Genomic DNA, 57,671 nt, shown 5'->3' on the forward strand with positions numbered 1-57,671 from the left:
CGCGGCGAGCTTCTCGGCGTTCGGTCTGGCGGAAGAAACCTGGTCGAGCGGTCGCGGCCCGGCGTCGAACAACGGTTTGTGCGCCTATACGCCGTCGCGCGGCGTGATCTCGGTGCGCGGCAACTGGCCGCTGACGCCGACCATGGACGTGGTGGTGCCGTACGCCCGCACCATGGCCGATCTGCTTGAAGTGCTCGACGTGGTGGTCGCGGAAGACCCTGACACCCGTGGCGATCTGTGGCGCCTGCAGCCGTGGGTACCGATCCCGAGCGTTGCTTCGGTACGCCCGGCCTCCTACGCCGAACTGGCGGTGAAGTCCGATGCACTGGCCGGTAAACGTCTCGGTGTACCGAAGATGTACATCAACGCCGACCCTGAAGCCGGCACCAGCGAAGCACCGGGCATCGGCGGCCCGACCGGGCAGCGCATCAACACCCGCCCTTCGGTGATCGACCTGTGGAAACAGGCCCGCGCCGCGCTGGAAGCGGCCGGTGCCGAAGTCATCGAAGTAGATTTCCCGCTGGTCTCCAACTGCGAAGGCGACCGCCCCGGCGCACCAACCGTGTTCAATCGCGGCATCGTCTCCAAGGAATTTCTGCACCACGAACTGTGGGATCTGTCGGCCTGGGCCTTCGATGATTTCCTGCGCGCCAACGGCGATCCGAAGCTCAATCGCCTGGCCGATGTCGACGGGCCGAAGATCTTCCCGCACGATCCGGGCACCCTGCCCAACCGTGAAGGCGATCTGGCCGCCGGCATGGACGAATACGTGCGCATGGCCGAGCGCGGGATCACTCCGTGGGATCAGATCCCGACGCTGCCGGACGGTCTGCGCGGTCTGGAAAAGACCCGCAAGCTTGATCTGGAAGACTGGATGGATGCGCTGAAACTCGACGCGGTGCTGTTCCCGACCAACGCCGACGTCGGCCCGGCGGATGCCGATATCAATCCGGTATCGGCGGACATCGCCTGGAGCAATGGCGTCTGGGTCGCCAACGGCAATCTGGCGATCCGGCATCTCGGTGTGCCGACTGTCACCGTACCGATGGGGATCATGGCCGACATCGGCATGCCGGTTGGTCTGACTTTCGCCGGTCGTGCTTACGATGACTCGAATCTGTTGCGTCTGGCCTCGGCGTTCGAGGCGACCGGTTCGAAGCGTCAGGTGCCGCCGCGTACTCCGCCGTTGGCTGCCCGCAAGTAACAAGGTGGGTTGGATTGAGGCTCGAAAGGGTCTCAATCCGCTTTCGGCGGCCTTGCCCTGTCACTCATCTCTGCATCAATACAACCCTGCCAACACACTCTCCCATAACTGGCAACTGACAGTTCTGACAGTAGCGGTTGAACAGGACGGCGAGTTACGTTCTCGCTCGATAGACTTTCCATTTGGAAAATCCCTGAAACCGTTCAGCACTGAAGGAACGCAAACATGAGCAATGCCATTCTGCTTAAACAACATGGCGTCGATGAAGACTTGAAGCCATTACTCATAGAAGTAGAAGAACAACCCGTTGGCAAATACTACAAGGCCGAATTCAATCCTGATTTTCCGCCCATTCCGAGTTTCAGGCCGGAGCTGTTTATTTATGCATCCTTGGTTCCCGGATCAGTCAGCATCATCGGCCGATATCACAAAGCAGACGTTTTTTACCAGATTACTATCATCATTGATCAGAAGCTCGAAAGTGGCACATATCCAATTAAGAAAGGTGACGAAAGCCCTGTGCGCGCAAGCGTCATTGCTTCTGGAGGGATCATTTCGAGTGACAACGGCGAAATCAAACTTAAGCGAGACGATAAAAACAAATCAATATACGCAGACTTTGATTTTCAAATAGAGCCCGATGGAAAGCCGCACAAAGTACAAGGCAGATTAGAACTGCTGGCATCGGGTCCTCTTGACAAACCTGCACAATAAGAAAGTCAGTCGCAATGACATATTAATGCCAAACGGGTAAGTGCCTGCCCGCAGTGTTTGGCAACTCTGCCTTCCGAATTAGCTCGCACTGAAATTTCTATCGCATTCACGCATCAATGCCGCTTGCCATTGCAAAGATGCCTGCCGCAAAAAACGCCAGACACTTCGTTTTTATCGAACTTTGCCTCAGGAATATACGATTTTTCCTTGGCATTCACTCCTCGCTAGCATGTCCCGGTCTGCCTCCAACGACATAAAAGACAGGGAGATTGCCATGCCCACTGACAATATCAATATCGGCGAACCGTGGATGTGGGGCGCGTTTATCGTCTTCGTCCTCGCCATGCTTGCACTGGACCTGTTCGTCTTCGGCGGACGCAAGGCACACCGCGTTTCAGTGCGGGAAGCATCCTGTTGGGTGATCGCCTGGTGCGCACTGGCCTTGACCTTCGCCGGGTTGCTCTGGTGGTACTTGAACGGCGAGTTCGGCGCCGAAATTGCCCAACGCAAGACGCTGGAATTCCTCACCGGTTATCTGATCGAGCAGTCACTGTCGATCGACAACATGTTCGTCTTCGTGATGATCTTCAGCTACTTCGCCGTGCCACCGGAATTGCAGCGCCGGGTGCTGCTGTACGGCGTACTCGGGGCGATCGTGATGCGCGCGGCGATGATCTTCGCCGGGGTGTGGCTGGTGTCGCAGTTCGAGTGGCTGTTGTATGCCTTCGGGGTGTTCCTGATCATTACCGGGATCAAGATGCTGATGTTCGCCGAGCAACAACCGGACCTCGAAAAAAACCCGCTGCTGCGCTGGGTGCGCGGGCACATGCGGATCACGCAGGGCTTTCATGGCGAGCGCTTTTTTGTGCTGCAGAACGGCGTGCGCTGGGCCACGCCGATGTTCCTCGTGCTGGTGCTGATCGAGGCCAGCGACCTGATGTTCGCGGTCGACAGCATCCCGGCGATCTTCGCCGTCACCACCGACCCGTTCATTGTCTTCACCTCGAACATCTTCGCGATCATGGGCCTGCGCGCGCTGTATTTCCTGCTGGCGGACATGGCCGACCGCTTTCATTTGCTCAAGTATGGACTGGCGATTGTGTTGGTGTTCATCGGCGGCAAGATGACGCTGATGCCATGGTTTCACATGCCGGTGGAGTGGTCGCTGGCGGTGGTGGGCGGGGTGATTCTGGGGTCGGTGGTGTTGAGTCTGATCGTCACTCGCAAGGAAGACCTCCAACGCACCGAATGACACAACATCTGCCGGCGTGACATTAATGAAAATGTCAGCTGATCGGACGCCTTCGCGAGCAAGCCCGCTCCCACAGTGGATTGACGGTGAATGAAAGATCTACGATTAGCCAAGATCCAGGGTGGGAGTGGGCTTGCTCACGAAGACGGCGGCACATCCAGCATCAATGTTGGCTGACACGACGCATCGCGAGCAGGCTCACTCCTACAGGGACCGCGTTGTTACTTGTCGGACTTGATGCTGGTCCACACCCGCGTGCGTACGCGTTCGAGTTTTTGCGGTAGTGGCTGGACGACATAGAGGGTTTTCAAAGCCTCAGGCGTTGGCGTCAGGTTCGGGTTGCCGGTGATGTCCTTGTTCACCAGCGGCATCGAATCCTTGTTCACGTTCGGGTAGCCGAGGAAATCACTGATCGGCGCAATGACTTTTGGATCGAGCAAGGTGTTGAGGAACTCATGCGCCTCTTCGACATTCTTCGCGCTTTTCGGAATGGCGAAAGTATCAAACCAGATCGGCGCGCCTTCCTTCGGCAAACGCCAATCGACCACCACACCGTTACCCGCCTCTTTCGCACGGTTGCCGAACTGATAGAAGCTGCCGGAGTAACCGATGGCCACGCAGATGTCGCCGTTGGCGATGTCGGTCATGTACTTGGCGGAGTTGAAGTAAGTCACGAAAGGACGAATCTTCAGCATCAGGTCCTTGGCCTTTTCATAGTCGGCCGGGTTCTGGCTGTTCGGGTCGAGGCCGAGATAATGCAGGGCCAGCGGCAAAATTTCCGACGGTGAATCGAGCATCGCCACGCCGCAGGATTTGAGCTTCTCCATGTTCTCCGGCTTGAACACCAGATCCCAGCTGTCGACCGGTGCGTTGTCGCCGAGCGCGGCTTTGACCTTGGCCGGGTTGAAGCCGATCAGCACCGTGCCGTACATGTAAGGCACGCCGTACTGGTTGCCGGGGTCGTTGGCGTCGAGCAGTTTGAGCAGTGCCGGATCCTGATGGCTCCAGTTCGGCAGTTTCGACTTGTCGAGTTTCTGGAACACCCCGGCCTTGATCTGGGTGTCGATGAACTGGTTCGACGGCACCACCAGGTCGTAGCCGGAGTTGCCGGTGAGCAACTTGGCCTCCAGCGATTCGTTGGTGTCGAAGGTGTCCCAGGTCACTTTGATGCCGGTTTTCGCGGCGAAATCCTTGGGCACCGACGGCAGAACGTAATCCGCCCAGTTGTAGACCCGCAGCTCGCGCTGCTCGGCGTGTACCGCGCTGGCCAGCAGCGTCAGCCCACACACGGTGGCACCCAGAATGCGTTTCATCGTGACCATGGTTGTTTCCCCGGATTGCGACGTGAGATCGATGGTTTTTATGTTCTGTACACGGCAGCGGCTGCAAAGGTAGCCAAGGGCAAGGAAGGTTCAGCGTTTCGTTATGGCTTTGATTCTTGCCGACCGCGGGGCCGCGGCACAGTGGTTGACGGGCCAAAAGGGGATCGAAATGGCCAATTTGAATGTCCGCTGGAATGCGGAGTCTGGGAGGAGATCACTTGTAGTGAGGGGATTTATCCCCGATGGGTCGCGAAGCGGCCCCCTTTATATCTCAAAGGGTGCCGCACTCGCTGACTTCACGACTGCTTCGCAGCCGATCGGGGATAAATCCCCACGCCACGTTGCTTCTGCGTCTGCCCGCGTGTGGCGAGGCAGTAATACAACGGCACCGTCACCACCAGGCCGAACAGCCACGACAGATCCGCACCGTCCACCAGATTGGCGTACGGCCCGACGTACAGCGACGTATTGGCGAACGGCAGTTGCACAATGATCCCGATGAAATAGGCAATGATCGCGTGCGGATTGAAGCGCCCGTAAATGCCGCCGTCCGCGCGAAAAATCGAGCTGATGTCATAGCTGCCACGCTTGATCAGGTAGAAGTCGATCAGGTTGATCGACGCCCACGGCACCAGCACCAGCAGCAACGCCAGAATCAGCCCGATGAACTGCGAAATGAAATCCGCCGAGGCCCCCAGCGCTACCACGCAGCAACCCGCCAGCACCACACTCGACAACACCACACGCACCTTGATGCTCGGCGTCCACTGATCGGCAAAGGTCTGGATCGAGGTGATGATCGACAGCACCGCGCCATACAGATTCAGCGCGTTATGGCTGATGATGTTGAGCAGGAACAACACCATCAGAATCGGCCCCAGCCACCCGGTGGACTGCCTGACCGCCGCCATCGCCTCGGTGCCTTCCGGCGTTGCCAGTACCGCCACGGCGCCGAAGCTGAACGACAGAATCGTCCCCAGCGTCGCCCCCAGATAAGTGGCCCAGAACGGTTTGGCGATACCGATATCCGCCGGCAGGTAACGCGAATAGTCGGACACGTACGGCGAGAAGCTGATCTGCCAGATAATCCCCAGCGACACCGTCGCCAGCCAGCCCGACAGGTTGAAGCTGCCGCGCGTCAGGAAGTCTGCCGGCAAGTCGTGGGCGAAGATGTAGATGAAACCGGCGAGCAGCGCGCTGCCCATCACCCAGGTGCCGATGCGGTTCAGCGTGTGGATGAAGTTGTAGCCGATCACGCCAATCGCCGTGGCCGCCAGTGCGCCGATCAAAATGCTCAGCGGTACCGGCACTGACGGTGCGATGCCGACAATCGATTTACCGGCAAGCACGATGTTGGAAATGAAGAAACCGATGTAGATCAGCGCCGCAAAAAACACGATCAGCAGTGCGCCGTAACGCCCGAACTGGCCACGACTCTGGACCATTTGCGGAATGCCCATGCGCGGGCCTTGCGCCGACGCCAGAGCGATCACCACCCCGCCGATCAGGTGCCCCAGCGCAATCGCCAGCAGCCCCCAAAGCAAATCGAGATGGAACACCTGAACCACCATGGCGCCGGTGACGATGGGCAGTGGCGCGATGTTGGTGCTGAACCATAAGGTGAAAAGGTCGCGGGCCTTCCCGTGGCGTTCCGCGAGTGGGACGTAGTCGACCGTGTGATTCTCGATCAACGGATCTTGCCGGGACATCTGGGACATATGCATGAACTCGAGTTTGTCTGTTCTTATCTTTGTATGAAGCCAAACCGGGGGGACTCTGCGGTCGCCCCTCAGATGCAGACCATATTATGGTATTCCAAACATTTCACAAGACTGATCCGTAGTTTACGGCGCTAGCTGATCCGCCATCCTCACTGATACCGCGACCTGCAGGCCAGCCGAAAGCCCAATAAACGCTGAGTTTCCGACGAAAGCACCACGTTTATCGGTTCAGCCTAAAAGCCCTTGCAAAGAAAAAATACTGGTATACCATCAGACCAACAAATACATAAAAATCGCGTCACAACACCCGAGGACCGTCCAATGATCGATGCTGCCATTTACAAACAAGTCATGGGCTCGTTTCCGTCCGGCGTCACTGTCATCACCACGCTGGACGATGACGGCCAGATCGTCGGCCTCACCGCCAGCGCCTTCAGTTCACTGTCGATGGACCCGGCGCTGGTGCTGTTCTGCCCCAACTACAGCTCCGACTCCTACCCTGTGCTGATCAAGAACAAACGCTTCGCGATCCACGTCCTGTCCGGCGGCCAGCAAAGCGAAGCCTACGCCTTCGCCCGTAAAGGCAAGGATAAGGCGCAAGGCATCGAGTGGACGTTGAGCGAGCTGGGCAACCCAATCCTGGCCAACGCGACGGCTATCATCGAGTGTGAGTTGTGGCGCGAATACGAAGGTGGTGACCACGCGATCATGGTCGGCGCGGTGAAGAATCTGATCGTCCCGGAGCAGCACACCGGGCCGCTGGTGTATTGCCACGGCAAGATGGGCGCCCTGCCCGTTCTGGCCTGAGCAAAACTTCAACCCCACACAAATCCACTGTGGGAGGGGGCTTGCTCCCGAAGGCGATGTGTCAGCCACCAGAGATGTCGATTGACCCACCGCTTTCGGGAGCAAGCCCCTCCCACACAGTTTTGTAGCCTCAATAACAAAAGATCCGAGGAAGCGTCATGAAATTTTCCCTGTTCATCCACATGGAACGCTGGGACGAAAGCGTCAGCCACCGCCAACTGTTCGAAGACCTGACCGAACTGACCCTGATGGCCGAGGCCGGCGGTTTCAGCACCGTGTGGATCGGCGAACACCACGCGATGGAATACACCATCTCGCCCAGCCCGATGCCGCTGCTGGCCTACCTCGCCGCCAAAACCACCACCATTCACCTGGGCGCCGGCACCATCATCGCGCCGTTCTGGCACCCACTGCGGGTCGCTGGTGAATGCGCGCTGCTCGACGTCATCAGCAACGGACGCATGGAAGTCGGCCTGGCCCGTGGCGCCTATCAGGTCGAATTCGATCGCATGGCCGGCGGCATGCCCGCCTCCAGCGGCGGTCAGGCCCTGCGCGAAATGGTCCCCGTAGTCCGCGCTTTGTGGCAAGGCGACTACGCCCACGACGGCGACATCTGGAAATTCCCGACCTCCACCAGCGTGCCGAAGCCGATTCAGAAACCGAATCCGCCAATGTGGATCGCCGCCCGCGACCCGGATTCGCACAACTTCGCCGTGGCCAACGGCTGCAACGTCATGGTCACGCCGCTTATGAAAGGCGACGAAGAAGTCGTCGACCTGAAGAACAAGTTCCAGGCCGCACTGGACAACAACCCCGACGTCCCGCGCCCGCAATTGATGGTGCTGCGCCACACCCACGTGCACTCGGCGGACGATCCGGACGGCTGGAAAGTCGGCGCCAAGGCGATCTCACGGTTCTATCGCACCTTCGATGCGTGGTTTGGCAACAAGGAGGTGCCAGTCAACGGCTTCCTCGCTCCGAGCCCGGAAGAGAAGTTTGCCGGGCGTCCGGAGTTTGAGCTGGAGAGCCTGCACAACACGGCGATGATTGGTACGCCGGAAGAGATTATTCCGCGGATCAAGTACTACCAGGAGCTGGGGGTGGATGAGTTCAGTTTCTGGTGTGACAACAGTCTGCCGCATGCGGAGAAGAAGAAATCGTTGGAGTTGTTTATCAGGGATGTGGTGCCGGCGTTTCGCTGAGCCACTACCATTTCTCTGGACTGACAAAAAGCCCCGAGCAATTCGGGGCTTTTTATTTTAAATGAGGAAAATGCATGTTCCTGCCTGCGAACTCAACCACTTTTGAAGCAGCATCACACTCGCGCCAATAAATGGCGTGCACGCTCGGACATTTCAGCGTTATCAACCTTGGCCAGCAATTGCAATTTTTCTCTAGCCTTATCGGTACCAATCTCGTGTAAAGCATAAATGCATTTCACACCTAGAGCATGCTCGGAAGCGATATACGGATAACGGGTGAGCGCCGTCTTGAATAAATAGTCAACCGCCCCAGGGTATCTGAAAACCTTCAATTCCCTCGCAATATTCTCGTGACTGATGTGCCAATCTTCAACGAGTAAGCGGCATAACACATCCGCACAGTCCTGAGTGTAGCCGAACACCGCACCGAATATCAGCAAGCATTCCAAACTATCAGCGTCTTTAATTTCAAGGGCAGTTTCCAGTTCAGCACGCAGGTAATCTTCGGGGATATCCCCACCCTTAAATAGAGACTCAAGAAAACAGTCTTTTGAGATCCGATACGATACCAGATCAATCATCAAGCCCTGCTGTTGTTGATTCATAGCCCGCCTCCGAAAAACCGTTGTCATCGCCAAATTCATTCATATCCAGGGAAAATCAGGCGTAATTTCACAAACAACCCCAGCCGACACAAGAATATTTCTAGCCTGTAAAACCTCCTGCGCCTGACCGCTGAATACCAGAGTATCGCCTTGCTGGAGTGTAATCCTGGACAGTAAATAATTTTGACCTGTCACCTCGGAGACAGCACTCACCTGAGCCTGATTCCGATAGTCGCCGCGACAGCGAAGTTCATACCTGCACCTATCCAGCTGGATACCGGGCATATTCGTTGTCACCACCGACCAGTCACACTGATCACAGCGGGCTCCCTGTGTACTACCTTCTTTGAAGACAATCAAATTGCCTCCACACTGCTCGCACTTCACTCCATAGGATTCATTCATTAGCGGCAACTACAATCAATAATATCCAGACTTGCTTCTTCGTGTGGACCTGCAGTAACTATGCACCGTGCATCGGCTTGAAGTCTTCAATTATTTTGTTTTTTTGCTTCAATACAGAGGCTACAAAATCGGCGTCAATCTCTAGAAGAAATACGATAGCATCGTAAATCTTCCATCGGTGCAAATCAAAGTGATCGATTATCGAGAGAAGATGGTCTTTTATGAAAGGTAGATATTCTTGATTCCCTGTTCTCCTCGCAAAATCAAGTGCACCAATGATTTCAAATGGCTGACTACTCGCCAATACAATTATTTTCGAAACAAGTGGAAATACTTCAGCTCTCGCGAGCTCCGCGTGGCCCCGATCAGCCATATTGGCATAATATTGAGTCAGTGCAAAAAGTACATGGCAATAAGTATCGTCATAACCGTGTAATCGATGGCTATACGTCCCCTCAATACTTTCAGGTTTTTCCAAGCACTTCTCGAGAGCCATCAAACCGCTTGGGCATCCCCAATTGGTCAAAAGCTTCGCAGCAAGAAACCGTTCATTATCGTCCTGAGTGCGGCACAGCAACTCCTCCACTGCGTCAACTCGCTCCTGAGGAATATCCTCTGGATCCAAGTCTCCGGCTTCTACAGCATAATCAGCGTGTTCCGGGATATCGTTTAAAAGCCTGTATGTTTTTGAGTCCATAAGATCTCCATTATGACCTTATCTGGTTGTTCCAGATGCGAGCCTTGACTGGATCGTCATTCTGCGAATCAACTTCATCACAGAAAAAAACATAAATCCGCTCCATTCTCGCCCCCTCCTAAACGTGGTCTGTCCCCATTTACCCATCATCAGCCTTTCATGCGCTCCAAGAACTCGGCCATTGCCTTTGGATCACGCTCCACAAGCTCTTCAATCAAATCTTCCGCTGCCCAATGCAGAATCATGTCCCCTCCCTCCCCATCCTTGCAGAGGATGAGATCATTTGACAGAGAAGAGTCAACGACATTGACCTCTCTATCACTGAGCGACATCAGGCCACCGTAGCCATCATAAGGAATAACCCAGTAAAAGCGCTCGCTCTCTATCCAGTAAATACCGAACACCTGCACAGGCTCTTCTCGCCCAATTTCTCGAACAATCATATCCACATCACTCAATAGTTCTTCCGGGCTGCAGCGCAGGCGGCAGCTGTTTCTGCGTTGTGATTTTTCATATCAGGTTAACGGGGACAGACCACATTTTCGAAGCGCTTTCTAAACGTGGTCTGTCCCCATTTACTGCCTAGAAGTATCTGCCCACCGCACATAAAAGTGGCAGAACATGTATTCGAAGTATTTTTATAAACGTGATCCGCACTATTAATTGTTGGAGGCTACAACCATAGCTACAACTGCCAGAATGTCAGACAAACGCCATATTCATCGAGAAGATCGTCAGCAATTTCAAACTGAAACACCTTGTCTGGAAAGCAATCTGATAATGCGCGTCTCCAATATCCAGTGAGCTGCTCGGCAAACATGTGACAAAGACGATAGTCTTCTTCCGACAGACCGACCTTAAACACGTGGCGGTCCGGCGCTTCTTCCCATTTTGAAAAGAACTGATTTATTGAAAAATTATTTCTGTATCGCTCAACGTCTCTACGCAATTCACTTTTTTCCAACACGCCAGCTTCTATTTCAACCAGCCCCTTCAAAGAAAACTTTTGCGTGTCGAACTGCTCAGCGTTAGGCAACCAAAAAACATGCCCTTCAAACTCAATAAAATCAGGAGAAAGCAAACCTAGAACAGAAATGGTTTGTTACAACGAAACAAGATTTCCTACATACGAAAAAAACTCCTCGGAACCGATGTTCGAAGCAAATAAATTCAATGATTCTTTAGCGATATTACCCTTAAAAATTTTCATCACTTCAACCTTAAGCTATGCAGAACCGCCTGAGAGGTTAACGGGGACAGACCACATTTCCCGAGTACTTTCTAAACGTGGTCTGTCCCCATTTACCCAAAAAGCTCTGCATGACGGGGCGTCATCATCAGGCGCAAAGCCTCGGAGCGTGCTCGCGGATCGGTAAGGCTTAAACCTTCTCCTTCTTTCGCCTTTTGATCTCCTCCATTTTTGCGAAAATCCAGATACCGCTTCCACCAAAAAAACCGTAGATAAGCGAAAATCTCAAAGAAACCAACAGGTCCTCACCACTAAAACCCCAAACTCCAAGTTTACAATAGATAATAACCGCGCCTATCAAACTTCCAAGCAATCCGACGAGGTAAAAAAACATCACCGCCTTCAGAACCAGCACTGGGTATAAACGAAACCTGACCTTTATTGGAGTCATTTCTTATTCCAGAAAGCGTTGACCTTGTCGATTACAACCTTCGGTAAAAATAAATCTGTGACAGGTTAACGGGGACAGATGAAGGTTAACGGGGACATTTTCGGAGTGCTTTCTAAACGTGGTCTATCCCCATTTACCTTCCCATTTCACCTTTACAAGGTCTGCCCCATTTAGCTCTCTTTTATTTAAACTAATAGCGAATCCACTTCCCTGTAGAAATTAATTCAGGGCTATCTGGATCAACCAAATAAAGCCACTCTGGGTCATGCCCTACGCATCCTACCAAAACACCTAACGCATTTGGGTTTGTGGGCGTTGACGTATAGTGCACAGCACCAATATAGCTTCCCACACCATGAGCGCTTTTTAATTGGAAGCGTAAGGAACCATCAGAGTTGTAAATCGCCGCATTATTTGGACAGTTAAAAAACCAAGGAAATACAGACATGCCAAATTTTGATGGTACCTCATTGAAGACGACCAAAAACCCTGTTCTATCAGCAAGAATGTAAGGCATCTCACTGACGGGAATGCGTAGTTCCACGCCGTTCTCAAAGGCCAAATATCGTTCAAAACGTACGACGGCGTGCTTTTGCGCAGGGAGAAAACGGGGACAGACCACGTTTTCACTAGATGGTCGACTTTTTCGGCCGTCCCGGGCTCCCTCTCTGCACGCGGCGACCGATCATTGTCTCGACCTCAACAGCAAATTTTGAACCGCCAAAAACATTATTTCCATTGGTCGCCTCACGAATCTGGTCAACCAATTCTGACTCTAAGTCATTTTTGAACAGTTCGCGGTAAGCATCTGCCGGGTGCCCACCCCGCCCTCCAAGCGCCAAATACTGCTCATGAGGGGTAACAATGTGTGAGCGTTCTGATTGTGCATTAACACGGTAACTTGACCAGCGATATTCTGCCGGATGAATTACCATTTTCGCTCTAACGGGATTCATTTCGATGTATCGATAACAGCACAACAAATATCGTTCGCTCTCAACAAGGCAGGAACGATACCGGCCTTCCCACAAACTTCCGCTGCGACCATATGTACGATTTATATATTGGACGTATCTCTCGCCAACACCTTTCATCAGCAGGCTTGAGCTGTTGGCATTACGAGGACTGACTAACAAATGAACGTGATTAGTCATTAGGCACCACGCATGAATATCACAATTACTTTTAGAGGCCTGCTCGACTAGAAGCTCCAAGTAAAAAAGGTAGTCTTCCTCGTTAAAAAAACAAACAGATCTATTATTTCCTCGTTGAATCAAGTGCAGAGGTACGCCTGGTATCAAAACTCGGGATCTGCGCGGCATCAATGAATCCTTTCAATTGGTCGAACTGAAAGCTTAGCGCGCTGCAAGACTCAAATGACGAAAAAATTTTACGTATTGTTTCAGTCAATTATATTAAACGCGACCTGTCCCCACTTACCCTAAATAATCAAGCCAATCATCGGATTTTATGCCTTGATTCCTCCTAAGAAATTCATCATACCGAGGCTTGTTCTTCTCAAGACTGTCATCCTCAAGATCTATACAAATAAAGCTTCCCCCTCGCTCCTCAACAAATATGGAGGTTGCCTTAACTTTTATCGGCAAGACATTCTCTAAAACACCGGCAATCCTCGCCCGATGAAAAATAGAACTTTTTCCGCCACCCAAAGGAAAAATCTTATCCATTATGGAAAACATAATTTCCGGTCTGGATATTTCAACCCTATCACCTTCTTCGTAATTTTCAGAATACTTCTCCAGCACGAGAAAGAGCCTAAAGCCAATAATCACCAGCCACCCTTCCAACTCAACAACGTCACCAATCTTCAGGACTATTTCCTATAACAAAGGGTTAACGGGGACAGACCACATTTTCGGAGTGCTTTCTAAACGTGGTCTGTCCCCATTTACCTTTTCAGAAAACATCAATATGGGTTATGCAATCGAGGCTAGGCAAAATATCTAAACATCAAGTTATGGATATATGCCGAGCCGCTCAAGCTCAGAAAAAAAATACTCCATACCTTCCCGCACGCTATCTGTATCTTTCCTTATTACAACATTGTTACCTGTCGACATATTTAAAACAAAAGTATAAACATTACTCTCTCTTTCACCATCCACCTTAAAGATGAAAAAGCCCTTATTTTTCATCGCCACCAACTCTAGTATTTGAATAAACTCCTCTAGCCCGACGCTATTCATACTTGGCGAACCGAAACGGGCTGCATACTTTTCAGAAAGCTCATAGAAAGACATTAATCCAGCCCTCTTAATGCTTTTGAAATATCTTGGACATTAGTCAGCTCCCCTGTCGCAACTTTATCTACCACATTCCAAATAATTTGTTTTGGCGGGCCATCCACGCCGTTTCTTATAATCAACTGCTCAACCACCTCAACGGCAGTTCGCTTGTTCCCATTATCAAACAGATGCCCGCCAGCAATATCCCTGATCATTGAGCCAACCTTATTATAAAAACCATCATAATTGGCAGCATTTGCAATAGCCGTATCAACTTCTCTAAATGAAACCGAACCGCCAAACTGTGAATTTATAGCAGTGATGTCGTCTGCACTTAAGCCGACCTTGAAACCACCAAGGCCTGTTCCACTTGGAAGGTTTGACCCTGAACTTAAGCCACTGGTAGCTAGATCATCCACCTTTCCGACAGTGCCACCAGTTACTTTTACACCACCTGCGCCATCAATAATTGCTTCTGCACCCCCCACTGCTTTGGAGGCCGTAAGGACTGGGAGAATCGCACCCGCGATGGCACCACCATCTCCTAACGCATCAAGAAAAAGTTTACCCCATTGCCCTTGCAGCAGGTATTGCGACTTTTGAGTTTCTCCGGCTGTTTCTCGCAAGCACGAGATAGTGCCACAGCTCAGGTTCGCCATTTTTACGCTGACTAAAGTGAAAGCCTTACAGAAATCCGACTGACAATTCAGCAGCAATTTCTCTCCCAGGGTCTTGCTGGCCTGGTCAAATTGAGCCTGCTCAGCCTCATTGAAACCATTCTGGCTATCGGCTATAGGCTTCCACTTGTTCAGCTCATTTTCCTGACATTGCACATCCTTCCCGCACGCCTCTACCAATTGCTTGGAAATGGCCTCTTTCTGCGCATGGGTCAAGTAGTTATTAGCCGTAGCCTGCTGTGCCACCCATCCTGCAACTTGTTGATCTTTATCGCTTCCTCCCGCTGCGGCAGCTACCGTCATGCCCAGCAGTTGAGAGGTCATGGCCAGTACTTGATCGTGCGCAGCACCCGGGAATATTTTCTCCCCGGCTAAGTCAATGAGTGCCTTGTTCGCGCCGGCAGCCAATGCGGAGGTTGCAAAGTCTCCACCGGCAGCTTCACCGATCAATCCACCGACAATCGCATGCACGGCGACTTTGGTTGGTAAACCACTGCCAAGAAGGCTATCACCGACTTTTTCGTAAATGGCACCGCTCAAGGCATCTGCCGCCAGGCCGATTACCGCCTGACTCAAGTTGTCTTTGAACTTCCCACCGTTGACAACAGTTTTCAGTGCCGAATTAACCGCCAATCGAACACCAATAGCCTGACCCGCAATGCCACCACTAACCCCAGCCGCTACATAATTTTTCAGACTGTCGGTTGAAGTGACATCCTTGATAACTGCTCCCAGATTCCCTCCATTATTGATCGTACTGATCACTGCGCCACTGGCAGCAGACGTCAACACAGCAGTTGCAGCAATATTCGCCCAACCGGCGGCAGTCGCCGTGCCTGCAAGCGAAGTTCCTGCAGCCGCCATGGCGGTTCCCGACCCTGCCGTCGCTCCAGCCGCCGTACCTACAGCGGCACTTGCTGCACCCGCAGTCAATGCGGTCACGATGATGATGATCGCCAACATCGCACCCTGACCAAGTCCAGAGTGGCTGTACTTGAAGCTCTCATGAGCCTCCTGCACCTTGCGCCAATCGACATCTCCGCGTTGCTCGGCGTCCTTCAACCAAGCTAACTGCGGATTAGCCTGCACCATTGTCTCAATGGTCTGACTCACCGTTTTCTGGTCGATTTGCCTGATATCAATCTTCAGGCCATCGACCGCTCTGATCACCAGATTCCCCTCCGCGGTCAATTCACTTTGTCGCAAGGTTTCGTCGGTGTGCCCCTTACCCTTCATGGAGTTCCAGGACAGACTACTACTGCTTTTTTCGTGACTTTCCTGCTTGAGGTCCTTTACCCCTTCAAAGGTCACGGAACCACCGCTTTGCACCATCAGGTTGTTACCGCTATCAAGCTTCGCCACTTGATAGCGCTGATCACCACCGCTGACCAAAATCAGGTCTCCACCTGTGGTGATTTCAGTGCCGACATGAGTGACGCTAGTGACTTCGTCGCGCTTGGTTTTTTTGCTGCCGAAGCTGCCCTTTTTCTTCATGTCATACAACGAGTAATCCGTGTCTTGCGCGGCTAGGATATCGATACGGTCCCCGGCCACCAGATAAGCCTCATCCCCTGAGGTGATACGGCTGGAGATCACCGCAAGATTCTGGCCCGCAGCCAACGCCACATCACCGCCTGCGGTAATACCGGACATGACCTGGCTAACGTGATCTTCCTGACGGGTAACTTTCTTATTCTTGGATAAAGAATGTTCTTCATCAGCAGCCGAACTAACAGTCAGGTTTTCCGTAGCTGACATCGCAAGGTCACGCTTGGCGTCGATCTGACTGGCGATGACTGTAAGATCACGACTCGCATCAGCCTTGAAGTCACGCCCAGCATCGATGTCAGCGCCCAGTTGGGTGATGTCGCTGCTGTTGTGCCGATCGTCGTGGAACACGCTGTTGGTGACTTGCACCGACGACACGTTAATGTCGCGCCCGGCATTCAGGACCATGTCCTGGCCGCTTTTCATCACGCCACCGGTGATGTTGATGTCGTTGGCCGCTTTGACGGTCAGATCATTGGCCGCTTCGATCCGCGCCGCGTTGTCGGCGTAGTCATGATGCTGGGTGCCGAAGCGGGTGCTGTTGTCGGACGAGGTGATGGTGCGTTCGTTGATCACATCCCCGGTGCGAGTCGTCAGGTTCACATCGCGCCCGGTGATGATCCCGCCGGACTTGTTGACGATATTGTTGGTCGCCAACAGATCAAGTCGATTGCCCGCCTCAATCACGCCACTGTTGACCAGATCCTTGCCCGCCGTCGCCGACAGGTTATTCGTCGCCTTCAACGTCCCGACGTTGTCCAGGTTCTCACCGGCAATCAGCGTCACATCATTACCGGCAATCAACGCACCGGTCGGGCCGAGGCGACCATTGGCCTGCGCCAGATAAACCACCGGCACCAGCACTTTTTCGCCGTTCACTTCGTGCTCTTCGAGCCAGACGATGTCGTGCGTCAGCGCGGCAACTTGCTGCGAGGTGAGGCCGACGCCTACCGACAGGTTGAGGGCGTCCTTGCTGGCGATGGCGTTGTTCATCAGGTACTTGAACATGCCTTCGTTGGAGGTCTGGCCGTCGATGAACGCCTGGCCGGTGCGGGCGGTGACGGCTTGCTGGATCAGGCGTTGCTCGTAGAGGCCGTCGCCCAGACGTTTGGCGCTCTGGTCGGGGTCGTAGCCGAGTTTTTCCAGCAGGTAGTCGGAGCTCATGAACGACTTGAGGTCGGTCAGCACCGGGTTGGTTTCGATCAGGTATTTGTGCGCGTTGGACGGCGCCTTGGTGTCCGGCAGACCGGTGACGCGGGTCACCGGACGAGTGTCGATTGACTCCCTGGCGTCGTTGCCGCGGTCTTTCATGCCCGGATCGGCGGGTTTCACCGGCACGTTGACGTCGACCGTGCTGGCGACGGCCTGCACGATGCTCGGGGTGCGGTGGAACGTATCTACTGCGCGTGTGCTGTCGGAGACTGCAGGAGGGGCGTCAACGAAAAGGTTGCGCGGGCCACCACTGCTTCCGGCTACTACGTGTGCCTCGGTAGTGACGGTTTGCCCACCTACGGTCCAGGTTGGCGCCGGGCCGGTCGCGGCGACTGGCACAGTATCAGCGGCGCCCTGGCCGCTCAGGCGGAACAGACCGTTTTCCCCGGTTGGCAGGGAAAAGCCTGGCAGGGACAGCGGGTTGACCTGCTGCTGGGCGAGGTCCGGCGGCAGTTGGCTGTTAAGGTGCACCAGCAACGGTTTACCTGTACCACCGCCTTGTGTGTTTTGGCGACGGTCGACTCCTGCACTGAAGCCGTAGTCTTGATGGATAACGCTGTTGGTCAGGTTCTGGGACGCGGTGATATTCACCTTGCCCCCCGCCTGCACCACAGCGCTCTGCACAGCCCCGCCATCACGGGAAATTTCGATGTCACTTTCCGGCGTCAAATTGGCAAGAGCGGCTGGAATCGAAAGCAAATTGTTCGGGTCGTATTCTGATTTCTGACCCGTGGCCGGATGCTGATAGGCACCGTACTTCATGAGTTTCTGGCCGGTTTCCGCATCGACCAGAATATCGCGTACCTCTTCGCTCCCCTTGCGGAAAAACGTTTCCTTCGCATGCTTGCCAGTACGGAACTGCCCGGCATCATCCATGTAGTGGAACGTCAGCGGTCCATTATCATTGCGCTGGTTGTACTCCCAGACATCCCCACGCATGAAGCGTGAATACGTGCCGTCAGTAATGCCCGGCATCTTGTAGATCCGCGTGCGCTCGATAGTGCCGGCGGAAGCACCGACGTTGCTGAAGTTGGCAGCATTGACGGTGATGTCACGAGCAGCCACCACTTCACTGCGACTGTTGAGGAAGTCTCCACCGTTGAAAGTAAAGTTCCCACCGGACGTCAATTTCGCGCCGGGAGACTGATCGGACACGCCCCCTTCGTAAATTTCTTTCAGGCCAAAGTCGACGTAATAGGTATCACCGCTGCAGTCATTGCACTTGGTTGCAATGAACCCGGAGACCAACTTTCGCGATACTTCAAACTTTTCTCCACGGTTGTTCAGTGTCGCGGCGTTGATCGACATATTGCCAACGCTTTCCATAGTCCCGGAAATGTTTTCCAGAATATTGGCCCGCTCTACACCTCCGTAACCCTTGATAGTCAGGTCGCCCAAACTGTAGAAGTCACCGTAGCTATTAGTGAGGCTAGTGACCTCAAGGTTGGTGTTCTCACCACTGAAAATCAGGCCACGATCATTCACCAGGTTCGGCGTCTTGATCGTTACCGACTGAGCGCCGCCCAAGGTGCCTGTATTGTTGAGGCTGCCGGCTTCAACGGTAAGATCTGCGTTGGATGTCAGACGTCCGGCGTTGTTGAGCAAGCCGCCAATCTTGATCTGCATATCGCCACCACTGGCGATACTGGAAACAGAATCGAGCGTCAATTGTGCTGCTGTGAGATTAATTCCGCCGACGCTCGACAGGCGTCCATTGCCGCTATAACTACCGCCCAGTTGCATATCGATGACGCCATCACTGGCGATCAAACCATTATTTATCCAATTACCACCGCGCGCCTGCAGCGACTCAGATGCGAGCAACTGTCCACTGACAGTCTGGCTAAACTGCCGAACATTGACGTTCAACCGCCCGGCCTGAATCACGCTGGAGTTGTTCCAGGTATCAGCATTGAGTTCCAGCAGCCCACCGGTGGTGATGCTGCCCCCCGCACCGATCACATTGGCCGTGGAGATCTCGAACTTGCCACGGCCGACGTGGTTGAGTTGCCCGCCGTCATTGAGGAAGCTGCCGACGTTGACGGTCATGTCGGTGTTGGCGGTTTCCAGCACGCCGTTACGATTGTCGAGTTGGCCACCGATCTGCAAATCAGTCTTGCCCCAGTTGCCCAGCGAACGCAGACGACCATTCTGGTTGTTGACGCTGGCCGCCCTGACGGCGAGTTGCGTGTTGCTTTCAATGACGCCCGCAACGTTGCTCAGTGCGCCGCTGAGGCCGAAGTCGATGCGCTCACCGGCAATCTGCCCGGCACCGTTGTCCAGATTGGTGCCGCTGACGCTCACCAGACCTTTGGCATAAAGCACACCGTTGCGGTTATCGAATCCGGCCGTGGTGATGTTCGCATCTGTCGCTTGCGCGGAGATGCGTCCACCGTTGTTGTCCAGCCCCGCCAATGCCGTCAGCTTCAGACCCTGCGCCTGAATGATGCCGCCCTGGCGGTTGTTGTTGAGGTCGTAGCCATTGCGCAGTACACCTACCGTGCGCGCTTCGAGCGCGCCCTTGATGCTGGACAGAGTCCCGCCACGGTTATCGATATTGGCGGCGTTGATGCTCACATCACCGTTTTGCGCGATGACCTTGCCGCTCTGGTTGTCGAGGTCGCCGCTGATATCCAGGGTCAGGCCGTTTTCACTTTGCAGCGCGCCTTTGCCGTTACTCAGGCTGGCCGCCTTCAGTTGCAGGGCGGCGCTCTGGCTGTAGATCAAGCCGTCAGCATTGTTGCGTACTGCGCCGCTGGCGGTGATCTGTAGCAGATCATTGGCGGCGATGGTGCCCTTGTTGCTGTTGTCCAGCGAGCCGGTCGACAGCTCCAGGTTTTTCTGGCTGGCGAGTTGGCCGTTTTGGTTGCTCAGATCAGTCACGCCCTTGATCAGCACGGGGCCTGCGCCAGCCAGTCGGCCACCGTTGTTGTTGAGGTCGCCGCTGAGGTTGAGGGTGATCGCGTCGTTGCTGGCGATCTGGCCGCCACTGTTGTCCAGTCGCGAAACCGTGGCGATGATCGCCTGCTGCGCATTGATCGCGCCGCCGACATTGGTCAGCGCCATGCTCAGCAGATCCAGCGCACCGTCACTGGAGATCAAGCCGTCCTGATTGTTATTGAGCGCGCCGCTTAGCGTGAGGGTCTGCCCTGCTCCGCTGCTCAGAATGCCTTTGTTGCTGTTATCGAGGCTGCCGGCCTTGACGGTCAGGCTGCCCTCGGCAACCAGCGCACCGGCACCACTGTTTAGCAAAGCGTCTTTGAGATCGACCGCGACATCGCCGAGCTTGCTGGAGAGTGTGCCGCTGTCGCGGTTGTCGAGGCTGTCGCCGCTGACGCTCAGCTCTTGCCAGCCGGACAGCAAGCCTTTCTGGTTGGTGATCGAGGTGCCACGCAGCAAGAGTTTTTCGCCGCTGATCAACTTGCCGGCGTTGTTATTCACGGCACGAGCGATGACGTCGAAACCCAGGCTGCTGGAGATCTCACCGCGCTGGTTGTTCAGGTCGCGTAGACGTTTGAGGGTCAGCGGGCCTTTGGCGGTGAGCAGACCGTTCTGGTTGTCGAGGTCGCCATTGGCCAGGTCCAGCGTAACGGCTTGGTCGCCCAACAGGCGGCCGCCGTTCTGGGTCAACGACGTCAGGGTCAGATCGATGTCACCCGCGGCGGAGATTTCCCCGCCATTGCTGGAGTCGAGACTGGTCGCGGTCAGCTTCAGATTGCCCTTGCTGTTGATCAAACCACTGTCACGGTTGTTCAGCGCCATCGCATTGAGCGTGACCGCGCTGACACCCAGTAACGTGCCGCTCTGGTTGTTCAGATCGGCGCTGCTGATGTTCAGCGCCTGCGCGGCACTGATCAGGCCGCCGGCATCGTTGCGCAGCAGGCCATCGACCGTGAGTTCAAGATCGCCACGGCTGACCAGGCTGCCACCGCTGTTGTTCAGGCTGCCTGCCCGCACATCGATCGACGCCGCGCCGATCAGGCCCTTGACGTTGTCCAGCGCGTTGGCGATGCGCAGGGTCAGCCCCTGATTGCTCAGGAGTTTGCCGTTACTGTTGTCCAGGCTCTGCGCGGTCAGGGTGAACGATTCAGTGCTGGAGATCGTGCCTCCCTGGTTGTTGACGCCGTTGAGTTGCTTGAGCAGCAGAGTACCGGGCGCGCTGATCACGCCGTTGATGTTGTTCAATTGGCCGTGGTTCAGGTCCAGGCTCAGGCGCGTGTTGCTGAGCAGCTTGCCGCCCTGTTGATCGAAGCCTGTCACCGACGCGGTGAGTACGCCCTGGCTGCCGATACTGCCGGCATCACTGTTGGTGACCTGGCCGGCGACGAGATCGAGCGTGTCGGCGCTGCTCAGCGAACCGCTGCTGTTATCGAAATCACCGGTCGTGACCGTGACCGCGCCTTTGCCGCTGACGGTGCCCTTCTGCCGGTTATCCAGACCGGTACTTTTCAGCACAAGGAGGCCATCGGTGACGATCCGTCCGCCCTGGTTATCGACCTTGCCAGTGCTGTCGAGAGTGAGGTCTGCAGCGCTGGACAGGCTGCCACCGGTATTGCTCAGTTGCGCAGTATTGACGGTCAGCGCGCCTTCGCTGCTGACTTTACCGAGGTGGTTGGTGAAGTCGCCGCTGAGGTTCAGCAGCATGTCCTGCTGGCTGAGCAATTCACCGCCGCTGTTGTCCAGCGTACGACCTTGCAGCTTCAGCAGCGTGCCCGTATCGATCAGGCCCTTGTTGCGGTTGAGCAACTGATCGACCGTGAGCGTCAGTGCCTGGCTGGTGAAGATCTTGCCGCCATCGCTGTTATCGAGTTTTTTACCGGTCAGCAGCAGATCGCTGTTGGTGGTGATTTCGCCGCCACGGTTGTCCAGCTCATCGACCGTCAGGGTCATGGCCTTGGTCGAACCGAGCAAGCCACCCTGGCGGTTGTCGAAGGTTTCGGCAGTCAGTTTGAGCCCACCGGTGGCGATCAGTTTACCGTTCTGGTTGTTCAGGGTTTTTACCTGAATGGAAGCATCGGACTTGCCGGCAATGCTGCCCTGCTGGTTGACCAGCGTATCGGCGGTCAGCGTCAGTTCACCGTCGGCGATGAGTGTGCCGGACTGGTTGTTCAAGGTCTTGTCGGTGGTCAGCACCAGAGGGCCACGACTGCTGATCAAGCCATCCTGGTTGTCGAGGCTCACGGAATGGCTGTCGAGTGCCGCCGCAGAAATTACGCCTTTGAGGTTGTTCAAGGCTTGAGCAATGCGCAGCGTCAGCCCTTGCTGGCTGATCAGCTTGCCGTTGCTGTTGTCCAGGTCATTGGCGGCGAGGGTGAATGCTTGCTGGCTGGAGATCTCGCCGCTCTGGTTGTTCACGCCATTGAGGTTTTTCAGCAGCAGGGTGCCGGGCGCGTTGATCAGACCGTTCTGGTTGTTCAATTGCCCATGGTTCAAATCAAGGCTCAGGTCGGATTTGCTGAACAGTTCGCCACCCTGCTGATCCAGCCCGGTGACCGATACGTTCAACGCTTGCTGGCTGGCAATCCGGCCAGTAGCGTTGTTGACCTGAGCGGCCTTGAGCGTCAGAGAGGCTTCACTGGTGAGTTTGCCGCCCAGGCTGTTATCCACGTCGCCGGTATCGACATGGCTGGCGCCTTTGGCGCTGATCAAACCTTTCTGGCTGTTATCGAGGCTGGCACTGGTCAGGGTCAAGGAGCTGTCGGTGCTGATCGAACCCGCCCGATTGAGCACCGCGCCACGACTGGTGACCGACAATACGCCGGCTGTGCTCAGGCTACCGGCGCTGTTGTCGATCCGGCCGACATTAGCCGTCAGCGTGCCCTCGCTGCTGATAGTGCCCTGCGCGTTGATCAAGGCATCGTCGAGGGTAATCACCAGACCGTTGAGACTGTTGAAGCGACCGCCGCTGTTATCCAGGCTGCTGCCGGTCAGCGTGGTTGCGCCCTTGGCGCTGATCAGGCCTTGATTCAGGTTGATCAGTTTCGCCACGGCGAGGCCCAGCTCGGTGCCGGCCAGCAGCTTGCCGCCGTCGCTGTTGTCCAGGCGCTGGCCTTTGATGCTGAGCAGCAGACTGCTGGAGATTTCGCCGTTGCGGTTGTCGATGTCGTCGACAGTCAGTGTCAGCGCTTTTGTGGTGCCGACCAGACCGCCATTGCGGTTGTCGAGCGTCTTGCCGGTCAGGCTCAGATTGCCCTGAGCGACCAGCGCACCACCCTGCTGTTGCAGCAACCCGATGGCCGCAGTCAGATCACCTTGGCTGGAGATCCGACCTGCGACGTTTTGCACTTCGCCCGCGTTGAGGCTGACCGGACCGACCGCACTGATGAGTCCGCCGCTGTTGTCCAGACGTGTACCGGCGTAAGCGATACCGGACTTGCCGGTGATCTGGCCCTTGTCGCGGTTATCCAGGCGATCGACGTTGAGCGTCAGTTGCTGATCAGCCTGGATCACGCCTGTGCGGTTGTCTGCCGTATCGCTGCGCAGTGCCAGCGTAGTTTTGCCGATGACTTTGCCGTCGCGGTTGTCGAGGCTGCCGGTTTGCGCATCGATGGCGCCCTTGGCGGTGATCTCGCCTTTGTTGCGGTTGTCGAGTGCGCCGCGCAGACGCACGGTCAGGCTGTCGTCGCTGACGAGCACACCGCCATCGCGGTTATCCAGGCTGGCCGCCTGCAGACTCACCAACTGGCCCGAGCCGAGCACGCCATCACGGTTGTCCAGCGCGCCGCTGAGGTCGATATTCAGCCCCAGGTCGCCGAGGATCTGACCGCTGCGGTTGTTCACCGTTGCCGCGTTGAGCCGGGTGACGCCGCTGCTGGAAAACTCGCCGTTGCTGTTGTCCAGCTGACCGAAACTACCGGTCAGATTGCCCGAGCTATGGATCACCCCTTGAGTGTTGAATAGCTGATTGGCGGTGACGTTCAGCGTCGCATTGCCGAGCACGCGTCCCGCATTGCGGTTGTCCAGTGTGCCGGTGCTGATCGTGGTGCTTTGACCGCTCAACGTACCGCCCTGGTTGCTCAGGGTTTGCGCGGTGCTGACGGTGAGACTGCGGCTGGCCACCAGACTCTTGCCAGTGTTGTCGAGACTCTGCGCACTCAGGTTCAGATCACCGTTGCCGTTGCGCCCGCCATCGGCGTTGACCCCGGCTTCGATAACGCCGCCGTTGGTCAATTGCCCACCGGCACTCAGGGTAATACTGTCGCGGGCCGCGAGGGTCTGGCGGTTGGTCAGATTGCCTTGGGTTTGCACGTTCAATGCTGTGCCGGCATACACCGGCCCGCGCGCATCGAGACTGGCCGCCTTGACGTTGACCGCACCGGTCGCCGAGGTATCGGCCAGACTCAACTGCCCGTTGGCATCGAGCTGAATATCGCCACCGCTGGCGATCAGTTTACCGTCGAGCCTCACCCCGACCCCGGCCTCGGTGCCGACCAGTTTGATCGCCCCGGCATACATCCCGCCGAGTGCCGAGGAGTCAATCGCCAGTTGCGGTTTGGTGCTGCCGTCATCGGCACGGGCCGTGGCGTTCAAGGTCTGTGCGTTGACGTCGTTGCGTCCGGCAACAATCGTCAGGTTCTGCGCCTGCAGTTGCGCGTTGATCTTTGCGCTGCGGGTGATGATTTCGAAACGGTCGACGTTGTTGGCGTTGAGGCCGGCGCCTTCGATCGCTACAGAACCCTGATCAACCTGAAAACGATCCAGCCGGCCCGCGCCATCCAGCACCGGTTTGCCGGTGGTCAGCGTCACGCGCGGTGCATTGATGAAGCCGCAACCATTACAAGTGATGCCATACGGGTTGGCCACGATCACTCGCGCCGACTGCCCCGCCACCTCGGTGTAACCGCGCAACTGGCTCGGGTTGCCGCTGATGACTTCGTTGAGAATCGCTTGCGCCGAGCCGCTGTTTTTCAGGTTCGGGTTGCCGATGATGTGCCCGGCCAACTGGGTGTTCGAGGTTTGCGCCGAGCCGTTGTTGAGGATGACACCCTGCGCGCCGACGTTGTAATCGTGGAACTGGTTATGCGACAGCCCGCTGCCGTTGGGCGTGGCGATGTTAATGATCGGCACGCCATTGCCGGCCCGGTCCAGCGCGGTGTTGGGGTTGGCCACGACAATGCCGTCGGCCTGCGCCCACATCGGCTGCCAGAACATGACGTTCGCCAGCAGGAACGCCAACCCGCGCTTGGGCATACCCAGGAACGACTCACGGTTTTTTACGGCCGCAGAAGGCTGGCCCGCAAGGAAGGCGAACTGACGAACATCCATGTCGATGGTCTCGAAGAATTTGAATTAGATGAAAAAGTCGAGGCGGAAATAGATCGGCGCTTCACGCTCGGTCAGCACATCCGGGCGTTCGAGGGAATGCGCAAAAGTCACGCTGGCGGCGACGTGCTCACCGCGGGCAAACAGCTCCAGCGAGTTACTCGACATGCGCCCATGCTGCTCACCGTTGTAACGATCGCCACGAATCACGCCCTGGTCGTAACCGAGGCTGGTGCCGTATTCAGCGAACACCGGACGCAGCCATTCGGCCGTGATCGGTCGGCTCCAGCGCAGATCGTTGCGCCAGTAGCCGCCGCTGTCGCCGGATAACGACTGATCCTTGTAGCCACGGATCGACGCTGACCCGCCAAGGCTGGTGCGCTGCGGACTGAACAGCACGTCTTCGCTGCGCTGGCCAGTCATCAGGCTGCTGAAGGTGAAGGATTCGCCCCACACTTTGAACGGTTGCAGGTAGCTCAGGGTCGCGGTGTATTTGCGGTAGCGTGCGTCGGGCTCGCCGGGGCCCGGATCGTGGCTGCCCTGCGCGTCGAACGCGCCGATGCCTTCCTGCATGCCGGCGTCGAAGTTGACGAAGGCGCTGCCGATGCGGCGACCGTGGTTGAAGCCGAACTGCGCTTCGCTGATGCGGTTGCTGCTCAGCTTGAGCTTGCTGTCTTCGATGTAGTTGTTGGTGCGCAGGTAGGACAGGCCGGCGCTGAGCGAGGTCTTGCTCACCGAGTCGCGATGGATCACCCGTTCGGCGCGCAGCTGATGGTTTTCGCTGTCGCCGGTCTGCTTGAAGTTGTAGCCGTTGGCGGCGATCTGCGAGCGGTAGTCGCTCTGGCTGTAGGTGTAGCTGAAATTCCACCAGCCCCACGGCAGGTTGTAATTGAGCATGGCGTTGCTGGAGGTGTGCTGGTGATCGGTCATTGCATCGTGACCGCCGCGCAGGCTCAACTGATCGGCCAGGCCCAGCGGGCTGTCCCAATCGAAAGTGGTGCCCCACTGCTGTTCACCGGTGCTGCGTTGGCCGTCGTTGCTGCGCGACAGTCCGGCCCGCCATGGCTTCTGCGGATTATTGGTGACCAGCACTTCACTGCCGCCGACGTTCTTGCCCGGCGCCAGCTCCATCTTGGCCTGATTGGACGGCAGGCGATTGAGCTGATCGACCATTTGCTCGATCTCGCGCAGGTTGACCAGTTCGCCGGACTTGCCGGGAAATGCCATCGCCAGTTCACGCTGCGAAAGTTTGCTGTTCTCGGCGCCCTTCATGCCTTCGAGTTTGCCTTCGACCACCAGCACTTTCAGGTGCCCGCCTGACAGATCCTGCTGCGGCAGGTAGGCACGGCTGGTGACCAGACCTTTCTCGATGTAATGGTCGGTGATGACCTTGAGCAACTCGTTGAGTTGCGGCACTCCGAGGCATTGGTCGATGTAGGGCTTGAGCAGGCGGGTCTTGTCGCTGTCGGACAGACTGTCGGCGCCCTTGAGCTCGATGTCCTTGATCGGGAAACAGCGGGTATCGGTGGGCGCTGCCGGTTGCGCAGGCTTGGCATCTTTGCCGGGCAAGTCCTTGAGTTCTTCAAGACGCCGCTGCTGCTCTTCGAGCAGGCGATTCTGGCGCTCGCGGATCAGGTCGGTTTCACCGGGGGTGGGTGCAGCGAAGGCAATCTGAAGCGGAGACAGGCACAGCAAAGCTACGCACAACCTCGCCGCGAGGGCGGGTGGGTACATGTTCGATCCCTCGATACGGAATGACATCAAAATAGTGGCGCGATATTAGATGGCCATCATTTTGACGTCAAACAATCGTTTCAACCTTTTGTCGGGTTTGTAACGGGGATTGAACAATCGACGCGGCTGCGGTTTTCCGGGGGGGGGAATCCTTGGTTCAGTGCTCAACACCCAACTTCGTCGTCACGTCCTGAGGTGCCAGTAAGCGGCCATCCGCTGAACGCAATTCCAGCTTCCTGATCGGCTGACGCTGCTGCGCATCGACCATCACCGAACCCGGCTCACCCGGCGCATACATGTGCTCGCCGCCCCACTGCGACAGCGCCACGATCACCGTCTGCAAGGCCTTGCCGCGTTCGGTCAGCACGTATTCCTTGTAGGCACCGCCATCGGCGGCCGGCACGGTTTGCAGGATCCCCTGCTCCACCAGGGCCTTGAGCCGGGCGCTGAGCATGTTCTTGGCGATGTCCAGATTCTTCTGATAATCACTGAAGCGGCGGATGCCCTCCAGCGCATCGCGGATGATCAGCAGCGACCACCAGTCGCCGATCAGGTCCAGCGTACGGGCGACCGGGCAAGCGTTGCCATGCAGGCTTTTGCGCTTCACAGGGTATTTCTCCATCAAAACCGGGGTGTGGTTGCATCTTACAACTGTGACGCTGGAAAAGAACCACACCCCCGCCTTGGCAATTGAGCACTTGCGTACAAGTGACAGCAGCGATTTGCGCCGATAGTGATGGGCGGCCATTGCGGCATCCGGCCTTCCTGAACGATCGCCCACAGCAAGGAGTTTTCATGAGCACATTCACTACCGATGACGGCACACAGATCTATTTCAAGGATTGGGGCAGCGGCAAACCCGTGCTGTTCAGCCATGGCTGGCCGCTGGATGCCGACATGTGGGAATACCAGATGGAATACCTGAGCAGTCGCGGCTATCGCACGATTGCTTTCGATCGCCGTGGTTTCGGGCGTTCCGATCAACCATGGACCGGCTACGACTACGACACCTTTGCCGATGACATCGCGCAACTGATCAACCACCTCGACCTGCGCGACGTCACTCTGGTCGGCTTCTCCATGGGTGGCGGCGACGTCAGTCGCTACATCGCCCGTCACGGCAGCGAGCGGGTTGCCGGGCTGGTGCTGCTCGGTGCAGTGACGCCGCTGTTCGGCAAGAAGGCCGACTACCCGCAGGGCGTCGACACCTCGGTGTTCGACGGGATCAAGGCCGGTCTGCTCAAGGATCGTGCGCAGTTCATCGCGGACTTTGCCGCTCCGTTCTACGGCACCAATCAGGGCCAGAAAGTCTCCGACGGCGTGCTCACGCAAACCCTGAACGTCGCCCTGCTCGCCTCGCTGAAAGGCACCGTGGATTGCGTCACTGCCTTCTCCGAAACCGACTTCCGCCCAGACATGGCCAAGATCGACGTGCCGACCCTGGTGATCCACGGCGACGGCGATCAGATCGTGCCATTCGAAACCACCGGCAAGCAGGCGGCGGCACTGATCAAAGGCGCCGAGTTGAAGGTCTACGCCGGAGCACCGCACGGTTTTGCCGTGACCCACGCCCAGGCGCTGAACGAAGACCTGTTGGGTTTCCTGAACCGCTGATGATCGTCGGCGCGACAAACTTCTGCGACTATTTGTCCGCCTGACTCAATCCGCCATCAACGCTGCCAGTGCCAACGCGTTACCCAGCGCGGCACCACTGGCAGTGTTGTCAAAGATGCACCAGACTGCGGCCCCCTCTGCTGCCGCGACTTTCATTTGCTCTGCCAGCGCGTGCAGATAACGCTCATCGTAGGCGCTGTGGTAGATGCGTGGCGAACCGTGTAGCCGCCAATAGCGCAAACCCGCCCAGCCCTGCGCCGCACCATCGGTAGTGATCCGCGACGGATCGACCACGACCTGAGCAATCCGATACGCCTGCAACATCGGCGCCGCCGTCAACCACGATTCATGCCTTGGCTCAAGCACCACGGCACCGGCAAAGCGTTGGCGCAACGCCACGAAAAACGCTTCGACAATTTCAGGTGTGAATGTCAGCGACGGTGGCAGTTGCACCAGCAGACAGCCCAACCGGTCAGTCAGCCCCTCGCATTGTCCGAGGAACTCGTCCAGCGCTTGATCGCAGTTCTGCAGACGCAATTCATGCGTGATCTGCTTTGGCACCTTGACCGAAAAACCAAAACCCGGCGGCACCGAGTCCGCCCAGCGCGCATAGGTCTGACGCCGATGCGGGCGATAGAACGAGCTGTTGATTTCCACGCAGTCGAACCGCGCCGCATAACGCTGCAGATGCGTGCCCTCAGCCGGAAACTGCGGCCAATACTCACGCCCCAGACTCCAGCCTGCGCAACCGATGAACATCAGAAAAACACCTTCGTCGCTTCACGCATGAAAATCTCCACAGTCTTCGTTCACAGATTTCGGGGATGGCGAAATACCTGTGGGAGCTGGCCTGCCAGCGAAGGCGTCGGCACATCCACAATCGCTGCGCCTGACACAGCGCCTTCGCGAGCAAGCCCGCTCCCACAGTTTCGGCGACGCTCACAGACCTGGAGCACGACAAAGGACCTGTGGGAGCTGGCTTGCCAGCGAAGGCGTCGGCACATCCACAATCCACTGCGCCTGACACAGCGCTTTCGCGAGCAAGCCCACTCCCACAGTTTCGGCGACGCTCACAGACCTGGAGCACGATAAAGGACCTGTGGGAGCTGGCTTGCCAGCGAAGGCGTCAGCACATCCACAATCCACTGCGCCTGAAACAGCGCCTTCGCGAGCAAGCTCGCTCCCACAGTTTCGGCGATGCTCACAGACCTGGAGCACGACAAAGGACCTGTGGGAGCTGGCTTGCCAGCGAAGGCGTCGGCACATCTACAATCGCTGCGCCTGACACAACGCTTTCGCGAGCAAGCTCGCTCCCACAGGGTTCTGCGGCGCTCACAGATTTGGAGCACGACAAAGAACCTGTGGGAGCTGGCTTGCCAGCGAAGGCGTCGGCACATCCACAATCGCTGTGCCTGACACAGCGCTTTCGCGAGCAAGCCCATTCCCACAGTTTCGGCGGCGTTCACAGATTGGGGGGCACGACGAAGCTCCTTCAGGGGTTATTTTTTGCCGGGCAGGACGCTGGCCAGCACCTGCTTGGCGGCTTGCACGATCACGCCCGCTTCGTCGGGGTCGCCCTTGAGCAAGGTCGTGGCAAATTTCTTTGCCTGTTCGAGTTTGATGTGTGGCGGCAACGGCGGCACGTTGGGGTCGGTCTTGAACTCGATCAGCACCGGTACGTCCGAGGCCAGCGCCTGTTCCCAGGCGGCGGCGACGTCTTCTTCGCGGTCGACGAAAATCCCTTTCAGGCCGATGGAAATGGCGAACAGGTGATACGGCACATCGGGAATGCTCTGCGAGGCTTCGAACTTCGGATCGCCCTCCATCACCCGCTGTTCCCAGGTGACCTGATTCAGATCCTCGTTGTTGAACACCGCGCAGATCCACTTCGGGCTGTCCCACTGGCGCCAGTATTTGGCGACGGTGATCAGCTCGGCCATGTTGTTCATCTGCATCGCGCCGTCACCCACCAGCGCAATCACCGCGCGCTCCGGATGGGCGAACTTGGCGGCGATCGCATATGGCACGGCAGCGCCCATCGAGGCCAGGCCACCGGACAGGGAACACTGCATACCCCGGCGAATCTTCAGGTCACGGGCGTACCAGTTGGCGCAGGAACCCGAGTCGCTGGTGATGATCGCCTGCTCCGGCAGGCGCGGTGACAGCTCATACACCACCCGCTGCGGATTGATCGGATCGGCTTTGGACATCGCGCGTCTTTCCAGGGTCTTTTCCCAAGTGCTGCGCCAGCCTTCGATTTTCTTGCGCCACTTGTGCGAAGTTTTCGGTTCGAGCAACGGCAGCAGTGCAGCGAGGGTTTCGGCGGAGTCGCCGACCAGATTGACCTCCATCGGATACCGCAGGCTCAGCATGTCGGGCTGCAGGTCGATCTGCACGCCACGCGCCTGACCTTCCTTGGGCAGGAACTCGGCATAGGGGAAACCCGAGCCGATCATCAGCAAGGTGTCGCACTCGTGCATCATCTTGTAGCTCGGTTCGGTGCCCAGCAGGCCGATGCTGCCGGTGACCCACGGCAAATCGTCCGGCAACGCAGCCTTGCCGAGTAACGCCTTGGCGACGCCAGCACCGAGCTTTTCCGCAACTGCAATCACTTCATCCGTTGCCTGCAGTGCGCCGGCGCCCACCAGAATCGCGACTTTTTCACCGCTGTTCAGCACATCAGCGGCGCGCTGCAGATCGGCCTCGTAGGGCAGCACTTTCGGCTTGGTGTAACCGACGCCGGAATGCGCGGTGCCATGCGCCCGCGCCGGTGGCTCATACTCAAGATCCTGCAAATCATTGGGCAGGATGATCGCCGTCACCCGCCGCTCGCCAACCGCCGTACGCACGGCGCGGTCGAGCAAATGCCGAACCTGCGACGGCGCCGACGCCTGCTGCACAAACGCTCCGGCCACATCCTTGAACATCGAGACCAGATCCAGCTCCTGCTGGTAATGACTGCCGAGCGCCGTCCGCGCCTGCTGGCCGACAATCGCCAGCACCGGTTGGTGATCCATGCGGGCGTCGTATAACCCAGTGATCAGGTGCGAAGCCCCCGGTCCCGAAGTGGCAATGCACACGCCCAACTCGCCCGTGAACTTGGCGTGGGCCGACGCCATGAACGCGGCCATTTCTTCGTGCCGGGCCTGAACGAATTCGATCTTGCCATTGGCTCGGGCGAGCGCACCGAACACGCCGTTGATGCCGTCTCCCGGATAACCAAAAATCCGCGTGACGCCCCATTGGCTGAGCCGCTCAACCAGAAAATCTCCCACTGTCGTCGTCATCTCGTTCCTCGCCTGTCACCGATGCATGAAGCCTGCCCGGCGAGATATCCGCCGGGCAGGCACAAGGGTCTGGACAGTCGGGTCGCCCGCGAAGTTTCGATTGTTTTTACCTGACGGCATCGCCGAACCGCCCCTGTAGGAGCTGCCGCAGGCTGCGATCTTTTGCTGTTGTTTTGAAGACCAAGAGATCGGGGGCTCATCAACGGTGCGGATGCACCGTCATCGCCACCAGTTTAATCACGATCGGCCGCACCACGAGTATGCAAAGGAAAGCCACCGGCATCGCCAGTTTGTAGGCGTGCAGCGCATTACTCAGGTAGTCGTTATCAATCCCGGAAAGGGCGGCGGTGATCACCAGCGACATCAGGAACGCCATGATCGTCGCCATGTACAACGCAAACACGTAGGGCGTCGCCCGTGACGACAACTTTCGACGCGGTGGATACAAGGCTTCGGTAGTGGTTCTTTGATTCATATGGCTTTTCCATCCATTGACAGGGAGCCGGCACCTTAGCAAAGCCCCCTGCCCTCAACTAGACGGCCCGCCATAGGTACTTTATAAAGCACAGCTTACGAATCAAACCACGCGGCGGGACACGGATGAATCTGTTGGCAGCGATTGCCAGTTTTATCAAAGTGGTCGAGGCCGGCTCGATTGTCGGCGCCGCCAAGACCCTGGGCGTCAGTGCGGCAGCGGTCAGCCAAACCCTCAATCGCCTGGAAACGCACCTCGGCGTGCGCCTGCTGCAGCGCACCACCCGCAGGATGGCCCTCACTGAAAATGGCGCGCTGTATTACGAGAAAGTCAAACGCATCGCGGCGGATCTAGAGTCGGCGCAAAGCGCGATCATCGGCGACGAAGGCGAACTGCAAGGCCGCTTGAGCATCGCCTCCACCAGCGCATTCGGCCGCCACGTATTGGCGCCGTTACTCGCCAGTTTTGCCGCACTGCATCCGCGCCTGCTGGTTGAGCTGTCGACCACCAACGGCAAAATCAATCACATCCAGAACGGCATTGATCTGAGCCTGCGGATCAAACCACAACTGGAAGACGGCATCGTTGCGCGCCGGATCGTTTCCCTGCCCTTCGTCTTCTGCGCCGCCCCCGCCTACCTTGCGCGCGCCGGCGTGCCGCAATCACCGCAGGACTTGCAACACCACGCCTGCCTGGCGTTCCGCTACCCGTTGGATGGACGCTTTCTGCGCTGGGGTTTCGTCCGTGATGGCCAGCATTACGACGCCCCGATCAACGCCACCGCCATCAGCGACGACATCGATGCCTTGGCGCAAATGGCAGTCAACGGCGCAGGGGTCACGCGCCTGGCCGAATTCGTCGCTGCGCCCTACCTTGAAAGCGGGCAATTGGTGCCGTTGTTCGACGATCTCCAAGGTGAAGCTCACGCTTATGTCGAACCGATGGACATCTATGCGTGCGTGCAGGAACGTGCGGCGATAACGCCGAAGGTCAGAGCCTTCATGGATTATTTGACGGAGCACTTGAATAGGCGCTGGCCCGTGCAAGCTGGTTGATCCACAGCAGCTCTTGCACTTTCAAGGCTGCAGATCCCCCCCGAGCCATTGGCTGCACGCACTCATCTGCTGGGCAATCCACTCACGAAAAAGCATGGCATTGGCGCTCTGTTCGAAGGGTCGCGGTGACAGCAGGCAATAACTCGAACCGTCGCGAACGAAGCCGAACGGCGCGATCAACTGGCCGGAATTGAGTTCGTCCTGCACCATCAGAAACGACGCCATACCGACGCCCAGCCCGGCCAACGCGGCCTGAATGCACAGGTAGAAATGCTCATAATCGACCCGACTGACACCCGGCGCGTTCATCCCGGCCAGTCGCATCCAGTTATCCCACGCCTGCGGGCGGGTCTTGCTGTGCAGCAGGCAGGCGCCGCGCAAATGGTCGCCGTCAGGACGACTGGACGGCACGCAAACCGGACCGATCCACTCCTCGCAAATAGTCACGCCGTGCACGGTCTCGTCCCAATGGAAATCGTCGCGGCGGATCGCCAGATCCACGCCTGAGCGAGCGAAGTCGATCGGCCCTCCGGCCGTCAGCAATTGCACCTGCAACTGCGGATGTGCGCTGTGGAAGTCGGGCAAACGCGGGATCAGCCACTTCATGGCGATGGTCGGCTCGCAGGACACCACCAGCACGTCATCGTGGACTTCACGTTGCAGGCGATAAACCGTGCTCTGCAACTGCTCGAACATCGGCGCGGTGACATTGAATAGCATGCGGCCCGCGTGATTGAGAAAAATCGCGCGGTTGCGCCGCTCGAACAATTCGACCCCGATCGCCTCCTCCAGCAAACGCACCTGGCGGCTGACCGCGCCGTGGGTGACGTGCAGCAACTCAGCGGCCTTGACGAAACTCTGGGTCTGGGCGGCGGTGTTGAAGAAGCGAAAGGCAGCCAGCGGAGGCAGGTTCATATAGACGATGATTTCTCACAGATTTTCGCGACTATAAATCGTTTTTTTTGCCAATGACACTTCTCCATCATGGCGCTAGTCACAGCCTGCTGCATCCTTCAAAGCTTATGGAGGAAGTGACTGCTGACTCTGTATCTGTGAATTCAAGTAGCGCAAATAACGCGATGGAGCGTATGGATGAATGAATTGTTTCTGGTAATCGCCATCACTGTTCTGGCGGTGATCAGCCCCGGCCCGGACTTTGCCATGGTCACTCGCAACAGCTATGCACACGGGCGGCGCAGTGGTTTGCTGGCTGCGCTGGGCATCGCCTGTGGCGTGCAGGTTCATGTGTTCTACACGGTGTTCGGGGTGGCGCTGATCATCACTCAGTCACCGATGCTGTTCTGGATGATGAAGCTGCTGGGCGCCGGCTACCTGATCTATCTGGGCATCAAATCCTTTACCAATAAATCTGTGCTGACATTTGCCGATGCGAGCGCTTCTGCACCCCGTGCCTGGAAGGTGTTCTGCTCGGGTTTTCTGACCAATGCACTGAATCCGAAGACCATGTTGTTCGTGGTGGCGGCGTACAGCCAGGTGGTCGAGCCAGGCAGTTCGCTGACGATGAACTTCGCCTATGGCCTGTTCATGTCGGTTATTCATTGGGCGTGGTTCAGCCTGGTCGCGCTGTTTTTCTCCACTGAACGGCTACGCCGGCGCCTGCTGGAAAAACAGCGGATCGTCGACAAGGTCATCGGGATCGCACTGATGGCTCTGGCGGCGTGTTTGATCATTCCGGGGGTTGCGCAGTCTTGAGCTAGAGCGTTTATGCTGTCGTGTCTGATACCCGTAAGATCATTCTCGACAAGTTCACCATGAGGCCCATTTCATGAGTAAAGCGCCCTACGTTCCACCCGCCGTCTGGAAACACGAAGCCCCGTCCGGCGGCCAGTTCGCCAGCATCAACCGCCCGATTGCCGGGCCGACGCATGAAAAGACCCTGCCCGTGGGCAAACACCCGCTGCAGCTGTATTCACTGGCGACACCCAATGGCGTCAAGGTGACCATCCTTCTGGAAGAATTGCTCGCGCTGGGCCACTCCGAGGCCGAGTACGACGCGTGGCTGATCCGCATCAACGAGGGCGATCAGTTCTCCAGCGGTTTTGTCGAGATCAATCCGAACTCGAAGATTCCGGCACTGCTCGACCGCAGCGCACAGCCGCCGATTCGGGTATTCGAATCCGGTTCGATCCTGCTGTATCTGGCGGAAAAGTTCGGCGCCTTCCTGCCGAAAGATCCCGCCGGCCGCACGGAAACCCTGAACTGGCTGTTCTGGCAGATGGGCGCCGCGCCTTATCTGGGCGGCGGCTTCGGGCACTTCTACGCGTATGCGCCGGAGAAGCTCGAATACCCGATCAACCGTTTCACCATGGAAGCCAAGCGTCAGCTCGACGTGCTCGACCGACGCCTCAAGGAAAGCCGCTACCTGGCCGGCGACAGCTATACCATTGCCGACATCGCGGTCTGGCCGTGGTACGGCCAACTGGTGCGCAACAACGTGTATTCGGCCGCCGAATTTCTAGCGGCTCACGAATACACCCACGTGCAGCGCTGGGCCGAAGACATCGCCCAACGCCCTGCGGTGATTCGAGGCCAGCGCGTCAATCGCACCTGGGGTGACGAGGCGAGCCAGGTCGCGGAACGGCATCAGGCCAGCGATCTGGACTGACGCCACATTCCCACAAAGACTTGTGCTGGACAGGGGCTTCCCGGTTCACAGCAACCTCTGTGGGAGCGAGCTTGCTCGCGAAGGCGCCAAGTCAGTCAACACTGACATAACAGACCTACCGCTTTCGCGAGCAAGCTCGCTCCCACAGGGAATTCGGGTTGGACATGAGGATTTGTGAGCCCCAGAAATTACAGTGGGATTTGTGCTGGACAGGGGCTTTCGCAATCACCACCAATCTTTGTGGGAGCGGGCTTGCTCGCGAATGCGCCAGGCCTGCGACGTCAGCGTTGACTGACCCGGCGCTTTCGCGAGCAAGCCCGCTCCCACAGCAACACGAGTGCGCGACGCGCAAATGCCCTGCTTCGCCAAGACCCACCGGATAAACCCGTCTCCACACCACCACTGTCGCCAAAGGATCTGCAATGCCCCCTGGAAAACGTGAACTGGCGCGGATCGAGCGGCGCTTGATTGCCACGCTCACCGACGCGTGTGAAACCGCAAAAGCTGAAATCAACGGCTTCACCTGGCTCACCCACACCGCTGACCTGAACGCGTTGGCGGCGACCCTGAACGTCATCTGGGTGTTCGACACCGAGGCCGACAAAAACCTCGCCCTGACTGACGCCAAGGCACGCCTCTTCGAACTGACGGCCAGTGCGCTGAGAGAGGCCGATATCGACCTGTCCCCTTCAGAGCGCAACGTGCGTTTCGACTCCGAGGAGGAATGCCAACGCACGCACGGTGGCAACTGGCGTGAGCGTCTGAAACGGTACTCCTGACCTTTGCGTTGCCGCTGAGACTGCGCTTCAGGCCATCTGCTCATAGGCGCTGGTATGCAGCGCAACCGGCTGTTGAGCGAAACGACGAGCGAGCGCCCCCTCAGACCGCCTCTTCGTCAACCGGCAACGAAGCCAGCATCTCCGCGCGGCACACCTCAAGAATCTCGTCGGCCATCGCGGAATCATCCGGACAGGCGCGCGACAGCACAATCGCGCCGACAGCCCGCGACAGCAGGTCGATCATTTTCTTTCTGCCCTCGCCCGCCACAGCGTCCGGCCCGGTCGGGTATTTGTCTCCCAGGGTCTGCAGGGTGCGCTCGATCCCTTCGGCAAACGTCGTTTTCACATCATCCGATTGACGCGCCGCGTCGCCACACAGCGCGGCCATGGTGCAACCGCTGCCACGTCCGTCGCGATGTTCTCTTGTCAAATAGACATCGATGAAGCCAGGCACGTCGAGCGCTTCGGCACCTGCCAGCGACTTGGCGAGACTGCAGGACGCGGCTTCAGCCATCAGGTCGGCCTTGGAGCCGAAATGTTTGTAAAAACCACCATGGGTGAAACCGGCAGCCGCCATGAGATCCGCCACACCGACGCCGTCAAAGCCACGCTCACGGAACAGCTCGGAAGCGGTCTCGACGATGTGTTCTCGATTGGCCTGCGCCTGGGCCTTGGTCACTCGCACGTGCAGTACCTCGTATTCATTGGGAATGCTTGCGCCAATCATACATAGATGCTGGTCATAATCAAAACCGTTGACAGCTTAGATTTCGATCATCATCCTAATTGCAGACACAGCGACTTCTCCAACGGGCACGGAAGAAATACCAGATGAGCAACCAGACTCTGTTCACCCCTTACACACTTGGCGACCTGACGTTGTCGAACCGCGTCGTCCTCGCACCGCTGACTCGCAACCGTGCAGGCGCAGGCTTTGTAGCCAGCGAGTTCGCAGCCACCTATTACAGCCAACGGGCCAGCGCAGGCTTGCTGATCAGTGCAGCCACGCAGATTTCCCGACAAGGTCAGGGCTATCAGGACACCCCGGGAATCTACACGCCGGCGCAGATTGACGGCTGGCGCCAGGTGACCGATGCAGTCCATGCCAAGGGCGGAAAAATCTTCCTGCAACTGTGGCATGTCGGCCGCGTGTCGCACGTTGATCTGCAAGAAAACGGCGCCGCCCCCGTGGCCCCTTCTGCGCTGCGCGCCGCCACCAAAGTCTTCGTCAACAATCGCTTTGAAGATGTCTCGGCGCCGCGCGCGCTGGAGACCAGCGAACTGCCGGGGATCGTTTCCGATTTTCGCCAGGCTGCGGCAAACGCGATTACCGCCGGGTTCGATGGCGTGGAAATTCACGGTGCGAACGGCTATTTGCTCGATCAATTCCTCAGGGACAGCGCCAATCTGCGTACCGATGCGTATGGCGGCTCGATTGAAAACCGGGCGCGTCTGTTGCTTGAAGTGACGGCGGCCGTCGTTGATGAGATCGGCGCGAATCGCACCGGTGTGCGCCTGTCTCCGGTGTCGCCGGCCAACGGCGTCTCGAGCAGCGATCCGCAGGCGCAATTCGATTACGTCGCCGAGCAACTCGATGCCCTCGGCGTGGTTTATCTGCACGTGGTCGAAGGCGCGACCGGTGGCCCGCGCGACGTGGCGCCCTTCGATTTCGGCGCACTGCGCCAGCGCTTCAAAAACACCTACATCGCCAACAACGGCTATGACCTGGAGCTGGCGACTTCGCAGCTCGCCGAAGACCACGCCGACCTGATCGCCTTCGGTCGCCCGTTCATTGGCAATCCGGATCTGGTGGAGCGCCTCAAGCAGGGCGCGCCGTTGTCCGCGTTCAATCCCGCCACCCTCTATGGCGGCGGTGCGGCAGGCTACATCGACTACCCGACGCTGGCTGAATCGAGCGTCAGCGCCAGCTGAGCGCGTTCCGTTTCTCACACCCTGAAAGAGAGATCCCCCATGAGCACTCGCCCTACTGTTCTGATCACTGGCGCCTCCACCGGCATTGGCGCGGTCTACGCCGAGCGCTTCGCGCAACGCGGCCATGATCTGGTTCTGGTTGCCCGCGACCAGGCACGCCTGGACACACTTGCAGCCCGCTTGCGCAGCGAACACGACGTCACCGTCGATGTGATCCCGGCGGACCTGACCCAACTCGCTGATCTGAGCACCGTTGAAAACCGCCTGCGCGACGACGCCCGTATCGGCATCCTCGTCAACAACGCCGGCGCTGCCCTCTCCGGTAACTTCATCGACCAAAGCACCGACAGCGTTGCGCAACTGGTTGCCCTCAACACTACCGCGCTGGTGCGCCTGGCCAGCGCCATCGCTCCACGTCTGGTCAAGGCTGGTGACGGCGCGATCATCAACGTCGGTTCGGTGGTGGGCCTGGCGCCGGAGTTCGGCATGACCGTCTACGGTGCGACCAAGGCCTTCGTCCTGTTCCTGTCCCAGGGACTGAGCCTGGAACTGTCACCTCAGGGCGTCTACGTGCAAGCCGTACTCCCCGCCGCCACCCGTACGGAGATCTGGGATCGCTCCGGCATCGACATCAACACCTTGAGCGACATCATGGAAGTGGGCGATCTGGTGGATGCCGCTCTGGTCGGTTTCGATCGCCGCGAACCGGTAACCATCCCGCCGCTGCACGAAGCGCAACGCTGGGATGATCTGCAAGGCGCACGTCAGGGCCTGATCGGGCAAATCCGTCAGTCTGCGGTTGCCCAGCGCTACCTGAACCCACAGTGATTGTCTGGTAGCGAGCACGCGCGGCGGATTCGATGCAGGCGCAAGTCACTGCATCGAATCCGGCCCGCGATCCGGAGCAGAAATGAATCAAACCCTGGCAAATAACCACAATGGCGCGTCGACGTCGTTCAGCAACGCGGCGAACCAGTCGATCACGGTCAACGGCGTTCGCTTCGCTTACCGCGACATCGGTCCCGCGATCGGCGTGCCGCTGGTGCTGTTCAACCATTGGGGCGCCGTGCTGGACAACTTCGATCCCGCGATCATTGATGGCCTGGCACAAACCCGACGCGTCATTACCACTGACTATCGCGGTATTGGCGGCTCTGGTGGAACCGCGCCACTGACTGTCGGTGAAATGGCAGACGATGCCATTCAACTGATTCGCGCGCTGGGCTTGGAAACCGTTGATGTACTGGGATTCTCGCTGGGCGGCTTCGTTGCTCAGGACATTGCCCTGAAGGCGCCTGATCGGGTGCGTCGCTTGATTCTGACCGGTACCGGTCCGGCCGGCGGCAGCGGTATCGACAAGGTCGGCTCCGTGACGTGGCCATTGATCCTCAAAGGCTTGCTGACCTTGCGCGATCCCAAGGTCTACCTGTTCTTCACCTCGACAGCCAATGGCCGTCGATCTGCGTCGCAGTATCTGCGACGCCTGAAAGCACGCAAAAACAATCGCGACAAAAGCCCGACACCGAGCGCTTTTCTGCGCCAGTTGAAAGCGATCACCGCGTGGGGCCAACAACCGCCGCAAGACCTCGGACGCTTGCGCATACCCACGCTTATCGTTAACGGCGACAGCGACAGCGACATCATGGTGCCCAGCGTCAACTCGATGGCGCTGGCCAAGCGTATTCCCAACGCACAACTGGTGATTTATGAGGATGCCGGCCACGGCGGGATTTTCCAGCACTGCGTTGATTTTGTCGCCAAGGCCCAGGCATTCCTCGACGCCTGACGACACGGCGTAGCAACACCGCAACGCGCCAGCCACCCTCCTTACAACCGCCAAGAGCAGCACTACGATGAAAGCATTTCTGATTGATCGCTATGGAAAGAACAGCGGGCGCACTGGCGAAGCGCCTGCACCTGTGGTGGGTGCCCGTGATGTCTTGATCGAGGTACACGCCAGCAGCGTCAATGTGCTGGATTCGAAGATCAGCAGTGGCGAGTTCAAGCTGATTCTGCCCTATGCATTACCGCTGATACTGGGCAATGATCTGGCGGGTGTGGTGGTGGAGGTTGGCTCACAGGTGACGCAGTTCAAACCGGGAGACGAGGTCTACGCTCGCCCGCCGGAAACGCGGATCGGAACGTTTGCCGAATTGATCGCCGTGGACGAAAACGCGGTCGCCCGAAAACCCGCCAATACCAGCATGGCGCAAGCCGCATCCCTGCCCTTGGTCGCGTTGACGGCGTGGCAAGTACTGGTCGAAACCGCACAACTGAAAAAGGGTCAGAAAGTACTGATTCACGCAGGCTCCGGTGGTGTTGGCAGCATTGCTATCCAGCTGGCCAGACACCTCGGCGCCTTCGTCGCCACGACCACCAGCACCGCGAACGTCGAATGGGTCAAGGCACTGGGGGCCGATCTGGTCATCGACTACAAACAGCAAGACTTCGAAAGCGTCCTGCACGACTACGACGTGGTGTTGAACAGCCTCGGCGCGGACGTATTGCAAAAATCACTCAAGGTCCTGAAGCCCGGCGGCCAGCTCATTTCCATCTCGGGCCCGCCCACAGCACTGTTCGCCCAAGAACAAGGCTTGTCCTGGCCACTGCAACAGGTCATGCGCCTGTTGAGCTTCGGTATCCGGCGCAAGGCGCGCAAGCAGGCGGTCAGCTACACGTTCGTCTTCATGCGGGCCAATGGTGCACAACTGCAAAAAATCGCCACGCTGGTCGAGGAGGCAATCATCAGACCGGTGACTGACCGCAGCTTCTCGTTTGCCTCGACGGCAGAGGCGTTGAAGTACGTCGAGCAGGGGCGCGCCAAGGGCAAGGTCGTCGTTACGCTCAAATGACAACGTGTCCCCGGCGGCCGGCTGAACTGATCAACCGGCCGCGTTCGACTCGACCAGATGAACTTCAGTCGCACTGCGACCGGCGCACCAGGCGAGCACCGACGCAATCACCAACACCGCCGCGCTCAGCTCGAAGGTGGCTTTATAACCGCTCAGATCAAATGCCAGGCCACCGACGATGGCCCCTGCGGCGATGGCCAGTTGCACGATAGCCACGAGCAAGCCTCCGCCGGCCTCGGCATCCTCCGGAAGCGTCTGCGCCAGCCATGTCCACCAGCCCACGGGAGCCGCTGTGGCGACCAGTCCCCAGAGTCCGAGCAGCACCGCAGTCAGCAGCGGCGATGCGCCGAAGTTCACCAGCGCCAGCGCAACGACCGCCATTATCAGCGGGATAACCGTCAGCGTGCGGTACAGGCCAGTGCCGAGGAATCTTTCGATCACAAAGGTCCCGATAAAACCGGCAAGCCCCAGCCCCAGCAGCATCAAGGACAGGGTTGCAACGCTGACCCCGGTGACCCCCTCCAGAAAGGGCCGCAGGTAGGTAAACAGCATGAACTGCCCCATGAAAAAGACGCTGACAGCGACCATCCCCAAGGCGACCGGCCATTGCTTCATCAGCCGCAAGGCGTTGCCGCTACCGGCCTGACGCTCAAGCTTGAAGGACGGCAGACTGATCAGCAGCCACACGGCCGCCAGCACGGCGACCGGAACCACGCAGAAGAACGCGCCGCGCCAGCCTATCAACGCGCCGAGGAAACTCCCCGCCGGAGCGGCGATTACCGTCGCCAGCGCGTTGCCGCCGTTAACGATCGCCAGTGCCCGGGACACTTGGTCAGGCTGCACCAGACGCATCGCGGTTGCCGCCGACAACGACCAGAAACCGCCAATGGCGATGCCGATCAAGGCCCGCCCGAACATGAACGACGGATAGCCCGGCGCGAACGCGACCACCGTCCCCGAGACGATCATCAGCAAGGTCAGACCCAGCAACAGCTTCTTGCGCTCGACACGAGCAGCGACCGCTGCAATCAGCAGGCTGGTCACCAGGGCGAATGCTCCGGACACGGAAATCCCCTGCCCGGCCTGCCCCTCGGTGATGTGCAGTTCGGCGGCAATCGGCGTCAGCAGGCTGACCGGCATGAATTCTGAAGCGACCAGGGCGAAGGCGGCCAGCGACATGGCCAGCACCGCGCTCCAGCCGCGTTGTTCTGTAGAAAGAGAAGTCATTGAAACTACCTGTATTGCGAGAGGCGTCCGGGCGATTGCCCGGACGCACTGTTTTTCACAGTGCCAGGATCGCATCGTCGAATCGCGTCAATCCCGTAATGGTTTGACACATTCTCCCGGTCGATTTGCCTCTGCCCTAGTGCATTCCTCTTGAATGCTTGCCTGATCCTCTGAGGTTGCAGGGTGGTGTATAGGAAACGCCCGTGCAGCGGATTAGAGTTCACTCAACAGGAGTTGCCCGACATGATCCCTACCCCGCTGCGCCACGAATCACCTTTGGCGTTGAACATTGACTCGCGCGTGAGCGTCGCGGGCGACTTCGCCACGTCGATACCCGGCCTGTCGCTGTTTCGTCGCGATCAGCCGGCGCCACCGACCGTGTGCATGATCGAGCCGAGCCTGATTCTGGTGGGCCGTGGGGAAAAGCGCTTGTGGGTCGGCGGTGAGGGTTACAGCTACGACCCTTCGCGGTTTCTGGTCACCTCGCTGGATCTGCCCGCCAATTCCGAAGTGATGCTTGCCAGCCCCGAGCAACCCTGCGTCGGGCTGGTGCTGAAACTGGATGTCGGCATGCTTGCCGAGATCCTCAGCAAAGGTGGCTTGCCTGCGAAACGGCAGCCGTCGACGAATACCGGCGCTGGTATTGGCAACATGTCTTCCGCTCTGGAAGGTGCGCTTGAGCGCCTGCTGGCATTGCTTGACGAGCCTGAAGCGATCCCGGTGTTGGCGCCGCTGGTGCTGCGGGAAATCCACTATCGGCTGCTCCATACCGATCAAGGCGCGCGGCTGCGGCAGATCACGGCCGTCGATGGCCAGGGTTATCGCATCGCCAAAGCCATCGACTGGCTCAAGGTCAACTACACCGAGGCGCTGCGCATCGATGAACTGGCGGCGCGGGTGCAGATGAGCGCACCGACCTTTCACCATCACTTCCGCCAGCTCACCGGCATGAGCCCGCTGCAGTACCAGAAATGGCTGCGACTGAACGAGGCCCGTCGGCTGATGTTGATGGAGCGTCTGGACGTTTCGCGAGCGGCGTTTGCGGTCGGTTATGAAAGTCCCTCGCAGTTCAGTCGCGAATACGCACGCCTGTACGGCACCGCACCCAGTCGTGACATCGCGTTGCTGCGTGGCGAACCCTTCGCCGCAGAAACGCTGGGCAACGCGGCCAGTTGAGCAAAGAACACGCTTTACCGGTGAGGCGCCACGCAGCGTTTCACCGCTTATAAAAATGCACGTCAACCGATGATCGAGCGGGTGAACCATGGAACTACGAATCAACCAGAAAACCTATCAGGTCGATGCCGACGCCGATACGCCCCTGCTGTGGGTGATCCGCGATGATCTGGGCATGACCGGCACCAAGTACGGCTGTGGACTGGCGCAATGTGGCGCCTGTTCCGTGCTGGTGGACGGCAACGTGGTGCGCTCGTGCGTCACGCCAGTGGCCGGTGTGGTCGGCCGCGAGGTCACCACGATTGAGGCGATCGAGGCCGATGACATGGGCAAACGGGTGGTCTCGACCTGGGTTGATCTGCAGGTCGCCCAGTGCGGGTACTGCCAGTCCGGGCAGGTGATGGCGGCCACGGCGCTGCTCAAGCAAAACCCCAAGCCAAGTGACGCGCAGATTGAGGCGGCGATGGTCAACCTGTGCCGCTGCGGCACGTACAACGCCATTCATGCCGCCGTGCATGAGCTGGCCGGCAAGGGAGATGCCTGATGAACGTACGTATCGATCCTGCTCAGGAAGCATCAGCACTGGCTCTGCATGAACCGATCAACGTGTCGCGCAGACGTTTTCTGACCGGCACTGCCGTCGGCGCACTGGTGCTCGGTTTCGGCCTGCCACTGGGCACGACTCGGGTGCAAGCGGCAGTGGCGGCCGCGACTGCCGAGCGTGGCACGCAGGTGCCGGCGTTTCTGGAAATTCGCCCGGACAACCGCGTGCGCCTGCTTTGCCCGTTCATGGAAGGCGGACAAGGTACGTTCACCGCGATGGCGCAGATCGTCGGTGAAGAACTGGATGCCGACCCGTCGACATTCCTGGTCGAAGCCGCGCCGCCCGGCGAAGCCTATGTGGTGATGGAAAACGGTATGCGCATCACCGGCGGCAGCATGTCGGTGCGCATGAGTTACCCGGTGATGCGCCGCCTCGGCGCCCTCGCCCGCGCCATGCTGCTGCAGGCCGGTGCGCAGAAACTTGGGGTGCCGGTCAGCGAACTGACTACCGAACCCGGCAAAGTCGTGCACACCAGGTCGGGGCGATCCGTGGCCTACGGCGAACTGGCCGAGCACGCCATGGATCTGCCGGTTCCCGATCCGGCCTCGGTGCAGTTGCGTGATCCGAGCCAGTTCCGCTGGATCGGCAAACCGGTGAAGCGCGTCGATGCCTACGACAAATCCACGGGCAAGGCGCTCTACAGCATCGATCTGAAGGTCGACGACATGCTGCACGCCGCCGTTCAACATGCCCCGCGTCTGGGGATGACCGTGGGCAACCTGCGCAACGAAGAGCAGGTCAAAGCGATGAAAGGCGTGCATTCCGTGCATCGCCTGCCGGGGGCCGTGGCGGTGGTCGCCGAGCGCTGGTGGCACGCCAAACGTGCAGTGGAAGCGATTCAGGTCGACTGGCAGGAACCCACGGCCGACAGCAAAGTACGCTCGATGCCTGCGGACTTTTCCAGCGACGCCTGGCTCAAGCGCCTGGCTGACGACAAAGGCCCGGCCAGGGATGATGAAAATGAGGGCGACGTGGCTGCAGTTCTGGCCAGCGCCAAGACGCGGATTGACGCCACTTACCACAACCAGTACCTGAACCACGGCCAGTTGGAGCCGCCATCGGCGCTGGCCCGATTCAATCCCGACGGTTCGCTGGAAGTCTGGCTGCCCAATCAGGCGCCGGACATGTTCCGTGCCGACATCGCCAAACGTACCGGGCTGGATCCGTCGCGCATCACCTTGCATTCGCCATTGCTGGGCGGCTTCTTCGGTCGGCATTTCCTTTACGACGCCGCCAGTCCCTACCCGCAGGCGATCGAGTTATCGAAAGCGGTTGGCCGCCCGGTCAAACTGATCTGGAGCCGCGAGGAAGAGTTCCTGCGTGACGTGCTGCGTCCGGTGGCAGCGGTGAATTTCCGTGCCGCGCTGGACAACGACGGCTGGCCGCTGGCGATCGAAGCGATCAGCGCCACCGAAGGCCCGACCGAGGCGCTGGCCGGCAAACAGGGTGAAAAACTCGACCCGACGGCGCTTGAAGGCTTGTCGGGCAAGTCCTATGCGATCCCCAACAAGCGCATCGCGCAGATCTACGCCAAAGGCCCGGCGATGCTGGGTTACTGGCGTTCGGTGGGCAATTCGCTCAACGACTTCTTCTATGAGTCGTTCCTTGACGAACTGGCCGACAAGGGCGGCAAGGACCCGTTCGAATTGCGCCTGCATCTGCTGCGCGACAACCAGCGACTGACCACGTTGCTGCAAGCCGTGGGCGAGCTGTCGGGTGGCTGGAAGCGTGGGCCGTTTACCGCGGCGGACGGCAGCAAACGTGCCCGAGGCGTGGCGATGGCGTCGCCGTTCGGCACCCAGACGGCGGTGATCGCCGAGGTTTCCATCGAGAACGGTCAGGTCAAGGTGCACGACATCTGGCAGGCAATCGACCCCGGCAGCATCGTCAACCCGGCGATTGTCGAAGCGCAGGTCAATGGCGCGGTGGCGCTGGGCCTCTCGCAGACCCTGGTGGAGGAAGCCGTGTGGATTGATGGCAAACCGCGCGCGCGCAACTACGACTTGTATCCGATCCTGCCGCCTGCGCGGATGGCCCGGGTCCACGTGCGTGTTGTCGAGAGCGGGGAAAAAATGGGCGGCATCGGCGAACCACCGTTGCCCGCTGTCGCGCCCGCCGTCGCCAATGCGGTGGCAACGCTGACCGGCCAACGGGTGCGCAGCCTGCCCATGAGCCGCCACACCTTCAGTTGATCAGCGCCGGAGCGTCCATGAATAACAGCCGATTCGCAAGAACCGCAGGCTGGCTGGCAGTGCCGTGCCTGGTCGCGGCAGGCCTGCTGGCCTGGTATGTCACCCGCGAGCCTGTCTCGCACCTTGAAAACGACCAAACCGCCGTGGCCGATATCGACCCGGCGCTGGTGGCTCGTGGCGAATACGTCGCCCGACTCAGCGATTGCGTGGCATGCCACAGCGTGCCGGGCGGTGCGCCGTTCGCTGGCGGCCTGGAAATGGCCACACCACTGGGCGCGATCCACGCGACCAACATCACCCCGGAGCCGGAGACCGGCATCGGTCGCTACAGCCTGGCGGACTTCGACCGTGCGGTACGCCACGGTGTAGCGCCCGACAGCCGTCGTCTGTACCCGGCGATGCCCTACCCGTCCTACGCCAAGCTCAGTGACGACGATGTGCGAGCGCTGTACGCGTTCTTCATGAAAGGCGTGGCACCGGTCAAGCAGGCGAATATCCCGAGTGCGATTCCTTTCCCGTTGAACCTGCGCTGGCCGATTGCGTTGTGGAACGGTGTGTTTGCCGACACCGAGCCTTACGTGACCAAACCGTCGCAGGATGCCGTGTGGAATCGCGGCGCTTATCTCGTTCAAGGCGCCGGGCACTGCGGCAGTTGCCACACGCCGCGCGGTCTGGCGTTCAACGAGAAAGCCCTGGATGAATCCGCTACGCCGTACCTCGCCGGCGCCTTGCTCGATGGCTGGTACGCGCCAAGTCTGCGTGATGACCACAACACCGGCCTGGGCCGCTGGAGCGAGCAGGAGATCGTGCAGTTCCTCAAGACCGGGCGCAACAAACACGCGGTGGTTTACGGTTCGATGACCGAGGCGTTCAACAACTCCACGCAGTTCATGAGCGATGACGATCTGACCGCGATCGCCCGCTATCTCAAGTCATTGCCGGGGGATCCTCAGCGCGACGGCCAGCCTTGGCAGTACCAGGCGGTTTCGGCGACGGAACGTCTGGACGCGCCCGGTGCTCATACCTACGTCACGCGCTGTGCTTCGTGCCACGGTTTGGACGGCAAGGGCCAATCCGAATGGATGCCGCCGCTGGCCGGCGCCACTTCGGCACTGGCCAAGGAAAGTGCCTCGGCGATCAACATCACCCTCAACGGTTCGCAACGGGTGGTGGCCGCCGGAGTACCGGACGCCTATCGCATGCCAGCCTTCCGCGAGCAGTTGTCGGATCAGGAGATCGCCGAAGTGCTGACCTTCATGCGCAGCACCTGGGGCAATCAGGGCGGTGCTATTGAAGCGCAGGCCGTCAACAAGCTGCGTGAACGTACGGATCCGGCCAGCAGCAGCCCGATCATCCTGCAAATGCGTTAGAGGAACGTTTGATGGAAAGCATCGACTTGCTGGTCCTGCGCACCGCGCGGGACTGGCTCGCCGCCGGCGAGCAAGTGTTGCTCGCCACGGTGGCGCGCACATGGGGCTCTTCGCCGCGCCCGACAGGCTCGATGATGGCCTTGCGTAACGACGGGCGCGTGATCGGCAGCGTGTCCGGCGGCTGCATCGAGGACGACCTGATCGATCGCTACACCACCGCGCATGGCGGCACCGGCCTCAAGGACAGTGCGCCCGAGGTGGTGCGCTACGGCGTCAGCGCCGACGAGGCGCATCGTTTCGGCTTGCCCTGTGGCGGCACGCTTGAGCTGATTCTTGAGTTCAATCCCTCATGGCAGGTGCTGGACGAACTGCTGGTGCAACTGGATGCCGGGCAACTGGTGCGCCGCTGCCTGGCACTGGATAGCGGTCGCGTCACACTGCAAGCCACGGCGACTCCTGAGCAATTCAGTTTTGACGGCCAACAGATGCTCAATACCCTCGGGCCGGGGTATCGGCTGCTGATGATCGGTGCCGGCGCGCTGGCCGAGTATCTGGCGACCATGGCGCGGTTCAACGGCTTCAAGGTCGCGGTGTGCGACCCACGTGCCGAATACATCGACACCTGGGCGGTGAACGGTGTGGAGCGCATCATCGGCATGCCGGATGACGTGGTGCGCGACTTCGCGGTCGATCTGCGCACCTGCATCGTCGCCTTGAGCCATGATCCGCGACTCGACGATCTGGCACTGCTCGAAGCCCTGCACAGCCCCGCGTTTTACATCGGCGCCATCGGTTCGCGGCGCAACAGTCAGCTGCGCCGCGAACGTCTGATCGAGCATTTTGGTGAGACCCAGGCGTCACTCGAGCGCCTGCACGGGCCAATCGGCATCTACATTGGCAGCAAGACACCGGCGGAGATCGCCGTCAGCGTGATGGCCGAGATCCTGGCCGCGAAGAATGGCGCCAGCCTGCCGAAGGCGTTTTCGATTGCCAGAGCCAAGGCGCAGGAAGCCTGACTGGCTGGCGGACATGTTAAGCGCCTGCGTGATGACGCTGAATCAACCTTCAGCGTGAGACGGCTGCACGGGTGAACTGCTGTTCCGTCACCACGCTGCCCCACTTATCGCGTCAAAACCCTGCTGATCGCAAAACTCCACTGCCGCGCTCAGCAGTTGCCGTCCGACGCCACTGCCGCGGCAGCCGTCGTCGAGGATGAACCAGCGCAAATGCGCCTGATTGTTGCCCAGATCCTGGCCGTTGATCGCGATGGCAGGCGTTCGATTGCCGACGTCGCCACAGCAGCAAATGTGAGGCAAAAAAAGCCCCGCAACCGAATGAGGTGCGGGGCAAAGTATTGGTTGGTTGCGGCCAACCAAAGGAGCTCGGTCAGAACGGTTTGCGCAGCCGGGTCAGATGCAGTCCTGGGCGGCGCGTTCAAAACTGGAAGGCAGGAAGTTCGAAGCCAGCAAGTGGCGCTCGTAGATGAACACCTTGCCGCCGTTGCCGGCCTTGTAGGCTTCCAGCACGTTGTCGGCCGACACCTTGCTCGGCACCACGATCCGGTAGCTGCGCTGGGTCTGCGAGACGGTCGGGTTCAGCGCACTGCCCTGCAGCTTCGGCACCACGCAATCGGCGTATTGCGCCGGAGTCTTGTTGGTCTGCAAGGTCAGCGTCGGGTCGTTCGGTGCGGAGGCGCAACCGGCGAGCAGCAAGGAGGCAACGGCCAGGGTCGGGGCAAACAAAGCACGCATCGGGGTAATCCTGAAAATAAAGGTTCGGTTCAACCGGCAGCGGTTCAGCGTCACGGCGCCGCCGCTGCCCTTTTGGTTTTGAGTGTTCAACTGGACGCCACCAGCGCCTTGAGCGAGGCATCGAACTGCTTCAAGGCATTGAGTTGCAGGTCACGTTGTTGCTCGATCTGCGCGGCAATCTCGTGCGCCGCCTTGTCATGTACCCAGACCGCCGGGATCTGTTTCTCCACCGAGCCTTCAGCCTTGCCGATGTACTGCAGGTCGGCATCGTAGAAACGCGCGATGAAATGCGCCTCGTACAGGCTGTTCTGCTGGGTCAGCAGGCGGTTGAAGGTATCCAGTTTCACCACGATGTCCGGATGCGCCAGAATCAGCGCATCGAGGTTGTCGTAAACGGTCACCGACATGAACTGGCGTTGCAGCGAGCTGAGCAACCAGTCGATCGCCAGTTCCGGGTCGGAGCTGCTGACAAACGCCGCGCGGATTCGCGAATCCAGTGCATCCTTGGCACCGTGCAGCGCCATGTCGTGGTAACGCGTCAGGTATTGCAGGTTTTCCCGGGTGTTTTCGCTGTACAACACACCCACGGTCTGTGAATGCTGCAAAGTCGCGCTGCTGCCGGCGATGGGCTGAAGACGACACGCACAGGCGTCGCCGGCGTAAGACGGTGCCGTGGCTACCATGCCGCTCATCAGCAGAGCGGTCAGCACCAGTCGGGTCAGGGTCTTCATCGCGCAATTTCCTTGAGCTGCGTTTTCAATGAAGGCAATTTTCCGCCTATTGAATGCAAAGCTGAACTTGCGTTTCGTGATGGTCACTATTACTTCTAGCGATAGTTGCGCACGATAAAGACAGGTACACACTCATCCCCAATGACTAAAACAACAGTGAGGAAGCCGATTTGAGAACCTTCGACCTGATCCGCGACGTGGTTTTGCCCGACTTTCGCGAGCGGGTGGCGGAATATCTGGAGCAATACGAAAAGGTGTTGCTGGACAAGGCCATCACCGATGCGCGGCTCAAGCGCGATACCGCCAACCAGCTGCGCGGCTATCTGCGTGGGTTGAACACCACGCGGGTGCTGGGCATGGCTTATTGGGAAGAACTGGATCGGCGGGTCGTCGACACCTGGCTCACGCCTCACGAATGAGCGTGGACGCCGGTCGGTGACGATCGTATGCGGTGCCTGCCAAAACGGCCCCGAACGCTTACAATCGGCGGCCTTACCGACCTTCTGACAGGCTCCCCCGGAAATGCCGCTCGACCCACCAACGATGCTGACCATCTCGATCGCTCTCGCAGCCGCTGCCGCGCTGTACCTGGCGGTCGAGTGGCGCAGCATTCGTGAGCCTTCGCTGCTGTTCTGGAGCGCCGGTTTCGCCACGATCACCGTCGGCTCCACCCTGGCCCTGCTGCGCAGCAACGGCTTTTTGCTGATCGGCATCTGGTTCGCCAACGGCTTGCTGGTGACCGCGCACTTCCTGTTTCTGCTGGGGGTGGCGCGCTTCACCCAGATCCGCCTGTCACGCGCCTGGTACCTGATCTTCCTCTGCTGGCTGGTGATGCTGTTGCTGCCGGACGGGGCGCTGTGGTCGAAAGTCATGCTCGCCGCCAACTCGTTGCTGGTCGCCGCCTCGACGCTCAAGGCCAGTTTGCTGCTGCGCCCGCATGGCAAATCGCTGAGCGTCGGTGCGGTGCAATTGCGCTATGTGCTGCTCGGTCACGGCATCTTCTATGTGGCCAAGGCCCTGACCGTGGTGATCCCCGGCACGCTGATCGACCTGGCTGCATTCCGTGGCGTAATCATCCAGATCTCGCTGGTCGAGGGTGCGATGGCGATCATGCTGATCGCGCTGTCGATGACCGGCACCGAACGCTACCGGCGCGAGGAGCAGATCGCCCGACTGGCCGCCCGTGACCCGCTGACCGCCCTCTACAACCGCCGCGCCCTCGACATGCGCGCGCCGGGCCTGCTGCGGGGCGTGTCTGCGGCGCATCCCGGCGCCCTGCTATTGATCGATATCGACAACTTCAAATCGGTCAACGATCAGTACGGCCACAGCGCCGGAGACCGTTTGCTGGTGGCCTTGAGCGAAATGATCCGCGCCGAGACCACCGATGAGGCGCTGGCCGCCCGTTTGGGCGGCGACGAGTTCGTGATTTTGCTGAGCAACGCGCCGAGTGATCACATCGTCAGACTGGGCGATGCCCTGCGCGATCAATTTCAGCGCAGCGCCGCGCAAGCCTTCCCGACACCAGAGCCGGTGACACTGAGCATCGGCGCCACGCTGTTCAACCAGCCACCGGCCAGCCTCGCGGCATTGATCGAACAAGGCGACGCCGCGCTGTATGAATCCAAGCGCGGCGGCCGCAACCGCCTGCGCCTGACCGGGCTCACCACTTCAGGATGACCAGACCCATGACCCGTTCCGAGACACCTCTGCAAGACCTCGCTGCCCCCGAAGGCGTTTGCTACGGCTGCGGCGGCCGCAACCCCCATGGCTTGCACGTCAAAAGCTACTGGCACGAGGACGGCGTGCACGTCATGGCCGAACACCTGCCGGACGACAAATACTGCGGCTGGCCGGACCTGGTGTACGGCGGCCTGCTGGCGATGCTGGTCGACTGCCACTCCAACTGGACCGCGATGGCTTACCACTACCGCGCCGAACAACGTGAACTAGGCAGCCTGCCGCGCATCGACTGCGTCACCGGCAACCTCGGCCTCAAGTTCATCAAACCCACGCCGATGGGCGTCACCCTGACCTTGCGCGCCAGGGTCGAGGGCGAAGTCGGGCGCAAGACGCGGGTGATTTGCGAGGTGTATGCCGGGGAGGTGCTGACGGCGGTGGGCGATTCGGTGTTCGTGCGGGTCGATACCGGGCAACTGGCGGACGCGGCACACGGGCGCTGACTCCACACGCTCCCCTGTAGGAGCTGCCGCAGGCTGCGATCTTTTGACGTTGACCTTCAAAAGCAGAATCAAAAGATCGCAGCCTTCGGCAGCTTCTACAGGGGACGCTTGGTGGATATGAATCCTCGCGGCGGCGCGCAAGGAGCCGGCCTATTAAAGCCGATGTTTAGTTTTTTTGGCTTGAGAAGTAATTATTAAACAATCTGAAAAACTGTAATTTCTATCAGGTGCCAAGTCTCCGGTAAGCAGTGATGCTTTTAATTCACTTTGTATTACAGGAGAAAGCCCCATGGTTTCCAAATTAGATATTATTGACGCACTCTCACCAGACTCCGTACTGCAAACAGACGATCTGGTTAAAGCACTAGAGGAGGAGTTCGGAACCACGAAAACGGTACCGAATGCCGCAGCCCCATCGGACTCGTCTTCCGACATTTCGAATCAGTCACGTTTCACAGTAATTCTTGAACCTGTTGAGGCAAGCCAAAAGGTGGCGGTCATAAAAATGGTTCGAGAATACACCGGTCTGGGTCTGAAAGAGGCAAAAGAACTCGTGGATAGCGCTCCAAAACCAGTGGAAAAAGAACTCTCGAAAACTGATGCAGAGGCCCTGAAAAAAAAACTGGAGGCAGTAGGCGCGACAGCTTCGCTCAAGCAGGTTTAGGAAATTCGTAGAACTTGCAGAAGAGCAGTTGAACCGTACGAAACCCTGACCTGACATACCGCCCGAGGCAGCACGCCACTCAAACCCTCCAGAGCGCGCCACCCCCTTGGGCGTTATGCTGTTTGAATCCCCACGCTCCCCTGTAGGAGCTGCCGAAGGCTGCGATCTTTTGACGTTGACCTTCAAAAGCAGAATCAAAAGATCGCAGCCTTCGGCAGCTCCTACAGGTATGACGTTTGAGCAAACCCGGCTAGGCGTGCCGACCCGGAAATCGACGAGGCTATGGCAGAACGCACTTCCAGGAGCTTCCAACCCGTGTCCGACCTGCCGACCCACCGCGCCTATACCCGGCGCTTCAACAGCGTGCTCGCCTACATCGATGCCCATCTCGAAGGTGACCTGTCGGTGAATACGTTGAGTCAGTTGGCGAACTTTTCGGTGTTTCACTTCCATCGGCAATTCAGCGCGTTCGTTGGCGTGCCGGTCTCGCGCTACGTGCAACTGATGCGCTTGCGCCGGGCTGCACATCGGCTGGCCGCGCAGCCGCAACACTCGATACTGGACGCCGCGTCTGACGCCGGTTTCGAGAGTCCGGAAGCGTTCAGCCGCGCCTTTCGGCGCGACTTCGGCATGACGCCAAGTGCCTTCAGGAAGCAACCGAACTGGCAGACCTGGAATGCGGTATGACTCTCCATGTTCCCCCTGTAGGAGCTGCCGCAGGCTGCGATCTTTTGACGTTGACATTCAAAAGCAGAATCAAAAGATCGCAGCCTGCGGCAGCTCCTACAGGTATGACGTTTGAGCAAACCCGGCTAGGCGCACCTGCCCCGAAATCGTCGAGGCTATAGCAGACCGCACTTCCAGGAGTCTTTACCCAGAGTCCGAACTGCCAGAGGATTTTCGCTTCGCCATCTGTGGCGATATTGATGAGCCGGTGGCGCCCAATACGTTCGGCGTGCAGGAACTCGTCATTCCCGGCGGGCGTTGTGTGGTGGTGCGGCATGTGGGTTCACCGGATCACATCGGCGAAACCATCTACCCGATCTACCGCGACTGGCTGCCCGACAGTGGCGAGGAGTTGCGCGATCATCCGCCGTTTTTCCATTACCTGAGCGTCTATCCCGAAACCCCACAGGATCAGTGGCAGACGGATATCTACGTGCCTTTGCAATCGTAAGATTTACTTACATGTTTTTCCGCTTGTGGTGCACATTGCCAACCCCTTATAAGAGCGGCTCTCACTCGCGAATTGAAGGATGCACCCATGAGCAATGCCTGGAACGAAGGGTATTTTACCGACGAGGGTTACACCTATTCGTACAGCCGGGAAATCAACCCGGTGTTCCAGCGTTTTTGTTTGTTATTGCGCGGTTTTGCCACCCTGGAAGGCAGCGGCGGCTACCACTGCGAACTGGGCTTTGGTCAGGGGGTGTCGATCAACATCCACGCCGCCGCCAACCCGGGCAACTACGTCGGCACCGATTTCACGCCGTCCCAGGCCGCACATGCCATTGCGCTGGCGAACGACTGGAACAGCCAGGCCCGTCTATATGACGACAGCTTCGAGCAACTGCTGGCCCGCGATGATCTGCCGGCCTTCGACAGCATCAGCCTGCATGGCATCTGGTCCTGGGTCAGCCGCGACAATCAGCAACTGATCGTCGAGTTCGCCCGTCGCCACCTCAAGCCCGGCGGCATGTTGTACGTCAGCTACAACTGCTTCCCGGGCTGGTCGCCTTCGGCGCCACTGCGCAATCTGTTCAGCCTGCACAACCGCTTTGCCAGCCAGGCCTCGACCAGCCCGGCCAAACGCATCGATGCCGCGGTGCAATTTTCCGAAACGCTGCTGGCGGCCAATCCGAAGTACGCCAGAGCGGCGCCGGCCCTCGGTGCGCAGTTGCAGAGCATCAAGGGTCAGAACCGTCAGTACGTGGCCCATGAGTATTTCAATCGCAACTGGGACTGCATGTATTTCATCGACGTGGTCGATGCCATGACCGCGGCCAAACTCGACTACGCCACCACCGCCGTACCGCTGGACACCGTGGCCGCGCTGAACCTGAGTGCAGAAGGCATGGACTTTCTGGAAGGTATCGAGCACCCGATCATGCGCGAACAGGCGCGCGACTACTTTATCAATCAGAATTTCCGCCGGGATCTGTACGTACGCGGCGCCAATCGGCTGTCTGCCGCCGAGCAACGCGATGGCCTGCTGAGAAGCCGTTTTGTCCTGTTGCAAGCCATCGACAGCATTCCCGGCACGGTCTCAGGCCCTGCGGGCGAGGCGTCCTTACAGGCGGACATTTACCGCCCGGTGCTCGCAGCGCTCGCCGCCAATGCCTACGAAGCGAAAACCTTGCAGCAGTTGTCGATGGCCGTCGGCGGCGTGTCTTATGACGACCTGGTGCAGGCTGTTACCGTGCTGATCGGTATGGGCGTCGCCGCCCCGTGCCAGAGTGAATCCGCCGAGAGGCAGGTGCAGGAACGTTGCGACACCCTCAACCTGCAACTGTGCAAGCGCGCCCTGTTCAACAGCAACATTCAGGTGCTGGCCAGCCCGGTCACCGGCGGTGGCGTGCCAATCAGCCGCGTGCAGCAGCTGTTCCTGATTTCGATCAAGCAAGGCATGACCGATCCGCAAGACTGGGCGCAGTTGGCGTGGGCCGTCATCGGTGAGCAGGGCGAAGTGCTGCACAAGGGTGACCAGCCGCTGCTCACGGCCGAAGAAAACCTTGCCGAGATGACCGAACAGGCCCGGGCATTTGCCCAGACACCGCTGGACATTCTCATAGCGCTGAAGATTGCTTGATCCTGATATACGCCGGGCGACTGGCCGCGATAGAAGCGGCCAGTCGTCTGCGTGCATGGCCCTGACTGCCGCTTCCTGAGCCTTTCTGCCCCCGCCTGCCACGCAGCACCCCGTTAAAAAAGCAAAATTGCCATGTGTTTCCGTCGTTCCTTCTTGCGTCGCACTGTTCATTGCCCGTCCCTGTCTGTCTGGAGTTTCTCGATGCCGTCGCCCAAATCCCTGCCCTCTGCCCTGCTGGGCCTGGCCCTCGCCTGCCCGGTCATGGCCGAGGAACCCAAAGGCATGGAGTTGGGACAAGTACTGATTTCGGCTGAAGAACAAAGCGGCGCCGATGCCTCCGTCGCCGAGGCCGAAGCACGTCTGGCGCAGGTGCCCGGCGGCAGCAACGTGGTCGACATGCGCCAGCCGTTGCAGGGCCGGGTGGCGAGCAACCAGGATGTACTGGCGTATCAGCCCGGGGTCTACGCGCAGTCGGCGGGTAATGAAGGGGTGAAAATCTCGATTCGTGGTTCAGGGATCAACCGCGCACCGGGCGCGCACGCTTCGGGGTTGTACACGATGCTCGACGGCCTGCCGCTGACCGGCCCCGGCGGTACGCCCTACGAATTGCTCGAACCGCTGTGGCTCGACCATGTGGAGGTGCTGCGCGGTGCCAACGGTTTTGATCGCGGCGCACTGGCGCTGGGCGGCGCTGTCGATTACGTCAGCCACACCGGCTACGACGCGCCGAAATTGCAGGTGCGCTATGCCACCGGCAGCCACGGTTATCAGCAGCGTCAGGTGAGTTCCGGGCAGGTGCTGGGCGACTTCGATTACTACGTGTCGCTGACCGACGCGAACGCCGACGGCTATCAGGATCACACCGCCAGCGAGAGCAAAGGCGTGATCGCCAACTTCGGTTATCGCTTCAACCCGAACCTGGAAACCCGCTTCTACTTCCGCTATCGCGAGACCGACAACGACCTCGCCGGCCGCGTGACCAAACACTCGATCGAGCACACTCCACGGGCGGCCAACCCGGCCTATGTGGCGCGCGATGACAGCCGCAAACAACCGGGCAGCACCTTCATCGGCAACAAGACCACCTACTACATCG

General features: G+C 58.7%; 48 protein-coding genes and 1 pseudogene (2 of these 49 running past the window's edge). 27 read left to right on the plus strand and 22 right to left on the minus strand.

All coding sequences use genetic code 11. The features are described 5' to 3' along the window. The 3 genes from CKW11_RS03505 to CKW11_RS03515 form a co-directional block, all read left to right on the plus strand. Window positions 1-1,204 carry the 3' portion of an amidase gene (locus CKW11_RS03505; protein ID WP_177439968.1) on the plus strand. Its footprint begins 509 nt before the window's first position, so the window shows 1,204 of its 1,713 coding nt (coding positions 510-1,713); its start codon lies beyond the left edge, outside the window; it ends in the stop codon at window positions 1,202-1,204. 225 nt (window positions 1,205-1,429) lie between these two features. Next, a complete protein-coding gene (locus CKW11_RS03510; protein ID WP_095136412.1) occupies window positions 1,430-1,918 on the plus strand; it encodes a hypothetical protein in 489 nt (162 codons plus the stop codon). A 274-nt stretch (window positions 1,919-2,192) separates the two neighbouring features. Beyond that, window positions 2,193-3,170, plus strand: a complete 978-nt coding sequence (locus CKW11_RS03515; RefSeq protein ID WP_095136413.1) for a TerC family protein — start codon at window positions 2,193-2,195, stop codon at window positions 3,168-3,170. A gap of 221 nt (window positions 3,171-3,391) precedes the next feature. Here CKW11_RS03515 and CKW11_RS03520 read toward each other — a convergent pair whose 3' ends face one another. Both CKW11_RS03520 and CKW11_RS03525 read right to left on the minus strand, forming a co-directional pair. Beyond that, window positions 3,392-4,492, minus strand: a complete 1,101-nt coding sequence (locus CKW11_RS03520) for a polyamine ABC transporter substrate-binding protein (RefSeq protein ID WP_095136414.1) — start codon at window positions 4,490-4,492, stop codon at window positions 3,392-3,394. A 296-nt stretch (window positions 4,493-4,788) separates the two neighbouring features. Then, window positions 4,789-6,210, minus strand: coding sequence for a cytosine permease (locus CKW11_RS03525; protein WP_095136415.1), 1,422 nt, complete (start codon window positions 6,208-6,210; stop codon window positions 4,789-4,791). A 324-nt stretch (window positions 6,211-6,534) separates the two neighbouring features. Between CKW11_RS03525 and CKW11_RS03530 the strand changes: the two genes are divergently transcribed. Both CKW11_RS03530 and CKW11_RS03535 read left to right on the plus strand, forming a co-directional pair. Continuing rightward, window positions 6,535-7,020, plus strand: coding sequence for a flavin reductase family protein (locus CKW11_RS03530; RefSeq protein WP_003225754.1), 486 nt, complete (start codon window positions 6,535-6,537; stop codon window positions 7,018-7,020). 158 nt (window positions 7,021-7,178) lie between these two features. Continuing rightward, a complete protein-coding gene (locus CKW11_RS03535) occupies window positions 7,179-8,222 on the plus strand; it encodes an LLM class flavin-dependent oxidoreductase (protein WP_095136416.1) in 1,044 nt (347 codons plus the stop codon). A gap of 113 nt (window positions 8,223-8,335) precedes the next feature. Here CKW11_RS03535 and CKW11_RS03540 read toward each other — a convergent pair whose 3' ends face one another. From CKW11_RS03540 to CKW11_RS03590, 11 genes are all read right to left on the minus strand, one after another. After that, complete coding sequence (locus CKW11_RS03540; protein WP_143499911.1) at window positions 8,336-8,827, minus strand: hypothetical protein; 492 nt, start codon at window positions 8,825-8,827, stop codon at window positions 8,336-8,338. Between the two features lie 463 nt (window positions 8,828-9,290). Further along, a complete protein-coding gene (locus tag CKW11_RS03545; RefSeq protein ID WP_095136418.1) occupies window positions 9,291-9,929 on the minus strand; it encodes a hypothetical protein in 639 nt (212 codons plus the stop codon). A gap of 149 nt (window positions 9,930-10,078) precedes the next feature. Next, complete coding sequence (locus tag CKW11_RS03550) at window positions 10,079-10,378, minus strand: hypothetical protein (protein WP_253150072.1); 300 nt, start codon at window positions 10,376-10,378, stop codon at window positions 10,079-10,081. A gap of 236 nt (window positions 10,379-10,614) precedes the next feature. Beyond that, window positions 10,615-11,010, minus strand: a complete 396-nt coding sequence (locus CKW11_RS03555; RefSeq protein WP_253150066.1) for a hypothetical protein — start codon at window positions 11,008-11,010, stop codon at window positions 10,615-10,617. A 749-nt stretch (window positions 11,011-11,759) separates the two neighbouring features. Further along, the gene (locus CKW11_RS27565; protein WP_143499913.1) at window positions 11,760-12,113 is read right to left on the minus strand and encodes a hypothetical protein; all 354 of its coding nucleotides are present in this window, start codon (window positions 12,111-12,113) and stop codon (window positions 11,760-11,762) included. An 85-nt stretch (window positions 12,114-12,198) separates the two neighbouring features. Further along, window positions 12,199-12,891, minus strand: a complete 693-nt coding sequence (locus tag CKW11_RS03565) for a transposase (RefSeq protein ID WP_095136421.1) — start codon at window positions 12,889-12,891, stop codon at window positions 12,199-12,201. A 114-nt stretch (window positions 12,892-13,005) separates the two neighbouring features. Further along, window positions 13,006-13,362, minus strand: coding sequence for a hypothetical protein (locus CKW11_RS03570; protein ID WP_143499915.1), 357 nt, complete (start codon window positions 13,360-13,362; stop codon window positions 13,006-13,008). A gap of 183 nt (window positions 13,363-13,545) precedes the next feature. Continuing rightward, complete coding sequence (locus CKW11_RS03575; RefSeq protein WP_095136423.1) at window positions 13,546-13,830, minus strand: hypothetical protein; 285 nt, start codon at window positions 13,828-13,830, stop codon at window positions 13,546-13,548. Next, on the minus strand, window positions 13,830-25,517 hold the full coding sequence (locus CKW11_RS03580) for a filamentous hemagglutinin N-terminal domain-containing protein (RefSeq protein WP_095136424.1): 11,688 nt from the start codon (window positions 25,515-25,517) through the stop codon (window positions 13,830-13,832). The genes CKW11_RS03575 and CKW11_RS03580 overlap by 1 nt, the downstream gene beginning before the upstream one ends. A 24-nt stretch (window positions 25,518-25,541) precedes the next feature. Further along, window positions 25,542-27,248 carry a ShlB/FhaC/HecB family hemolysin secretion/activation protein gene (locus CKW11_RS03585; RefSeq protein ID WP_095136425.1) on the minus strand — a complete coding sequence of 569 codons (1,707 nt, stop codon included), beginning with the start codon at window positions 27,246-27,248 and terminating at the stop codon, window positions 25,542-25,544. A gap of 157 nt (window positions 27,249-27,405) precedes the next feature. Continuing rightward, a complete protein-coding gene (locus CKW11_RS03590; protein ID WP_095136426.1) occupies window positions 27,406-27,855 on the minus strand; it encodes a helix-turn-helix domain-containing protein in 450 nt (149 codons plus the stop codon). Between the two features lie 188 nt (window positions 27,856-28,043). Between CKW11_RS03590 and CKW11_RS03595 the strand changes: the two genes are divergently transcribed. Then, the gene (locus CKW11_RS03595; RefSeq protein ID WP_095136427.1) at window positions 28,044-28,862 is read left to right on the plus strand and encodes an alpha/beta fold hydrolase; all 819 of its coding nucleotides are present in this window, start codon (window positions 28,044-28,046) and stop codon (window positions 28,860-28,862) included. Between the two features lie 45 nt (window positions 28,863-28,907). Here CKW11_RS03595 and CKW11_RS03600 read toward each other — a convergent pair whose 3' ends face one another. The 3 genes from CKW11_RS03600 to CKW11_RS03615 form a co-directional block, all read right to left on the minus strand. After that, window positions 28,908-29,621: a DUF72 domain-containing protein gene (locus CKW11_RS03600; RefSeq protein ID WP_095136428.1), complete on the minus strand. Its 714-nt coding sequence runs from the start codon at window positions 29,619-29,621 to the stop codon at window positions 28,908-28,910. Between the two features lie 740 nt (window positions 29,622-30,361). Further along, window positions 30,362-32,149 (minus strand): thiamine pyrophosphate-requiring protein, encoded by a 1,788-nt coding sequence (locus CKW11_RS03610; protein WP_095136430.1) that lies wholly within the window; start codon window positions 32,147-32,149, stop codon window positions 30,362-30,364. Between the two features lie 199 nt (window positions 32,150-32,348). Continuing rightward, window positions 32,349-32,624, minus strand: a complete 276-nt coding sequence (locus CKW11_RS03615) for a DUF2798 domain-containing protein (protein WP_095136431.1) — start codon at window positions 32,622-32,624, stop codon at window positions 32,349-32,351. A 125-nt stretch (window positions 32,625-32,749) separates the two neighbouring features. On the opposite strand from CKW11_RS03615, the gene CKW11_RS03620 reads away from it, so the two are divergent. Next, window positions 32,750-33,679 carry a LysR family transcriptional regulator gene (locus CKW11_RS03620; protein ID WP_095136432.1) on the plus strand — a complete coding sequence of 310 codons (930 nt, stop codon included), beginning with the start codon at window positions 32,750-32,752 and terminating at the stop codon, window positions 33,677-33,679. Window positions 33,680-33,700: 21 nt separating this feature from the next. Here the strand turns inward: CKW11_RS03620 and CKW11_RS03625 are convergent, their stop codons facing one another. Next, a complete protein-coding gene (locus tag CKW11_RS03625) occupies window positions 33,701-34,594 on the minus strand; it encodes a LysR substrate-binding domain-containing protein (RefSeq protein ID WP_095136433.1) in 894 nt (297 codons plus the stop codon). Window positions 34,595-34,771: 177 nt separating this feature from the next. On the opposite strand from CKW11_RS03625, the gene CKW11_RS03630 reads away from it, so the two are divergent. The 3 genes from CKW11_RS03630 (at window position 34,772) to CKW11_RS03640 (ending at window position 37,084) form a co-directional block, all read left to right on the plus strand. Next, the gene (locus CKW11_RS03630; protein ID WP_095136434.1) at window positions 34,772-35,392 is read left to right on the plus strand and encodes a LysE family translocator; all 621 of its coding nucleotides are present in this window, start codon (window positions 34,772-34,774) and stop codon (window positions 35,390-35,392) included. Window positions 35,393-35,465: 73 nt separating this feature from the next. Next, entirely contained in the window at window positions 35,466-36,305 is an 840-nt protein-coding gene (gene yghU / locus CKW11_RS03635) for a glutathione-dependent disulfide-bond oxidoreductase (RefSeq protein WP_095136435.1), read from the plus strand. Between the two features lie 422 nt (window positions 36,306-36,727). Beyond that, window positions 36,728-37,084: a hypothetical protein gene (locus CKW11_RS03640; RefSeq protein ID WP_095136436.1), complete on the plus strand. Its 357-nt coding sequence runs from the start codon at window positions 36,728-36,730 to the stop codon at window positions 37,082-37,084. Between the two features lie 100 nt (window positions 37,085-37,184). Here the strand turns inward: CKW11_RS03640 and CKW11_RS03645 are convergent, their stop codons facing one another. Further along, on the minus strand, window positions 37,185-37,811 hold the full coding sequence (locus tag CKW11_RS03645; protein ID WP_095136437.1) for a TetR/AcrR family transcriptional regulator: 627 nt from the start codon (window positions 37,809-37,811) through the stop codon (window positions 37,185-37,187). 104 nt (window positions 37,812-37,915) lie between these two features. Between CKW11_RS03645 and CKW11_RS03650 the strand changes: the two genes are divergently transcribed. From CKW11_RS03650 to CKW11_RS03665, 4 genes are all read left to right on the plus strand, one after another. After that, window positions 37,916-39,016, plus strand: coding sequence for an alkene reductase (locus CKW11_RS03650; RefSeq protein WP_095136438.1), 1,101 nt, complete (start codon window positions 37,916-37,918; stop codon window positions 39,014-39,016). A 39-nt stretch (window positions 39,017-39,055) separates the two neighbouring features. Next, entirely contained in the window at window positions 39,056-39,844 is a 789-nt protein-coding gene (locus tag CKW11_RS03655; RefSeq protein WP_095136439.1) for an SDR family oxidoreductase, read from the plus strand. Between the two features lie 82 nt (window positions 39,845-39,926). Beyond that, the gene (locus CKW11_RS03660; protein WP_095136440.1) at window positions 39,927-40,802 is read left to right on the plus strand and encodes an alpha/beta fold hydrolase; all 876 of its coding nucleotides are present in this window, start codon (window positions 39,927-39,929) and stop codon (window positions 40,800-40,802) included. Window positions 40,803-40,869: 67 nt separating this feature from the next. Continuing rightward, window positions 40,870-41,868 carry an NADP-dependent oxidoreductase gene (locus tag CKW11_RS03665; RefSeq protein WP_095136441.1) on the plus strand — a complete coding sequence of 333 codons (999 nt, stop codon included), beginning with the start codon at window positions 40,870-40,872 and terminating at the stop codon, window positions 41,866-41,868. Window positions 41,869-41,898: 30 nt separating this feature from the next. Here CKW11_RS03665 and CKW11_RS03670 read toward each other — a convergent pair whose 3' ends face one another. After that, window positions 41,899-43,095 carry an MFS transporter gene (locus CKW11_RS03670; RefSeq protein WP_095136442.1) on the minus strand — a complete coding sequence of 399 codons (1,197 nt, stop codon included), beginning with the start codon at window positions 43,093-43,095 and terminating at the stop codon, window positions 41,899-41,901. Window positions 43,096-43,338: 243 nt separating this feature from the next. On the opposite strand from CKW11_RS03670, the gene CKW11_RS03675 reads away from it, so the two are divergent. The 5 genes from CKW11_RS03675 (at window position 43,339) to CKW11_RS03695 (ending at window position 49,453) form a co-directional block, all read left to right on the plus strand. Next, the gene (locus tag CKW11_RS03675; RefSeq protein ID WP_095136443.1) at window positions 43,339-44,271 is read left to right on the plus strand and encodes an AraC family transcriptional regulator; all 933 of its coding nucleotides are present in this window, start codon (window positions 43,339-43,341) and stop codon (window positions 44,269-44,271) included. A gap of 88 nt (window positions 44,272-44,359) precedes the next feature. After that, entirely contained in the window at window positions 44,360-44,815 is a 456-nt protein-coding gene (locus CKW11_RS03680) for a (2Fe-2S)-binding protein (protein WP_095136444.1), read from the plus strand. Continuing rightward, the gene (locus tag CKW11_RS03685) at window positions 44,815-47,067 is read left to right on the plus strand and encodes a xanthine dehydrogenase family protein molybdopterin-binding subunit (protein WP_095136445.1); all 2,253 of its coding nucleotides are present in this window, start codon (window positions 44,815-44,817) and stop codon (window positions 47,065-47,067) included. The genes CKW11_RS03680 and CKW11_RS03685 overlap by 1 nt, the downstream gene beginning before the upstream one ends. Before the next feature lie 17 nt (window positions 47,068-47,084). Beyond that, window positions 47,085-48,437 (plus strand): cytochrome c, encoded by a 1,353-nt coding sequence (locus CKW11_RS03690; RefSeq protein WP_095136446.1) that lies wholly within the window; start codon window positions 47,085-47,087, stop codon window positions 48,435-48,437. An 11-nt stretch (window positions 48,438-48,448) separates the two neighbouring features. Continuing rightward, window positions 48,449-49,453 (plus strand): XdhC family protein, encoded by a 1,005-nt coding sequence (locus tag CKW11_RS03695; protein WP_095136447.1) that lies wholly within the window; start codon window positions 48,449-48,451, stop codon window positions 49,451-49,453. An 87-nt stretch (window positions 49,454-49,540) separates the two neighbouring features. Here CKW11_RS03695 and CKW11_RS03700 read toward each other — a convergent pair whose 3' ends face one another. The 3 genes from CKW11_RS03700 to CKW11_RS03710 all read right to left on the minus strand — a co-directional run bounded on the left by CKW11_RS03700 (window position 49,541) and on the right by CKW11_RS03710 (window position 50,919). Next, window positions 49,541-49,753 carry a GNAT family N-acetyltransferase gene (locus tag CKW11_RS03700; RefSeq protein ID WP_256582018.1) on the minus strand — a complete coding sequence of 71 codons (213 nt, stop codon included), beginning with the start codon at window positions 49,751-49,753 and terminating at the stop codon, window positions 49,541-49,543. 93 nt (window positions 49,754-49,846) lie between these two features. Further along, entirely contained in the window at window positions 49,847-50,188 is a 342-nt protein-coding gene (locus CKW11_RS03705) for a hypothetical protein (RefSeq protein ID WP_095136448.1), read from the minus strand. 86 nt (window positions 50,189-50,274) lie between these two features. Beyond that, window positions 50,275-50,919 carry a hypothetical protein gene (locus tag CKW11_RS03710; protein ID WP_047598326.1) on the minus strand — a complete coding sequence of 215 codons (645 nt, stop codon included), beginning with the start codon at window positions 50,917-50,919 and terminating at the stop codon, window positions 50,275-50,277. 170 nt (window positions 50,920-51,089) lie between these two features. Here CKW11_RS03710 and CKW11_RS03715 point away from each other — a divergent pair, with 170 nt between their 5' ends. From CKW11_RS03715 to CKW11_RS03750, 8 genes and pseudogenes are all read left to right on the plus strand, one after another. Next, on the plus strand, window positions 51,090-51,338 hold the full coding sequence (locus CKW11_RS03715) for a hypothetical protein (RefSeq protein ID WP_095136449.1): 249 nt from the start codon (window positions 51,090-51,092) through the stop codon (window positions 51,336-51,338). A gap of 103 nt (window positions 51,339-51,441) precedes the next feature. Further along, on the plus strand, window positions 51,442-52,599 hold the full coding sequence (locus tag CKW11_RS03720) for a GGDEF domain-containing protein (RefSeq protein WP_095136450.1): 1,158 nt from the start codon (window positions 51,442-51,444) through the stop codon (window positions 52,597-52,599). An 8-nt stretch (window positions 52,600-52,607) separates the two neighbouring features. Next, complete coding sequence (locus CKW11_RS03725) at window positions 52,608-53,102, plus strand: PaaI family thioesterase (protein WP_095136451.1); 495 nt, start codon at window positions 52,608-52,610, stop codon at window positions 53,100-53,102. A 289-nt stretch (window positions 53,103-53,391) separates the two neighbouring features. After that, window positions 53,392-53,766, plus strand: coding sequence for a 50S ribosomal protein L7/L12 (gene rplL, locus CKW11_RS03730; RefSeq protein ID WP_095136452.1), 375 nt, complete (start codon window positions 53,392-53,394; stop codon window positions 53,764-53,766). Between the two features lie 315 nt (window positions 53,767-54,081). Continuing rightward, window positions 54,082-54,453 (plus strand): annotated as a pseudogene (locus tag CKW11_RS03735) (helix-turn-helix domain-containing protein); the annotation flags it as partial. 157 nt (window positions 54,454-54,610) lie between these two features. Continuing rightward, window positions 54,611-54,943, plus strand: coding sequence for a GyrI-like domain-containing protein (locus tag CKW11_RS03740; RefSeq protein ID WP_371917861.1), 333 nt, complete (start codon window positions 54,611-54,613; stop codon window positions 54,941-54,943). 87 nt (window positions 54,944-55,030) lie between these two features. Further along, the gene (locus tag CKW11_RS03745) at window positions 55,031-56,575 is read left to right on the plus strand and encodes a class I SAM-dependent methyltransferase (protein ID WP_095136453.1); all 1,545 of its coding nucleotides are present in this window, start codon (window positions 55,031-55,033) and stop codon (window positions 56,573-56,575) included. A gap of 201 nt (window positions 56,576-56,776) precedes the next feature. Continuing rightward, window positions 56,777-57,671 carry the start of a TonB-dependent receptor domain-containing protein gene (locus tag CKW11_RS03750; protein WP_095136454.1) on the plus strand. Its footprint extends 1,235 nt past the window's final position, so only the first 895 of its 2,130 coding nucleotides appear in the window; it begins with the start codon at window positions 56,777-56,779; the stop codon falls past the right edge of the window.

Origin of the sequence: Pseudomonas sp. Irchel s3a10, assembly GCF_900187525.1 — a bacterium.
In the GTDB taxonomy this organism is placed as follows: domain Bacteria; phylum Pseudomonadota; class Gammaproteobacteria; order Pseudomonadales; family Pseudomonadaceae; genus Aquipseudomonas; species Aquipseudomonas koreensis_G.

Excerpts from the sequence above, each read along its gene's own strand:
- CKW11_RS03510 (WP_095136412.1), top strand. The coding sequence starts at position 1,430 with ATGAGCAATGCCATTCTGCTTAAACAACATGGCGTCGATGAAGACTTG.
- CKW11_RS03515 (WP_095136413.1), top strand. The coding sequence starts at position 2,193 with ATGCCCACTGACAATATCAATATCGGCGAACCGTGGATGTGGGGCGCG.
- CKW11_RS03520 (WP_095136414.1), bottom strand. The coding sequence starts at position 4,492 with ATGGTCACGATGAAACGCATTCTGGGTGCCACCGTGTGTGGGCTGACG.
- CKW11_RS03525 (WP_095136415.1), bottom strand. The coding sequence starts at position 6,210 with ATGTCCCAGATGTCCCGGCAAGATCCGTTGATCGAGAATCACACGGTC.
- CKW11_RS03530 (WP_003225754.1), top strand. The coding sequence starts at position 6,535 with ATGATCGATGCTGCCATTTACAAACAAGTCATGGGCTCGTTTCCGTCC.
- CKW11_RS03535 (WP_095136416.1), top strand. The coding sequence starts at position 7,179 with ATGAAATTTTCCCTGTTCATCCACATGGAACGCTGGGACGAAAGCGTC.
- CKW11_RS03540 (WP_143499911.1), bottom strand. The coding sequence starts at position 8,827 with ATGAATCAACAACAGCAGGGCTTGATGATTGATCTGGTATCGTATCGG.
- CKW11_RS03545 (WP_095136418.1), bottom strand. The coding sequence starts at position 9,929 with ATGGACTCAAAAACATACAGGCTTTTAAACGATATCCCGGAACACGCT.
- CKW11_RS03565 (WP_095136421.1), bottom strand. The coding sequence starts at position 12,891 with ATGCCGCGCAGATCCCGAGTTTTGATACCAGGCGTACCTCTGCACTTG.
- CKW11_RS03575 (WP_095136423.1), bottom strand. The coding sequence starts at position 13,830 with ATGTCTTTCTATGAGCTTTCTGAAAAGTATGCAGCCCGTTTCGGTTCG.
- CKW11_RS03580 (WP_095136424.1), bottom strand. The coding sequence starts at position 25,517 with ATGGATGTTCGTCAGTTCGCCTTCCTTGCGGGCCAGCCTTCTGCGGCC.
- CKW11_RS03585 (WP_095136425.1), bottom strand. The coding sequence starts at position 27,248 with ATGTACCCACCCGCCCTCGCGGCGAGGTTGTGCGTAGCTTTGCTGTGC.
- CKW11_RS03595 (WP_095136427.1), top strand. The coding sequence starts at position 28,044 with ATGAGCACATTCACTACCGATGACGGCACACAGATCTATTTCAAGGAT.
- CKW11_RS03600 (WP_095136428.1), bottom strand. The coding sequence starts at position 29,621 with ATGTTCATCGGTTGCGCAGGCTGGAGTCTGGGGCGTGAGTATTGGCCG.
- CKW11_RS03610 (WP_095136430.1), bottom strand. The coding sequence starts at position 32,149 with ATGACGACGACAGTGGGAGATTTTCTGGTTGAGCGGCTCAGCCAATGG.
- CKW11_RS03615 (WP_095136431.1), bottom strand. The coding sequence starts at position 32,624 with ATGAATCAAAGAACCACTACCGAAGCCTTGTATCCACCGCGTCGAAAG.
- CKW11_RS03620 (WP_095136432.1), top strand. The coding sequence starts at position 32,750 with ATGAATCTGTTGGCAGCGATTGCCAGTTTTATCAAAGTGGTCGAGGCC.
- CKW11_RS03625 (WP_095136433.1), bottom strand. The coding sequence starts at position 34,594 with ATGAACCTGCCTCCGCTGGCTGCCTTTCGCTTCTTCAACACCGCCGCC.
- CKW11_RS03630 (WP_095136434.1), top strand. The coding sequence starts at position 34,772 with ATGAATGAATTGTTTCTGGTAATCGCCATCACTGTTCTGGCGGTGATC.
- yghU (WP_095136435.1), top strand. The coding sequence starts at position 35,466 with ATGAGTAAAGCGCCCTACGTTCCACCCGCCGTCTGGAAACACGAAGCC.
- CKW11_RS03640 (WP_095136436.1), top strand. The coding sequence starts at position 36,728 with ATGCCCCCTGGAAAACGTGAACTGGCGCGGATCGAGCGGCGCTTGATT.
- CKW11_RS03645 (WP_095136437.1), bottom strand. The coding sequence starts at position 37,811 with ATGATTGGCGCAAGCATTCCCAATGAATACGAGGTACTGCACGTGCGA.
- CKW11_RS03650 (WP_095136438.1), top strand. The coding sequence starts at position 37,916 with ATGAGCAACCAGACTCTGTTCACCCCTTACACACTTGGCGACCTGACG.
- CKW11_RS03655 (WP_095136439.1), top strand. The coding sequence starts at position 39,056 with ATGAGCACTCGCCCTACTGTTCTGATCACTGGCGCCTCCACCGGCATT.
- CKW11_RS03660 (WP_095136440.1), top strand. The coding sequence starts at position 39,927 with ATGAATCAAACCCTGGCAAATAACCACAATGGCGCGTCGACGTCGTTC.
- CKW11_RS03665 (WP_095136441.1), top strand. The coding sequence starts at position 40,870 with ATGAAAGCATTTCTGATTGATCGCTATGGAAAGAACAGCGGGCGCACT.
- CKW11_RS03670 (WP_095136442.1), bottom strand. The coding sequence starts at position 43,095 with ATGACTTCTCTTTCTACAGAACAACGCGGCTGGAGCGCGGTGCTGGCC.
- CKW11_RS03675 (WP_095136443.1), top strand. The coding sequence starts at position 43,339 with ATGATCCCTACCCCGCTGCGCCACGAATCACCTTTGGCGTTGAACATT.
- CKW11_RS03680 (WP_095136444.1), top strand. The coding sequence starts at position 44,360 with ATGGAACTACGAATCAACCAGAAAACCTATCAGGTCGATGCCGACGCC.
- CKW11_RS03685 (WP_095136445.1), top strand. The coding sequence starts at position 44,815 with ATGAACGTACGTATCGATCCTGCTCAGGAAGCATCAGCACTGGCTCTG.
- CKW11_RS03690 (WP_095136446.1), top strand. The coding sequence starts at position 47,085 with ATGAATAACAGCCGATTCGCAAGAACCGCAGGCTGGCTGGCAGTGCCG.
- CKW11_RS03695 (WP_095136447.1), top strand. The coding sequence starts at position 48,449 with ATGGAAAGCATCGACTTGCTGGTCCTGCGCACCGCGCGGGACTGGCTC.
- CKW11_RS03705 (WP_095136448.1), bottom strand. The coding sequence starts at position 50,188 with ATGCGTGCTTTGTTTGCCCCGACCCTGGCCGTTGCCTCCTTGCTGCTC.
- CKW11_RS03710 (WP_047598326.1), bottom strand. The coding sequence starts at position 50,919 with ATGAAGACCCTGACCCGACTGGTGCTGACCGCTCTGCTGATGAGCGGC.
- CKW11_RS03720 (WP_095136450.1), top strand. The coding sequence starts at position 51,442 with ATGCCGCTCGACCCACCAACGATGCTGACCATCTCGATCGCTCTCGCA.
- CKW11_RS03725 (WP_095136451.1), top strand. The coding sequence starts at position 52,608 with ATGACCCGTTCCGAGACACCTCTGCAAGACCTCGCTGCCCCCGAAGGC.
- rplL (WP_095136452.1), top strand. The coding sequence starts at position 53,392 with ATGGTTTCCAAATTAGATATTATTGACGCACTCTCACCAGACTCCGTA.
- CKW11_RS03745 (WP_095136453.1), top strand. The coding sequence starts at position 55,031 with ATGAGCAATGCCTGGAACGAAGGGTATTTTACCGACGAGGGTTACACC.